Below are 57,671 nucleotides of genomic sequence, written 5' to 3' on the forward strand. Positions count from 1 at the left end.
GCGCGGGCTGCTGCGGTTGCGTCTGTGGGGCGGGGGCGGGTGCTGCGGGGGCCGGGCCACCGCGGTAGCGCAGGCCGATCACCAGCGCCACGCCAGCGATCACCACCAGCAGTGCGATGCGGATCCGCCAGGCCCAGCTGCGCCCGCCGCTGCCGGCATCCGGCGTGTCGCGGAACGCGAACTCGGCCGTGGGATGGTCGCGGCGGGTGGTATCGAGCAGGCGTGCATCGCGCAGGATGTCGCGCGCACGCGGCTGGTCGTCGGCGCGCACGATCCAGACCGCTGGATAGCCCTGCGTATTGCCCAGGTCGGTATAGCTGAACTGGCCGCGCCGCCGGGTCTTGTACGAGCGACCATTGGTCACCTTCACTTCGATGCCATGGCTGCGCAGGAGCTCGGCCACGCCCTCGACGGTTTCCACACGCTGGCTGCTGAAGATCTGACGCATCGGATCAGTCCTTGGCCGGCACGGCGGCCGCTGCAGTCTGGTCGGGAACCACGCGGATCAGGCCCTCCTGCGCCGTGCTGGCCACCAGCACGCCATTACGGGTGAAGAACTGGCCGCGGGCGAGGCCGCGCGAATCCTGCGCACTGGGGCTGTCCAGCGAATAGAGCAGCCAGTCGTCGGCGCGGAACGGGCGGTGGAACCAGATCGCGTGGTCGAGCGAGGCCATCTGCACGTGCGGATGGTAGTAGCTGATACCGTGCGGGAAGGTCGCCGTGCCCAGCAGATGGAAGTCGGACGCGTAGGCCAGCAGCGCCTGGTGCAGCTCGGGGGCATCGCCGACCGGTTCGCTCAACCGCATCCAGACCTGGTGATAGGGCGGGCGCTTGGGCGGATTCAGTTCGTCGCGGGGATAGACGTGGCGGAACTCGAACGGGCCACCGCGCGAGAGCCAGCGCTGCACTTTGATCGGCAGCCGCTCCAGCACTTCGGCCGGCAACGGGCGGTTCGGCTCGATGTCTTCCGGTTGCGGCACTTCGGGCATCTTGTGCTGGTGCTCGGCACCGGTCTCCGCCTGCTGGAACGAGGCAGCACAGAAGAAGATCACCTTGCCATGCTGGATCGCGGTCACCCGGCGCACGGAGAAGCTGCCGCCATCGCGGGTGCGGTCCACGTCATAGACGATCGGATGGTCGATGTTGCCGGCCCGCAGGAAATACGCGTGCAGCGAATGCACATGGCGCCCGTTGTCGACCGTGGCCTGGGCGGCGGCCAGCGCCTGGCCCAGCACCTGCCCGCCGAACACGTACTTGGTGCCGATGTCGCGGCTTTGTCCGCGGAACAGGTTGTCCTCCAGCCGCTCCAGGGTGAGCAGGTCGATCAGCTCGGAGACGACGGGTTCGGGCGTGTCGTTCAAGGGGGCGGCCACAACAATGAAGAGGCCTTGATTATACCGGTCCGGGGTCGGATCCCTTTCGCATTGCAGAAGGGGGCTGACCCCAGAGCGCGGAGACCGTTACTTGCCCAGCCGCGCCACCAGCGCCTGCAGGGCATTCTGTGCGTCCGGGGCGAACCAGGCCTCTACGAACCGGTCCAGCTGGATCAGGTCCGGGTGCAGCGCTTCGTGCAGGTCATTGCGGGCCACGGCGCGGGTCAGCAGCATCGGCTGCCGCGGCTGCCTGAGCAGGTTCTGTAGCCAGGCCACGGCGCGGGCGACCACCAGATCGCCCTCGGCCAGTTCGTCGACCAGGCCGATCTGCAGCGCCTGCTCGGCCGGCACCAGGGCACCGGTGGTGAGCAGCACCCCCGCGCGGTGCACGCCGACGGTACGGCGCAGCAGGCGCTGGATGCCTTCCGGTGCGATCAGGCCGACCTGCACCTCGTTCAGTCCGATGGCATACGGGCGTGCCGGGTCGGCGCTGCGCGCCATCACCCGGTAATCGCAGCACAGGGCGAGCACGCAACCGCCGGCAGGGGCGTGGCCGGTGATCGCGGCGACCACCGGGATGCGGCTCTCGGCCAGCGTACGTACCGCGCCGAAGAAGGCATTCCAGGTATCCAGCAGCTTGTGCTTGTCATCGCCGTGGGAGAGCAGGTGTGGCACGTCCATGCCGCCGGTGAACACGCGCTCGCTGCCGGACAGCACGATGCCGTGCGCATCGTCGGCCATGGCCTGCTCGACGGCGTGGATCAGCTGCCGGCACAGGTCGGTGTCCAGCGCATTGACCGGCGGCCGCGCCAGGCGCAGTTCGCGGATGGGACCATGGTTGATCACCTCGATGAGCGTCGTCATGCTGCGGTCTCGTTGCGAAGAAGGAACGTGGGCGATGATAACCAAACCATTCGTTGGCGTACTGTTGCTTCTGTGTGCGTCCGCAGCAGCGGCGGCGGAATCACGCTGTGTGACGGTGGAGCAGGGCTGGGTGCGCCTGCCGCCGAGCCCGGCCATGCCGATGACGGCGGGTTACGGGACGATCGTGAACCGCTGCGCAGCGCCGGTGACGGTGGTGGGCGCGGGCAGCAGGGCCTTCGGCGACGTGTCACTGCACGAGACCACCGTGGTCGACGGTGTCAGCCGGATGCGCGAAGTCGAACGGCTGCCGATTGCAGCCGGGGCGCGCACCGAGCTCAAGCCCGGTGGCCTGCACCTGATGCTGATGGAAGGCGAGGGAGCTTTGAAGGAAGGGCAGGTCGTGCCGCTGCAGTTGCAGCTGGAGGGCGGTGGCACCGCCAGCGCAACGCTGACGGTACGCAAGGCCACTCCATGATGCAGCGTCCGTTCCGCCGGGCATCAGGGTCGGACCGGCGTCGGTAGCGCCGGGCCATGCCCGGCGGGGTGGGGCCGACCAGGGCCGGCACCCACCCGCAGTGCATCAGCTCGATGCGCTGCGGATCGCGTCCGGCAGCGGCGCGCTTTTGCCGGTCTGGGTATCCATCCAGACCACCACCACTTTGCCATCGGAGTACAGCTTCGACTCGTCCTGCTGGTCGACGATGCGATGACCGATGGTGACGCTGCTGTTGCCCAGGCGCTCGACGAACAGTTCGACCAGGATGTCGTTGGGCCACACGATCGGCAGCCGGTAGTTGACGTTGGTCGCGGCCACCACCGGCGCGATGCGGTCGGTCATCGACACGCCTTCCACGCCCAGCATCCAGCGCACGCGCGCTTCCTCCAGGTAGGAGATGTACTTGGCGTTGTTCACATGGCCCATGCTGTCCATGTCGCGCCAGCGCACGCTGATCGGGATGCGGGCCAGGATCTTGTGTTCGCTGCTCATCAGGCGTCCTTCTTCTTGGTCGTGCTCTTGCTGGCCTTGCCGGTGCTCTTGGCGGCCACGGCCTTCTTCGCCACCTTCTCCGGCTTCACCTTGCGCGGCGGCCGGGCGTCGGGCTTGTTGGCCACGGCGGCCGGCTGCTCCGGGCGCGCACTGGTGGACGGCAGCATGCGTGCCAGGAACTGCCCGGTGTACGACTGCGGGCAGGCGGCCACGTCTTCCGGCGTGCCGGTGACCAGGATGGTGCCACCCCGGTGGCCGCCTTCCGGCCCCAGGTCGACGATCCAGTCGGCGGTCTTGATCACATCGAGGTTGTGCTCGATCACCACCACCGTGTTGCCTTCGTCGCGCAGCTTGTGCAGCACGCCCAGCAGCGCTTCGATGTCGTGGAAGTGCAGGCCGGTGGTCGGTTCATCGAGGATGTACAGGGTGCGGCCGGTATCGCGGCGCGACAGCTCCTTGGACAGCTTCACGCGCTGCGCTTCACCACCGGACAGCGTGGTCGCGCTCTGCCCCAGCTTGATGTAGCTCAGGCCGACATCCACCAGCGTTTCCAGCTTGCGCGCGATCGACGGCACGGGCTCGAACAGCTTCAGCGCATCTTCGACGGTCATTTCCAGCACATCGTTGATGTTGAAGCCCTTGTACAGGATCTCCAGCGTTTCGCGGTTGTAGCGCTTGCCGTGGCAGACATCGCAGGGCACGTACACGTCCGGCAGGAAGTGCATCTCGACCTTGATCAGGCCATCACCCTGGCACGCCTCGCAGCGTCCGCCACGCACGTTGAAGCTGAAACGACCCGGTGAATAACCACGCGCACGCGCTTCGGGCACCTGTGCGAACAGCTCGCGCAGCGGGGTGAACAGGCCGGTGTAGGTGGCCGGGTTCGAGCGCGGGGTGCGGCCGATCGGCGACTGGTCGATGTCCACGACCTTGTCGAACAGGTCCAGGCCATCGATCTCCTTGTACGGGGCGACCGGGTGCGAGGAGCCGTTGATCTCGTTGGCGGCCAGCGAGAACAGGGTGTCATTGATCAGCGTCGACTTGCCCGAGCCGGACACGCCGGTCACGCAGGTCAGCAGGCCCGAGGGAATCGACAGGTCCACGCCCTTCAGGTTGTTGCCGCTGGCGCCGCGCAGATGCAGGGTCATCTTCGGATTCGGCCGGTGCCGGCGCGCCGGGATCTCGATCGAGCGCTTGCCGGACAGGTACTGGCCCGTCAGCGAACGGGGTGCATCCAGGATGTCCTGCAGGGTGCCCTGGCCGACGATCTCGCCACCGTGCACGCCCGCGCCCGGGCCGATGTCCAGCACGTAGTCGGCCAGGCGGATCGCATCTTCGTCATGCTCGACCACGATCACCGTGTTGCCGAGGTCGCGCAGGCGGGTGAGGGTGCCCAGCAGGCGTTCGTTGTCGCGCTGGTGCAGGCCGATCGACGGCTCGTCGAGCACGTACATCACGCCGACCAGGCCGGCACCGATCTGGCTGGCCAGGCGGATGCGCTGTGCCTCGCCACCGGAGAGGGTATCGGCCTTGCGCTCCAGAGTGAGGTAGTCCAGGCCCACGTCGACCAGGAAGCCCAGGCGTTCGCCGATCTCCTTGACGATCTTCGAGGCGATCTCGCCACGCCAGCCCGGCAGGCTCAGTTCGCTGAAGAACTTCAGGGCTTCGTCGATCGGCAGCACCACCAGGTCCGGCAGCGGCCGGTCGGCCACGAACACGTTGCGCGCAGCCTTGTTCAGGCGGGCACCGTTGCACTCGGGGCAGGCGCGCTCGCTGATGTACTTGCCGAGCTCCTCCTGCACGGCCGCCGACTCGGTTTCCTTGTAGCGGCGTTCCAGGTTGGGAATGATGCCCTCGAAGCGGTGCTTGCGCTGGGTGCGGCCGCCGGCTTCGGTGAAGTAGGTGAACGTGATTGCGTCCTCGCCGCTGCCATACAGCACGGCCTGCTGCACCTTGGCCGGCAGCGAGTTCCAGGCGGCATCGACGTCGAACTTGTAGTGACGTGCCAGCGAGGCGATCAGCTGGAAATAGTACGCATTGCGACGGTCCCAGCCACGTACTGCGCCGGCGGCCAGGGACAGCTCGGGATGCACGACCACGCGCGAGGGATCGAAGAATTCGGCCATGCCCAGGCCATCACAACCGGGGCAGGCGCCCATCGGCGCGTTGAACGAGAACAGGCGCGGTTCCAGCTCCGGCAGCGAGTAATCGCAGACCGGGCAGGAGTATTTGGAGGAGAACAGGGTCGGCGCGCTGGCGGTGTTGTCCAGGCTCTGCACCGAGGCCATGCCGTCGCCGAGTTTCAGCGCGGTCTCGAAGCTCTCGGCCAAGCGCTGCTTGATGTCCTCGCGCGGGCGGAAGCGGTCGATCACCGCCTCGATGGTGTGCTTCTGGCGCAGCGCCAGCGGCGGCACCGCGTCGATCTCATGCAGCTCGCCATCCACGCGCACGCGCACGAAGCCCTGTGCGCGCAGCTGGTCGAATACCTGCGCGTGTTCGCCCTTGCGATCGCGGATCACCGGGGCCAGCAGCATGTAGCGCTGTTCCGGGTCCAGCGTCAGCACCTGGTCGACCATCTGGCTGACCGTCTGCGCTTCCAGCGGATAGCCGTGGTCGGGGCAGCGCGGCGTGCCGACGCGGGCATACAGCAGGCGCAGGTAGTCGTAGATCTCGGTGATCGTGCCGACCGTCGAGCGCGGGTTGTGCGACGTCGACTTCTGCTCGATCGAGATCGCCGGAGACAGGCCCTCGATGTGGTCCAGGTCCGGCTTCTCCATCACGCTCAGGAACTGCCGGGCGTAGGCCGACAGCGACTCGACGTAGCGACGCTGGCCTTCGGCGTAGATCGTGTCGAAAGCCAGCGACGACTTGCCCGAGCCGGACAGGCCGGTGATCACGATCAGCTTGTCGCGGGGCAGGTCGAGGTCGAGGTTCTTCAGGTTGTGCGTCCGCGCGCCGCGGATGCGGATGAAATCCATCGCCATGGGGAATCCGGTTGTGGGGGCGTTGGCTGGGTGCCGGGCCAGCAGGGAACGGCAATCGGTCAGCCTACCGAGGTGACCAGATGGGGGCAATGGGCGACAATGCCAGCCCGGTGTCTCACCTTCTGAGACAGGCCGACAGGTGGGGGTCAGATCCCTTTTCACGTTGTGAAAAGGGATCCGACCTCGTTCCGGCCGGTCCCCCCCAGGCCGTTCAGGGGTTGACTTGACCCGCGGCCGTTGATCTGCGTACAATTCCGCTCCTGTCCGCCCTCGATGGCGGCAGCTCAGACCACAATAACTACAGAGGAAGGCCTGGTCATGTACGCAGTACTGGTCACCGGCGGTAAGCAATACCGCGTGGCGCAGGGCGAAAAGCTCCGCGTTGAAAAGCTCGAAGTCGAAGTCGGCAGCGAGATCAAGTTCGACAACATCCTGATGCTGGGCGACAGCGATGGCGTGAAGCTGGGCGATGCGCTGAAGGGCGCCGCCGTCACCGCCAAGGTTCTGTCCCAGGGTCGTGCTGACAAGGTCCGGATCATCAAGTTCCGTCGCCGCAAGCACCACATGAAGCGCCAGGGTCACCGTCAGTACTACACCGAAATCGAGATCACCGGCATCGCCGGCTAAGCATCAGGAGAAGCAGTCATGGCACATAAAAAGGGCGTAGGCTCCTCGCGCAACGGTCGCGACTCCAACCCGAAGTACCTCGGCGTCAAGATCTTCGGCGGCCAGGCCATCGAAGCAGGCAACATCATCGTGCGCCAGCGCGGCACCCAGTTCCACCCGGGTTCCGGCGTCGGCCTGGGCCGTGACCACACCCTGTTCGCCCTCGTGGACGGCAAGGTGGAGTTCTCGGTCAAGGGTCCGAAGAAGCGTCGCACCGTCAGCATCGTCTCGGCCGAAGCCTGATCCAGGCATCCGCCGGCACCCGTGCCCCGGCATGGGAATGCTGCATGAAGAGCCCCGCTTCGGCGGGGCTTTTCGTTAGAGTAAAAGCAAGACCGGCTGCGCCGGGTTGCCCGCCATCGGCAGGCATTACATTCAAGGCGACGGCAGGCTGGCCGCGCCCATCGCAGGCATCGAAACAATGAAACTGGTAGACGAAGCAGAAATCGAAGTGTTCGCCGGCAACGGCGGCAACGGCTGCATTGGCTTCCGTCGCGAGAAGTTCATTCCGCTCGGCGGCCCGGACGGCGGCGACGGCGGTGCGGGCGGCAGCGTGTACATCCGCGCCGACGAAAACCTGAACACCCTGGTCGACTTCCGCCATGACCGCATCTTCAGGGCGCAGCGCGGCGAGAACGGCATGGGCCGGCAGGCCTACGGCAAGGGTGGCGAAGATCTGACCATCACCGTGCCGGTCGGCACCGTGGTCATCAACGTCGCCACCGATGAAATCATCGGCGACCTGACCCAGCACAACGACCGCCTGCTGGTGGCCAAGGGCGGCAGGGGCGGCCTGGGCAACATGCACTTCAAGAGCTCGACCAACCGTTCGCCGCGCCAGGCGCTGCCGGGCGAGCCGGGCGAAGAGCGCACGCTGAAGCTGGAACTGAAGCTGCTGGCCGACGTCGGCCTGCTGGGCTTCCCCAATGCCGGCAAGAGCACCCTGATCCGCGCTGTCTCGGCAGCGACGCCGAAGGTGGCCGACTACCCGTTCACCACGCTGTACCCGAATCTGGGCGTGGTGAAGGTCGAGAACTACCGCAGCTTCGTGATCGCCGATATTCCGGGCCTGATCGAGGGTGCGGCCGACGGTGCCGGCCTGGGCGCGCAGTTCCTGCGCCACCTGCAGCGCACCCGCCTGCTGCTGCACCTGGTGGACATCTCGCCGATGGAGGGGGGCGTGGAAGGCATCTCCCCGGTCGAGCAGGTGCGCGCGATCGAGCGCGAGCTGGAAAAGCACGATCCGGAACTGCTGCAAAAGCCGCGCTGGCTGGTGCTGAACAAGGCTGACCTGATGTTCGAGGACGAGGCCAAGGCGGCGGCCGAACAGATCGTGGCCGAGCTGGGCTGGAAGGAGCCCTGGTTCCTGGTTTCCGCCCTGGGGCGCGAAGGTACCTTCCCGATCATGAGCCGGATCATGGCCTTCTTCGATCGGCAGAAGGAAGAGGAGCTGGAGGCCCGCAACGCGCAGTAAGGGCGTTGTGGCTCCCGCCAGAAAAGCCCGGCTTCGGCCGGGTTTTTTGTTGGTTGCGATGCAGGCAGCAGCCGAGCATGGGCTCGGCTCTACGGAAAGCGGGCAGGGCCCGGAGTGCAGGCAACAAAAAACCCGGCCGGAGCCGGGCTTTTGCGTGTCGCCGGGACGGCAGCCCCGGCGGCAACCGGATCAGGCGGCCTTGAGGGCCTTGATGCGGTCGTTCAGGCGGCTCTTGTGGCGAGCAGCCTTGTTCTTGTGGATCAGGCCACGCGCGCTGAAGCGATCCAGGATCGGCTGGGCAACGGCGAAGGCGGCTTCGGCGCCGGCGGCATCGTTGGCGTCCAGCGCCTTGATCACTTTCTTGACAGCGGTGCGCAGCATCGAGCGCTGAGCCACGTTGCGCGCGTTGCGCACGACGGTCTGCTTGGCGCGCTTCTTGGCGGACTTGATATTGGCCACGGTGGTGGTTTCCTGAAAAAATCGGTGTTATGGGAACAGCAAGCTGGCTAGTATGATGGCGCGGGAAATGTACGTCAAGTCGATTGTCAAGAGGGACGTTGAGTGAGTTCACCGAAGATGTTGCGGGGCCTGCTGTCGTTCAGCAGCATGACCATGGTCTCGCGGGTGCTCGGACTTGTCCGGGACCAGGTGATCACCACCACGTTCGGCACCAATGCGGTTACCGATGCGTTCTGGGTGGCGTTCAGGGTACCCAATTTCCTGCGCCGCCTGTTCGCTGAAGGCTCCTTCGCCACCGCCTTCGTGCCGGTGTTCACCGAGGTGAAGGAGACCCGCAGCCACGCTGAACTGCGCGAACTGATGTCACGCGTGGCGGGCACGTTGGGCGGGACGCTGCTGGTGGTCACCGCGCTGGCGTTGATCTTTGCGCCCCAGCTGGCGGTGGCGTTCTCAAGCGGTGCTGATACCGACCCGGTCAAACAGACCCTGCTGGTCGATCTGTTCCGCCTGACCTTCCCGTTCCTGTTGTTCGTCTCGCTCACCGCGCTGGCCGGCGGGGCGCTGAACAGCTTCCAGCGCTTCGCGATGCCGGCGCTGACGCCGGTCATCCTCAACCTGTGCATGATCGCCGGCGCGCTGTGGTTGGCGCCGCAACTCGGCGGCACCCCGGAAAAGCAGATCCTGGCGCTGGGCTGGGCCGTGCTGGCGGCCGGTATCCTGCAGCTGCTGTTCCAGCTGCCCTCGCTCAAGGGCATCAATCTGCTGACCCTGCCGCGCTGGGGCTGGAACCACCCGGGTGTGCGCAAGGTGCTGACCCTGATGGTGCCGACCCTGTTCGGTTCCTCGGTGGCGCAGATCAACCTGCTGCTGGACACCCTGATCGCCGCCAAGCTGACGGATGGCTCGCAGTCCTGGCTGTCCCTGGCCGACCGCTTCCTGGAGTTGCCGCTGGGGGTGTTCGGCGTGGCCCTGGGCACGGTGATCCTGCCGGCGTTGGCCCGCCACCACGTCAGCACCGACCGCGAGGGCTTCTCGCGCTCGCTCGACTGGGGCCTGCGCATGACCCTGCTGATCTCGGTGCCGGCCATGCTGGGCCTGGTGCTGCTGGCTGAACCGCTGATCGCCACGCTGTTCCAGTACCGCCAGTTCACCGCCTTCGACACCCGCATGACCGCGCTGTCGGTGTATGGCCTGAGCTTCGGCCTGCCGGCCTTCGCCCTGTTGAAGGTGGTCCTGCCGGCCTTCTATGCCCGCCAGGATACCCGCACCCCGGTACGTGCCGGCGTGGCCGCGCTGGTGGCCAACATGGTGTTCAACTTCGTCCTGCTGGCCGTGCTGTATCAGGTGATGGTGCCGGACGCGCTGAAGGCGCAGGGTGTGATGACGGCCATCGGCAAGCAGCCCGGCCTGCATCTGGCGCTGGGCATTGCCAGTGCGTTGTCCAGTTACCTGAACCTGGGCCTGCTGTGGTACTGGCTGGGCAAGACCGATGTCTACCAGCGCCTGCCGGGCTGGGGCAGCTACCTCGTGCGGCTGCTGGTGGCCTGCGCGTGCATGGTCGGCGTGCTGCTGGCCCTGCTGTACTGGATGCCGACCTTCACCGGGATGGACAAATGGCACCGGATTGGCGGCCTGATCCTGCTGGTGGGGGGCGGTGGCCTGACCTATCTGCTGGCGATGCTGGCCATGGGCTTCCGCCCGCGCGACCTGCGCGGGCATTGATCGTCGCCTGCGGCGGCTATACTTCAGGGTTACACCATTGAAGCGGCGGCCCCGGGTGGGCCGGAACGGGAGTTGATGAGCAGGCTGTTCAGAAGCGTCGAGGGCGGGGAGCTGTTCCCCAACGGAAGCGTGGTCTGCATCGGTGCATTCGACGGCCTCCATCTGGGGCATCGTGCACTGGTGCGGCATGCCGTTGCGCGCGCGCGCGCCTTGGGCGTGGCTGCTGTGGCCGTGGCGTTCGAACCGTTGCCCCGTGAGTTCTTCGCCCAGGGCACACCACCACCGCGCCTGACGCTGGCACGCAGCAAGGTCGAGATGCTGCGCGAGCTGGGGGTGGACGCGGTGGGGCTGCTGCGCTTCGATGCAGCGATGGCGGCGATGCCGGCCGAAACCTTCGTCCGCCAGCTGCTGGTGCGGCGACTGAATGCCCGCGAAGTGTGGATCGGGCCGGAGTTCTGCTTCGGCAACCGTCGCCGCGGTGATCTGGCCCTGCTGCAGAAGCTGGGTGGCGAGCTGGGCTTCAGCGCGGGCGAGATCGAGGCGGTCGACCTGCACGGCGAGCGCATTTCCAGTACCCGCATCCGCCAGCTGCTGCAGTCCGGCGATTTCGCCCGGGCCGGCGATCTGCTCGGTCGCCCCTACGCGATCAGCGGGCGCGTGGTGCGTGGTCGCCAGCTCGGCCGCACGCTGGGCTTCCCGACCGCCAACCTGCGTTTCCCCAAGACCCCGGCGTTGTCGGGCATCTACGCGACCTGGGTGCACGGTGTGTTCGACCAGCCCTGGCCGTCGGTGTCCAGCTTCGGCACGCGGCCGACGGTGGAGGGCGTGGAGCCGCTGCTGGAAGCCCACCTGTTCGATTTCCAGGGTGACCTGTACGGTCGCCACATCGACGTTGAATTCGTCGCCAAGCTGCGTGACGAAGAGAAGTTCAATGATCTGGCGGCACTGACCGACCAGATGCACCGCGACGCCGAGCAGGCGCGCGCCATCCTTTCCGAACATAGATTGCGAGCCACTGCGTGAGCCAGGACTACAAGACCACCCTGAACCTGCCAGCCACCGATTTCCCGATGCGCGGCGACCTGCCCAAGCGCGAGCCGGGCATTCTGGCGCGGTGGGAGGAGCAGGGGCTCTACCAGCAGCTGCGCGACAACGCCGCCGGCCGCCCGCTGTTCGTGCTGCACGACGGCCCGCCGTATGCCAACGGCCGCATCCACCTGGGCCACGCGGTCAACAAGATCCTGAAGGACATCATCGTCAAGTCGCGCTACCTGGCTGGTTTCGATGCGCCCTACGTGCCCGGCTGGGACTGCCACGGCCTGCCGATCGAGATCGCGGTGGAAAAGAAGTGGGGCAAGGTCGGCGTGAAGCTCGATGCGGTTGAATTCCGGCAGAAGTGCCGTGAGTTCGCCGAGGAGCAGATCGACATCCAGCGCGTGGACTTCAAGCGTCTGGGCGTGACCGGTGACTGGGACAACCCGTACAAGACCCTGAGCTTCGACTTCGAGGCCAACGAGATCCGCGCACTGGCCAAGGTGGTGGCCAATGGCCACCTGGTGCGGGGTGCCAAGCCGGTGTACTGGTGCTTCGACTGCGGTTCGGCGCTGGCCGAAGCCGAGATCGAATACCAGGAAAAGGAATCGCCGGCGATCGACGTGGCATACTCCGCGCGCGATCCGCAGGCCATCGGCCAGGCATTCGGCGTGAGCGTGCCGGCCGATGTGGACGTGGCGGTGCCGATCTGGACCACCACGCCGTGGACGCTGCCGGCGTCGCTGGCCGTGTCGCTGGGTGCGGACATCCGTTACGTGCTGGCCGAAGGCCCGGCGCACAACGGCAAGCGCCGCTGGCTGGTGCTGGCCGCTGCGCTGGCTGGCCGTGCGCTGCAGCGCTACGGCGTCGAGGAGGTGGTACTGCACGGCGAAACCACGGGCGCTGCACTGGAAAACCAGCTGCTGTCGCATCCGTTCTATGCCGGGCGCGCGATCCCGCTGCTCAACGGCGACCATGTGTCCGACGAAGACGGTACCGGTGCGGTGCACACCGCTCCCGGACATGGCCAGGAAGACTACGTGGTCAGCCAGAAGTACGGCCTGCTCGACACGTACAACGCCGGCCAGGTGACGCCGATCGATGGCCGTGGCGTGTACCTGGAATCGACGCCGCCGGCCGGTGACGTGGTACTGGCCGGCCAGCACCTGTGGAAGGCGCAGGAGGCCATCATCGGCGTGCTGCGCGACAACGGCACGCTGCTGGCCTTCCACCCGATCCGCCACAGCTATCCGCACTGCTGGCGCCACAAGACGCCGGTGGTGTTCCGTGCCACCCCGCAGTGGTTCATCTCGATGGACAAGGCCAACCTGCGCAGCGATGCGCTGGCCGCGATCGACACCGTCGGCTGGTTCCCGGCCTGGGGCAAGGCGCGCATCCAGAGCATGGTCGATGGCCGTCCGGACTGGACGATCTCGCGCCAGCGCACCTGGGGCGTGCCGATCGCACTGTTCACCCATCGCCAGACCGGCGAGATCCACCCGCGCTCGGTGGAGCTGATGCAGCAGGTTGCCGACCGTGTCGAAGCCGAGGGCATCGACGTGTGGTACTCGCTGGATGCAACCGAACTGCTGGGCGCCGAAGCGGCCGACTACGAGAAGGTCACCGACATCCTCGACGTCTGGTTCGACTCGGGTGTCACCCATGAAGGCGTGCTGGCCGCGCGTGGCTTCGGCAAGCCGGCCGACCTGTACCTGGAAGGCTCGGACCAGCACCGCGGCTGGTTCCAGTCGTCGCTGCTGACCGGCGTGGCAATCGACAGGCGTGCGCCCTACAAGCAGTGCCTCACCCACGGTTTCACCGTGGACGAGCACGGCCGCAAGATGTCCAAGTCGCTGGGCAACGGCATCGAGCCGCAGGACATCATGAACAAGCTGGGCGCGGACATCCTGCGCCTGTGGATCGCCTCGGCCGACTACAGCAACGAGATGTCGCTGTCGCAGGAAATCCTCAAGCGCAATGCCGACGCCTACCGTCGCCTGCGCAACACCGCGCGCTTCCTGCTCGGCAACCTGGACGGGTTCGATCCGGCCCGGGACCTGCGCCCGCTCGACCAGATGGTCGCGCTGGACCGCTGGATCGTGCATCGCGCGTGGGAACTGCAGGAGAAGATCAAGGCGGCCTACGACGGCTACAACATGGCCGAGATCGTGCAGCTGCTGCTGAACTTCTGCAGCGTGGACCTGGGCTCGCTGTACCTGGACGTCACCAAGGACCGCCTGTACACGATGCCGACCGACTCGCACGGTCGCCGTTCGGCGCAGAGCGCGATGTATCACATCGCCGAGGCGTTCACCCGCTGGGTGGCACCGATCCTGACCTTCACCGCCGACGAGCTGTGGGGCTACCTGCCGGGCACGCGCACCGGCCACGTGCTGTTCACCACCTGGTACGAGGGCCTGGCGCCGCTGCCGGCGGATGCCCAGCTCAACGCTGCCGATTTCGACCAGCTGCTGGCCGTGCGCGAGCAGGTGGCCAAGGTGCTCGAGCCGATGCGTGCCAACGGCGCGATCGGTGCCGCCCTGGAGGCCGAGATCACCGTGGCCGCCAGCGAAGAGCAGGCAACGCGCTGGCAGCCGCTGGCCGACGAACTGCGCTTCCTGTTCATCAGCGGTGACGTGCAGGTGCGTCCGGCAACCACCGACGAGGTGTTCGTCAGTGCCCAGCCGACCACCAAGGCCAAGTGTGTGCGCTGCTGGCATCACCGCGCCGACGTCGGCAGTCATGCCGATCACCCGGAACTGTGCGGCCGTTGCGTGAGCAACATCGACGGCGCTGGCGAAGTTCGGAGCTGGTTCTGATGAGCGCCGCCCGTCCGCATCCCAACGCTCTGGTCTGGCTGCTGCTGTCGGCGGCCATCATCGGCCTGGACCAGTGGTCCAAGGCATGGGTCCTGTCGAGCCTGCCGGAGTTCCAGCCGGTGGTGGTCATCGATGGCTTCTGGAACTGGTATCGCACCTACAACACCGGTGCCGCATTCAGTTTCCTCAGCGACGCCGGTGGCTGGCAGAAGTATTTCTTCACGGCGCTGGCGATCGCCATCAGCGGCCTGATGGCATGGTGGCTGCGTGGCACCGCCCGTGGCAACTGGAAGGCCGCCGTTCCCTATGCGCTGATCATCGGCGGGGCGATCGGCAACGTGATCGACCGCCAGGTGCACGGTCATGTCGTCGATTTCATCCAGTGGTACGTTGGCAGCTATACCTGGCCGGCGTTCAACATCGCCGACTCGGCCATCGTGGTCGGTGCCATCGGCATCGCCCTGACCGGCCTGTTCGACGGCAGGTCCGCCAAAAAGGCGGATAATGCCACTCCGAAACCGTAAGCCGGCCGCTGCCGGGAGATTGAACTGATGGATGTGCTGCTCGCCAACCCGCGTGGTTTCTGTGCCGGTGTCGATCGTGCGATCGAGATCGTGAAGCGCGCGATCGAAACGCTCGGCGCGCCCATCTACGTCCGTCATGAGGTGGTGCACAACCGCTTCGTGGTCGATGATCTGAAGCAGCGCGGTGCGATCTTCGTCGAGGAACTGGACGAGGTGCCGGACAACAACACGGTCATCTTCAGTGCCCACGGTGTATCGCAGGCAGTGCGCCTGGAAGCGGAGCGTCGTGGCCTGAAGGTATTCGATGCCACCTGTCCGCTGGTCACCAAGGTCCACTTCGAAGTGGCGCGCCATTGCCGTGCGGGCCGCGACGTGGTGCTGATCGGTCACGCCGGCCATCCGGAAGTGGAAGGCACGATGGGGCAGTGGAACCAGGAAGCCGGTACCGGCCAGATCTACCTGGTGGAGGATGTGGAGCAGGTCGCCACGCTGCAGATCAACCAGCCCGAGAACTTCGCCTACACCACCCAGACCACGCTGTCCGTGGACGATACGCGCGGCATCATCGACGCCCTGCGCGAGCGCTTCCCGGCCATGCAGGGGCCGAAGAACGACGATATCTGCTACGCCACGCAGAACCGGCAGGACGCGGTACGTGACCTGGCCAAGCGCTGCGATCTGGTGCTGGTGGTCGGGTCCCCGAACAGCTCCAATTCCAACCGGCTGAGCGAGCTGGCACGGCGCGAAGGCGTCGAGAGCTACCTGATCGACGGCGCCCATGAGATCAACCCGGCCTGGGTGCAGGGCAAGCAGCACATCGGCGTCACCGCCGGTGCGTCGGCACCGCAGGTGCTGGTTGATGGCGTGCTTGCGCGCCTGGCCGAACTGGGCGCCGGCAGTGTGTCCGAGCTTGATGGCGAGCCGGAATCGATGGTGTTCGCGCTGCCGAAGGAACTGCGCCTGCGCCTGATCGACTGACCGGGAAAGGCCTCGTCCACGCATGGCGTGGATCTACTGAAACCGCTCTGGTGGGTGCAAAAACCGCTCTGGTGGGTGCAAACCAGCACAAGGTGGGTGCGAACCTTGGTTCGCACGCTTTTGGACATGCGCGGATGGGCAGCCCGCCCATGACCTTTGGCCATGGGGCCGCGCACCACACAGGCCTAGCATCGGAGGATTCTCCGCTGTTGGAAGCCGCCCGATGAAGACCCGTGCCCTGGTGATGTCCGTGCTGTTCGCGCTGGCGGCCACACCCGCGCTGGCGCAGAGCCCGCCGCCGGCCGATGCCGCTGCGCACGGCCTGCTGCGCATCGACGTGGACGCGCGCGATCTGGCCCGGCGCATCTTCAAGGTGACCGCCACCGTGCCGGCAAAACCCGGCCCGATGACCCTGCTGTACCCGCAGTGGATTCCCGGCAATCATTCGCCCACCGGCCCGATCGACAAGCTCGCTGGCCTGCGCGTTACGGCCAATGGCAGGCCGCTGGCCTGGCAGCGCGACCAGTACAACGTCTATGCGTTCAAGGTCGATGTGCCGGAGGGCGTCAGCGAGATCGTGGCGCAGTTCGATTTCCTGTCCTCGCAGGGCGGCAACCAGGGCCGCGTGGTGATGACGCCGGAAATGCTCAACTTGCAGTGGAACGCCAACGCGCTGTATCCGGCCGGGGTCGATGCCCGCCATCTGCAGGCCCAGGCCAGCGTGACCCTGCCGAAGGGCTGGAGCTATGCCACCGCGCTCGAAACAGTCCGGCGCGACGGTGACACGGTGGTGTTCAAGCCGATCACTTTCGACCATCTGGTCGATTCGCCGCTGTTCGCCGGTGAGCATTACCAGCGCATCGATCTGGACCCGGGCGCCAAGGCGCCGGTGCACCTGAACGTGTTCGCCGATGAAGCGAAGTCGCTGAAGCCGACCGAGGCACAGATCAAGGCGCACCGCGCCCTGGTGCAGCAGGCTGACCGCTTGTACGGCGCGCGCCACTACGACCATTACGAGTTCCTGCTGGCATTGACCGACCGTCTGGGCGGCATCGGGCTGGAGCATCATCGCTCCAGCGAGAACAGCGCTGCGCCGGGCTACTTCACCGAGTGGGATGACTCGGCATGGATGCGTGACCTGCTGCCGCACGAGTACACGCATTCCTGGAACGGCAAGTATCGCCGTGGCGCGGACCTGGCAACCGACAACTTCAACGTTGCGATGGGTGACAGCCTGCTGTGGGTGTACGAAGGCCAGACCCAGTTCTGGGGCCAGGTGCTGGCCGCCCGCTCGGGGTTGTGGTCCACCGATCAGGCGCGCGACATGCTGGCCAATGTTGCGGCGACCTATGATCGCGGTCGCCCGGGACTGGCCTGGCGGCCACTGCAGGACACCACCAACGACCCGACCATCGCCCAGCGGCGCACACTGCCGTATCGCAATTACCAGATGAGCGAGGACTATTACTCCGGCGGCCAGATGCTGTGGATGGAAGTGGAGGGCAGGCTGCGCGCGCTGACCGGAAACCGGCGCAGTCTGGATGATTTTGCCCGTGCCTTCTTTGGCGTAGGCAACGGTGACTGGGACGTCAATCCGTATACGTTCGACGACGTGGTGGCGACCTTGAACGCCATTGCTCCGTACGACTGGGCCGGCTTCCTGCGGCAGCGCCTGGACGGCCACGGATCGCTGACCGGCGGTCTGGAACTGGCCGGCTGGAAGCTGGTCTACCGCGACGCGCCGAACGATGCCTACAAGGCACAGGAAAAACGCGCCAAGGCGGCGCTGCTGGCGTACTCGCTCGGTGCGACGGTGATGGACAGCGGTGTGGTCGGCGACGTGATCTGGGACAGTCCCGCCTTCAATGCAGGCCTGGCGCCGGGCATGAAGGTGATCGCCATCGGTGACCGCGAGTACAGCAGCGAGCGGTTGAAGGACGCGGTTGCCGTTGCCGCCACCAACAAGGCGCCGATCACTCTGCTGGTCAAGCAGTTCGACCGCATCGTGCCGATCCGGATCGACTATCACGGTGGCCTGCAGTATCCGGTGCTGGAGCGCATTCCCGGCCGCCCGGATCAGCTGGCCGAGCTGTGGAAGCCGCGATGAGACCACGACTGGGCGGCAGTGCGGTCCTGCTGCTGGCGGTGCTGGCCATTGTCGGTGCATTCCTGCCCGGCGAAGGCCGCTGGCTGCACTGGCTGGCAAAGCCGACAGCGACCCTGCTGATCGCGGCGATGGTATGGCAGGTGCATCCTGCTGGATCGCCGTCGTACCGTCGCGCGGTGCTGGCGGGCATGCTGCTCTCGTGCGCAGGCGACATCGCGCTGATGCTGCCGATGGATGCCTTCGTCCCCGGCCTGCTGGCGTTCCTGCTGGCCCACCTCTGCTACATCGTCGCCTTCCGCGATGGTCTGCGCGCAGGCCGTGGGCTGCTCGCCGCCGCCGTGTTGCTGGGCGCAGTCGCCGTGCTCAACGTGATGGGGCTGTGGCCACATCTGCCGGCGCCGATGCGCACCCCTGTGCTGGCCTATGTGGTGGTACTGGCGTGCATGGCGATCCTTGCGCTGGCGCGGCAGTGGGCCCGCCCGCGACCGGACGCTGTCGAAGCGGGCAGTGCGCGCTGGGCGGCAGCCGGCGCCCTGCTGTTCGTCGCCAGCGATTCACTGCTGGCCTGGGACCGCTTCGGCGGTGGCCTGCCGCTGGCAAGCCTGCTGGTGCTGTCCACCTACTACGCGGCGCAGTACGCGATTGCACGATCAGTGCGCTAGCTACTCGACGTCGCCCGCGTTCTCGCAGGTCCGCTGCCGCGGGCACAGGCGATCCAGCAGTGCCAGTGTTACCCCGTTGCTCCAGCCGAAGCCATCCTGCAGCGGATACTCGCCGCCACCCCCTCCGCCCGCGGAGCCATCGACCACGTACTTCTCCACCAGCTTGCCTTGCCGATCGTAGACGGACTGCACGGTGCGCAGGAAGCGCACTCCCAGCTGCCGCGCCAAGCGCTCCTGGCCATAGTGCTGCAGGCCGTCGACGGCCACCCACTGCAGCGGTGCCCACCCGTTCGGCGCGTCCCACTGCTGGCCGCTGACGAGGGTGGTGGTCAGCAGGCCGCCCTCACGCATCAATTGTGCTTCGGCCGCGTCGGCGCTGCGTCGCGCCTGCTCATCGGTGGCGATCTTCAACCACAGTGGATACAGCGCGGCAGCGGTCAGGGCAGGGCGCAGCTGTCCGCTGCGCAGATCATGATCGGCATACCAGCCCTGTGCCGCATCCCACAGCAGGCGATTGATGGCCCTGCGTCTGGCCTCGGCCCGGGCGGAATAGTCGCGGGTCGATGCGCGGTCGCCGGCTACCCGGCTGGCCCGGGCGATGGTCTGCTCGAGGTGGTACAGCAGACTGTTCAGGTCAACTGGAACGATCGACGTGGTATGGATGCTGGACAGTGCACTGGGGTCGTCCATCCATCGCGAGCTGAAATCCCAGCCGGACTCGGCGCCGGCGCGAAGGTCGCGGTACACATGCGAGGGTGCCCGCTGCGGTGCCTGTGACGCCGTCGCCAGATCGTCCGTCCACGATTCGCTACGCGGCACCGCGCGCGCATCCCAGTAGCGGTTGAGCAGGTCGCCATTGGACATGCGCACCACGCGCTCGCGTGCCTGGCCGGGCGCAAGGCCGTCGGCGCCCCGCATCCAGAAGTCGTGCTCGGTGCGCAGCTGTGTCAGATAGCGGCGGTACGCCTGATCGCCTTCGTGCGCGGCCAGCAGGGTCACCATCAGGCTGAAGAACGGCGGCTGCGAGCGGCTCAGGTAGTAACTGCGGTTGCCGTTGGGAATGTGCCCATACTGGTCGAGCTGCCACGCGAAGTTGTCGACCATCGCGCGGACCTGGGGCCAGCGGCCACTGGAAGCCAGTCCCAGCATCGTGAAGTAGCTGTCCCAGTAATACACTTCGCGGAAGCGCCCGCCGGGCACCACATACGCGTGCGGCAACGGCAGCAGCGAGCCATGGGGATCGACCGCCGTGGACTGCCGGGTCAGCACGGGCCACAGGCCTTCGATATGCGCGCGCAGGCTCTGGCCGGCGGATGAGACGTAGGGCGCAGGCCCACCGGGCAGGTCGAAGGCCCTGTCGACGAAGGCCTGCAGCGTGTAGCCAGGCTCTCGCTGCGCGCGCTGCCAGTCAGCCAGCAGTGCAGCCGGCGACTGCCGCGGCACAGCATCGGCAAAGGTCTTCTGGTCGGGGAACAGATGCGCGCGCTGGACCTGCTGGAAAAGCGGCTGCCAGGCCTGGTCCGGTGGCGCAGGGCGCGAAGCGGGTGGGCCGGCGCATGCCGCGCCGGCACTGAGCAACAGGGCCAGTACGCAGACGACCGGGCGGATCGAAGGACGCATGACGTACCTCACGGTGGGCGTGGCCCCACCCTAGCGTGCCGCCCGTGTCACCCGCGTGTGGATGCCAGCGGCCTCAACGGAACTGCAGGGTCAGCAGGAAATAGCGGCCCAGCGGATCATCCAAGCCCGGTAACTGTCCGCCGTTGCCGACCAGATAGTTCACCGGCTGCCGGTCAAGCACGTTGTGCACGTCCAGCGCGGCGATCACCCGCGGCCCCAACCTGCGCGCCATGTGCAGGTTCCAGCGCAGCTGCCGTGGATTCATGCAATGGTTCATCTCGCTCTGGTCATCGGGGCATTCCGCACCGGGCAGCCAGGCGCGCGTGCGTCCGACCTGGTTGCCGCGCAATGCCACGTCCCATGCCGTGTTCTGCCATTGCACGGTGAGGATCGCGGCCATTGCCGGCGTGGCATGGCCGCGAAGATCCACGCTGCCATCCTGCCCTCGTTCGCGGCGCAGCGCCTGCTGTTTCAGCGCGTCCAGTGAGAAAAGCCACTGGCCGGTGTCATCGGTGTCGACGCGGTATTCGCCGCGCATCACCCAATTGCGCGACGTGGTGCGGCCGATGTTGTCGAATGAAAGGCGAAGACTGCTCAGCCGCCCTTCGTCATCCAGCTCCCACGTGCTGCGGTTCCATGCCGCGTCGGTGGGTCGCAGGGCAAGGATCTCGTTGCGCAGTTCGACGATGTTGTGGGTCAGTGACAGCGAGAACACGTCGTTGGGCGTCCACGTGGCTGCCAGCGAATGGCTGCGTGAACGCTCTGCCTTCAGCGCGTCGTTCTCGGCGACCTCCACGTTGACCAGGCAGCTGCCGTCGATCGCGGGCTGTGCGCATGGCGGCAGGCCCGGCGAGGCCGGCAGCGCGACCAGGCCGAAGTAGCCAGGGGGGCGTCGCTGCTCGAACAGGCTGGGCGCACGGTAGCCTTGTCCGCTGGTCAGCAGGAACGACCAGTGGAGCGTTGGACTCCAACGCAGTCCCGCGCGTGGCGAGAACGCCAGGTAATCGCCATCGCGGTCCCAGCGTGCGGCCACGTCCATGCGCAGCGAGCGGCTGAGCGGCAGGCCGACCTCGGCATAGGTGGCTCCGCTGCGACGTGACAGGCGTCGCTGCTGCTGGGGCAGGCCCAGTGCCAGATCGCCCTGGATCAACAACGGATCGGGTAACGAGGCCCATGCTTCGTAGCGCAGATCGACGCCGGTGGCCAGCTGGGCCGGCCCTCCGGGCAACTGCATCAGTTGCCGCTGCATGCCCCACCAGCCCTGCCACTGGTCAGTGCGCCCACGATTGCGGATCGAGGGGAACAGCTGTTGCGCTTTGTCCGCACGCAGCGAGGTAAAACCGGGAAGGTAGTCCAGTGACTCGGCGGCGTGCAGCAGCGGTTCGGTGCGCACGGTGCCCGGCGTGACCAGAGTGACCTGGCTGCGTTGCGCGCTGACGCCTGCATCCCAGCTGCGTGACTGCTGCTCGCGACCGATACCCAGGGTGATGTCGGCATCGCTGGCGCGTACGTGCGGGCGCACGCTTCCGGCCTCGCGCAGGACGCTGTTGAACGTGATGCCGTACAGGCCGATGGCAACGGCGGTCGGCCCCAGGTCGAAACGCTGCCGATTGTGACTGCCACGTGCTTCCAGATAGGCGTAGCGTCCTTCGCCACGCTCGTGCCGGTAACGCAGGTAGGCCGAGGCAGTATCCGACGCGGGCTGCAGCGAGCGCGGCCGCGCGCTGTCGAACCAGCAGCCATCCTCACGCTGCATCAAGGGACCTTCGCAGAGTTCGGCGGGGATGTACGCGCCGTCGTAGAACGCGCCGATCTGATACAACGACGTTTCCGCATGCCACGCACGGCGATCGCCGGCCACGTGCTCGATGCGATGCAGGTCCAGGCCGGCGAACCAGCGGTCTCCCCCTTCGCGTACGCCGCCGTTGGCGATCTGCAGGCGATTCTGCTGCGCGTCGCCGCGGCTGCTGATGCCCGATTGCACCGTCGCCTCCGGGCCTTCGGCCTGTTCGCGCAGGATGATGTTGACCACACCGGACATCGCGTCGGCACCATAGATGGCTGACGCGCCTCCGCGCACAAGCTCGATGCGCTCGATGAAACTCAGGGGAATGCCGCCCAGATCGGTGAGACCTCCCTGTTCCAGCGACACCATCGGATAGCGTGGCAACCGCCGGCCGTTGACCAGGAACAGGGTCGCACGCGGCCCCATGCCATCCAGGCTGGTGGTGGCTGCAGCGCCCACCGGCAGATACTGCGAATCGCCGCCGCGGGAAGTGGTCATCGGCGGGTGGCCGTTCATGCCGGGAAGGTGCCGCAACAGGTCGAACAGGCTGCCGTAGCCACTGCGCAGGATGTCTTCGCGATCGATGATCGTCATCGGCAGCGTCGTCTGCACGGAGGTGCGCGGCAGGCGGCTGCCGGTGACGTGTACCGGTGCCAGTTCCACCTGCGCAGGGGCCAGCGCGACGGGCAGCGGCTTGGGCGACGCCACGGCCGGGGCACGTGCAGGAGGCGCGGCAGAAGCAGCGACGCGGCGGATGACGAACGCCCCCGAGGGTGTGCGCAGGATGTTCACCGGCATCCCGGAGACCAGCTGCTTGAGAGCGATCGCCGGTGCCTGTCGGCCGTCGGCGCCGGGGGTGTGCAGGCCCGTCAGCTCGCGGGCGTCGAATACCAGGGCGATACCGCTCTGGCGTGCCCATTGCTGCAGTGCCGGTGCCAGCGGGCCGGGTGCGATGTGGTAGTCGACATTGGCGGGTTGCTGGCCGGCGTGGGCCGGCGCGGCGCTGGCAGCGCCGAACATGACCCACAGCAGCCCCCGGAGCAGCCCCCACTGCAGCGCGCCCGGTCCTGCCATCACCGCCTTTCTCCTCAGTAGGTACGCCGCAGTTCCAGCGCGCCATCCGGACGCGCCTGGCCGGCAACGGACCATCCCAGCTCCAGCGCAGACAGCAGTTCCTCTGCGTCGCCTGCACGGAAGGTGCCGCTGACCGCGAGATTGGCGATCTCCGGATCGGCGATCACCATCTGCGTGCGGCCGTAGCGGTTCATGCGTTCGACCACGGTCGCCAGGGGAGTGGCATCGAACACCAGCCGTCCCTGCAGCCAGGCCTCAGCCGCTTCGGTCGAGGCGAGCGCAGGGCCCGGCTGGATCCGTCCGGAGGGCAGTACCTGCAGCTGCTGGCCCGGGGCCAGCGTGTGCTGCGCGCTGCCGCTGGTGACCTCCACTGCGCCTTCCAGCAGGGCGACCTCGACATGGCCGTCGCGCAGGCGCTCCACCTGGAAGGTGGTTCCGATATCGCGGATCGAACTGTTGCCTGCCTGCACGCGCAGGGCCTTGCGCGACGGTGCCACCTGCAGTTGCAGCCGACCCTGCTCCAGGACCAGTTCCCGATGGCGCCAGCCCATGCGCACGGTCAACGTGGTCCCTGCGTCCAGGATGGCGGAGCTGCCATCGGCCAGCGTCTGTTGGCGGGGAGCAAGGCTGTCGTTGGCATAGATGCGGGGCGTGGGATTGCCATCGGTGGCGACCATCCAGCCCATGCCGATGGCCAGACAGAGCGCCGCCGCAGCAGCGACGCCGGGCAGCCAGCGGCGCCGGGCCGGACGCGCGGCGCGCGCCGCCGCCGTGCGCAACCAGGGATCCTGGGCCAGGCCCGCACTCTGCTGATAGAGCGTTTCGGCCTGTACCCACGCCTTGACGTGGCGGGTGTCCTCCGCCAGCCAGTCTTCGAAGCGCTCGCGTTCCTCGGGCGTGCAGTCGTGTGCCTCCAGGCGCGCCACCCAGGCGCTGGCGCGCTCGAACACTCCCGCCTCTTCCGTGTGCCGGGTGCTGATCATTCGTTGTCCCTGTCGTTGTGCAGTGGGTGTGGCCCCAGCTCCTGGCGCAGGCCCTGCAGTGCACGGGCGATGTGTTTTTCCACGGTCTTGGCGGTGATGCCACAGTGCTGCGCGATCTGCGTGTAGCTCATCCCGGTGATCCGGTTGAGCAGGTACACCTCGCGCGCGCGCTCCGGCAGTTTAAACAGGGCCTGCCGGAGCAGGGCGAGCATCTGCCCGGATTCGGCCTGGCGCAGCGGGTCGGCTGACGTGCTGGAGGGCTCGTCGCTGCCATCGCGCTCGGCCAGCGACAGATGCGGTCTCGCCTGCGGCGAGCGGCCGCGGTCTGCCAAGCGGTTGCGGGCGATACGATACAGCAGCAGGCGCAGCTCCTCGGTGCCGTGCGCGCGATAGCGGATCAACCGTTCCATGCAGTCCTGGGCGATGTCCTCCGCATCCTCCGGGCCCACCCCACGGGTACGCAGGAAAGTGCACAACGGCGCGCGCTCTTCCCTTACGAACGTGATGAAGGCGTCCGGAGGCCCAGGCGGATCCGGTGCGCGATGGATCAGGGGGGACGAAGCGGACAGGGCTGGCCTCGGGCAACGATTGAGAGGGGGCGCCACCGAGTTTTACGCGACGATGACCGGATGGGGAAGAGCCGCCGGCCTGCACGTGTCGATCATGAATTCGTTCACTTTTTTCACTGATGGCCACTGGGGGTGTTGGCGACCTTCCTGCGTTTACGAATACGCCGGAGGCTTCATCTTCCTGCCGCGATCATTCGGGAGCGCCAACGCAGCCACAGTTTTGACTGCCAACTTGATCTGAATTTGTTCATTTTTTTCCGGGCCGGGCAATGGGGGAGGGTCTCCCGCTTCGGCGTTTAGCTTCCCGTCCGCGTGTTGCGGAGGGAGAGAGAGAACGGTATGAAGCAGTCCAAGTTGAGTCTGGCCTTGGCCGGCCTGATTGGCGTTGGCGTCATGGTCAAGGCTGATGACGCCATGGCAATGAACTATCACGTGCAGGGAGACCGCATCTTCCTCAGCGGTGGCGTCACCTTCGCCGACGTCGTTTCGCTGCCGGCGCTGCTGGCCAAGGCGCAGGCCGAGGGGCGGCCGATCCGGGAGGTGGTGCTGCGCACCTCCAACGGTGGCGCGCTGATCGCCGGCGAGTGGCTGCAGGGGGTGATCCGCACGTCCGGCCTGAACACCATCGTGTCGGGCCACTGCATCTCGTCCTGCTCGATCATGCAGTCCGGGGGCGTGGAGCGCTATCTGGCCGGCGATCTGCCGATTGTCGATTCGGTGGAGATCCACGCGGCCAACAACGGCAGCAATGTGATCTACGAGCCGTCGCCGCGCATGACACAGATCTACACCGGCAACTACGGCGGCGGCATGGATGCTGGGCTGCTGCACAAGGCGATGTACGAAGTGGTCAAGCCCAACGGTCTGCTGGTGTTCCGCGATCCTGCGCGCACCCCCGGTACGTCGGTCACGTTCGATCCGGATGGCAGCGGCAGCGCGCTGGAGTCGTTCCCTGGGCAGGACATTCACAGCAACCGGATCATCACCGCAACCGGCTATCGTGATCCGGGCGATACGTTGAATGTCACTGCGGACGTCACCGGTGACATCAATCCGGGCTACCTGCGGACGGGACGCCAGCTGCAGACGTTCGTCGATGATGATTTCGCGCGCTGGAGCACCGATCGACCGTCGGCGTACTTTTCCTACGCACTGACCATCTACAACCTTTCCAGCACGGGTCCGCAGGGCATCGGCGCTGGTTCGGTGCAGGATTATCTGAGCGATCCCGGCGTGCAGGCCCTGCTGCTGTCCAAGCTTCGGCTGGGCGATCTGGACGCGTCCACGCTGGACGATTCGATGGGCGTGATCCGGATTGCCAATGGCGCTGTCTGGCGCTCGTCCGCAACCACCGGTGCGGACTTCATGCTGGTCGATAATGGCACCATCGCCCTGGAAGGTGGCGCTCTGCGTGCCCCGGAAGTGCGTGTGCTCGGAGCGGGCATGCTGGTCGGCCATGGCGACGTGGCGGGCACCGCAATGGATAGAACTGCATTGCTGGCTGGCACCGGCCCGTCGTGGCGCGAGGATGGCTTCAACCGCCTGCGCGTGTTCGGCACGCTGATGCCGCGCGGGGGGGATCTGGTGACCCATGGCTACGTCAACATCATGCCCGGCGGCAAAGTGCTGTTCGACGTGACCGAGAGCGGCGGCAGTGCCGGTGGTCGCGTGCGCGTGGGTAATTTCTTCGACCCGTCCACCAACAAAGTGCTCGATGGCGCGCTGGTGATCTCCAAGGGCGCCTTCCTTGAACTGAACGTGGCGCAGGGCTATTACAGCAAGGACTTCCGTCGCGATCTGGTTGAAGGCCCGATCTACCAGGATGGCTTCCAGGAGGTCGTGCGGCTGGGCGACCCTGGCTACAGCGCCAGCATCAGCGGCGGTGAGGTGTTCCGTCCGCGCCACAACTCGCTGTTGAGTTTCAATGTCAGGCAGACGGCCGACGGTCTGTGGCTGACCGCCAACCCGGGCTTCGACCAGTGGGATCTGTTCGCCAACGGCCCGTCCGGTGATGACCTGGGGCGTGTGCTGGGAGCTGCATCCGATCGCCAGGACAGTGGCCTGAAGCCGCTGCTGGGCGCATTGCAGTTTGCCGACCGCGACGTGGTCGCGCAGCAGGCCGGTGCGCTGCGTGGCGATGCGCACGCCACCCTGCGCCTGGCCGACAACGCCCTGCTGGGCAGCATCGGCAACGTGGTCCAGCAGCATCAGGCGGCGATGCGCAGTGCCGGTGGCGATGCCGATGGCCTGGCCGCGCAGGTCGCGCAGTCGATGTCGGCACAGCCGGGCACGCGCCATGGCACCCTGTTCAACCAGCTGGCAATGCATCTGGTCGAGCCGACGGCAGCAGGTGCGGGGGCCAATGGCGATGGCCAGCGTGGCCACGGACTGTGGGCACGTGGCTTTGCCAGCCATGGCCGCATCGATGCCGATGCCGGCGTGGCCGGGATGAGCCATACCGTGGGCGGCATCGTGGTCGGTGCCGATGCGCGCCTGGCCGATGACCGTGTCGGCCTGGGCGTAAGCGTGGCGGCCGCGGACATGTCGACCAAGGCCCGTGGCGCCTCCAGCTTCACCGGCGACGTGCGTGCGCTGGATGTGGGCGGTTACCTGGACGCGATCTACGCGCGCGGTTATCTGTCCGCGGCGGTGCGCTACACCGACCTGCGCCACGACACCCGGCGCAGCATCGCTGGCATCGAGGGCCTGCAGGACCCGCTGCGTGCGAAGTACAGCAACGATGCGATCTCCGCGCGGGTGGAACATGCGTTCTCCTTCACCAGCGGCAAGGGCGTGGTGATCCAGCCGCTGCTGCCGGTGGTGGACTACGCGCGCACCTCCGCGACGCGGTTCAACGAAGGGCAGGGTGTGGCGGCGCTGGCCGGGCGTGGCGGCAGCCTGGAGAGCATCCGGGTCGGTGCGGGCCTGCAGCTGTTCAAGACCTTCGAGGGCAACAACGGCGAGCGCATCACCCCGCGGGCGCGGGTGGTGTGGCAGAAGGAGCTGGGGGATACGCAGGCCCGCTACAGCACCGGCTTTGCGGCGGCGCCGGATCTGGTGTTCGGCAGCAACAGCCAGACGGTGGGCGAGCAGGTGCTGAGCTGGAACCTGGGTGTGACCAGCCGGGCCAGCGAGCGGCTGTCGGTGATGGTCGACTATGTGGGCGAGCGCCGCGACGGCCAGCTGCAGAATGGTGTGCAGCTGGGCCTGGGTTACCGGTTCTGAGTGGCCGGCGGCACCGGCGATGCCCGCATCGCCGGTGCCATCCCAGGACGCACGCTGCTGCGGTATGGTTCGGCATGGAATTCCACCCAGGCCCCTCCATGCAGATCGCAGTCTTCAGCGCCCGGCCCTATGATCGCCGCTTTCTTGACGAGGCCAATCAACGCGGCGCCGCAGAACAGGATTTCGCGTTCGTCTACTTCGATGCCGCGCTGGACCTGCATACCGCCACGCTGGCACAGGGCTGCGACGCCGTCTGCGTGTTCGTCAATGATCGTCTTGATGCCCCTGTGCTGCAGGCCCTGCACGCGCAAGGTGTACGTGCCGTGCTGCTGCGGTGCGCCGGCTTCAACAACGTCGATCTCGCCGCTGCGACGTCGCTGGGCCTGTTCGTCGCGCGCGTGCCGGCCTACTCACCTGAGGCCGTCGCCGAGCATGCCCTGGCCCTGGTGATGACCCTCAACCGGCAGACGCATCGCGCCTACAACCGCGTACGCGAAGGCAACTTCATGCTCGATGGCCTGCTTGGGCACACCCTGCATGGCCGCACCGTCGGCATCGTCGGCACCGGCAAGATCGGTGTGGCGACGGCGCGCATCTTCAAGGGCCTGGGCTGCACGGTGCTGGGCCATGATCCCTATCCATCGGCATCCTTCGCCGGGCTGGGAGAAACCGTGGCTCTGGCCGAGCTGCTGTCCCGCGCCGACATCGTGTCGCTGCACTGCCCATTGACGGCGGATACCCATCACCTGATCAACGATGCGTCGCTGGCGCAGATGAAGGCGGGTGCCATGCTGGTCAACACCTCGCGTGGCGGTCTGGTCGACACCCATGCCGTCATCCGCGCGCTGAAATCACGTCGGCTGGGACACCTGGCCATCGACGTCTACGAGCAGGAAAGCGCGCTGTTCTTCCAGGATCTCTCCGGCGAAATCATCGACGATGAAGCGTTCCAGCGCCTGATGACCTTCCCCAACGTACTGGTGACCGGCCATCAGGGCTTCTTCACCGTGGAGGCCCTGCAGGAGATCTCGGCGATCACGCTGGGCAACCTGGCGGATTTCGCGGCCGGGCGGGCGTGCGCGAACCGGGTGGAGGCAGGCTGACCGAGGGTGGATTGACCACCGGGCAGGGGAGCCCGTAAAATCGCGTGCTCGGCCGGAATAGCTCAGTTGGTAGAGCGGCGCATTCGTAATGCGTAGGTCGCAGGTTCGACTCCTGTTTCCGGCACCATGTTTGATGAAAAGCCCCGGCCCTGGTCGGGGCTTTTTTGTGTCTGGTGGCGCCGGGCCATGCCCGGCGGAATGCGAGGGCAGGTGGCGCGATTCGCCGCCCGACTGGGGGTGAGGGCGACCTTCGGCCGTTAGTGCTTCCTGTCGTCGGCCACAGGCGCGACGGATGGCACTGCGACGTCCAGTGGCCCTGCATCGGCAGGGGCGTTGGCGGGGCGGCACTCTCTCGAACACAGGTAACCCGCATGTCGAACTCGTCGATCTCCCCCCTCATTTCCCGGTCCAGGCTGAGCATGGCGATGTCGTTCGCTCTGATGGCGGGACTCTCCACGCTCGATGCGCAGGCAAGCACCTTCCATCTGAACGGCGACACGATCTACTACTCCGGCGGCGTCGAGAGCAGCGATCCCGGGACCTTGGAGCGCATTCTCAGCGCGGCGAACCGGCAGGGACGGACCATCCGCCAGATCGTCTTCCGCAATTCACCCGGTGGTGCTGCCAGCGGTGGGGTTGGCATGGGCGAGGTCATCCGCCGCAATGGCCTGGATACCGTGCTGGACGGTGGCTGCTACTCGGCGTGTGCCGATGCGTTCGTCGCCGGTGTCAATCGTCGGATCACCCGCTTCGCCCTGCCGGTGTATGGCGGTTACGACATGACCGTGCTGGGGATCCATGGCGAAGCCCGGGATGGTGTTCCCACGCCGTACCCGGGCCAGGAGAAGTACATCCAGTACTACCGGGACATGTTTGGTGCCAGGGACTTTGCCGTCATTGAAGGCCGAATCACCCAGGCGCACTACGAACTGACGGAAAGCTCCGGCTTCCTGCGCTACTTCGATCCGGCCACGATGGCCATCGCGACCCGCTTCTGCCCGACCCGCGACACCAGCGAGGACGGTGGCTGCACGGCCTATCCGGAGGTGACGCTGTTCAGTGACAGGGTGGCGACCTCGATGGACTATGCAACGACCAACGATGTCCTGGTCATCGATGGCAAGCGGGTGAGCGGAAACATCAATCCGGCATTCGATCCCGGTCAGTTCTCCTATGTGCGCGAAGTGGACGTGGACAAGGTCGTCGGCGGCGATGCCGTTGGCGTGATCAAGCTCACCGCGGGCGCCCACTGGGCCGCGACGGAAGACAGCGGTGCGTCGATCCTGTGGGTGGACTCGGGAAGGCTGGACATCACAGCGCAGAGCAGCCTGCTTACCGGCAACAGCGTGATAGGACGCAACGGTGCCGTCGATGTCAGGGACGGTCTGCTGAAGGCCGGGAGCACGATCGTGGACGGTTCGCTGGCCCTCGCCTCGACCGGCGAACTGGACAACAGCGATACGCTGCTGGTCCGGCGTGGAGGTGAGGTGGCGATGGCCGGTGGTCGAATCTCCACGGCCGTCGTGACGCTGGATCCAGGGGCCGCACTGAAGGGGCATGGAACCATCGGCGCGACGGCCTATGTCGGGGACCCGGACTATCCCGACTTCCCCTGGAATGTTCCGCAGGTGGCGCGGGTGAGGGTGGCCGGTGGCGATCTTCATCCGCAGGGCGGCCCGTTGACGGTCAACGGCTATGTCAGCTTCGCCTATCCCAATGCCGGCCGGCTGCTGTTCGACATCACCCCGGAGACGCGCCAGGCGGGCCTTGTACTGGACGCATTCGAAGTCCATCGCTGCGACAGCCAGGGCAGCTACTACTATTGCGGAAACGGGGCGGCCACCACGGCGCCGGGCTTCCTGATCGGCGGCACGGTCGGCAAGCTCGCGCTGGATATCGCACCGGGCTACTACCGCCAGGATCTTTCGATCCCGCTGGTACAGGGACGTATCTATGGCAGCAAGGAAGGCAACGAGCTGACCACCGCGCTGTTGAACGACAGTGACAGCGAGTTCGATGCCAGCGTGCCGCAGCTGCAGGCCGGACAGGTCGCCTTCACCCGTGCCGAGCGGCAGGACGGCTCGGGCTACAGTGCCGATCTGACCAGTGCCGACACGGCACAGCGCAGGTTCCATCCGCGCGAGAACTCGCTGCTCACGTTCAATATCGTGCAGACCGGCGACGGCATCTGGGCGGTCGCCAATCCGGCCTTCGATGACGTGTCTCCGTTCGCCAACGTGGCGTCGGGCGCGGGCCTCGGCCAGGCATTGAGGACGGCCGCGTCGCAGCCGGCGTCGGCGCTGGAGCCGCTGCTGGGCGCACTGCAGTTTGCCGACCGCGACGTGGTCGCGCAGCAGGCCGGTGCGCTGCGTGGCGATGCGCACGCCACCCTGCGCCTGGCCGACAACGCCCTGCTGGGCAGCATCGGCAACGTGGTCCAGCAGCATCAGGCGGCGATGCGCAGTGCCGGTGGCGATGCCGATGGCCTGGCCGCGCAGGTCGCGCAGTCGATGTCGGCACAGCCGGGCACGCGCCATGGCACCCTGTTCAACCAGCTGGCAATGCATCTGGTCGAGCCGACGGCAGCAGGTGCGGGGGCCAATGGCGATGGCCAGCGTGGCCACGGACTGTGGGCACGTGGCTTTGCCAGCCATGGCCGCATCGATGCCGATGCCGGCGTGGCCGGGATGAGCCATACCGTGGGCGGCATCGTGGTCGGTGCCGATGCGCGCCTGGCCGATGACCGTGTCGGCCTGGGCGTAAGCGTGGCGGCCGCGGACATGTCGACCAAGGCCCGTGGCGCCTCCAGCTTCACCGGCGACGTGCGTGCGCTGGATGTGGGCGGTTACCTGGACGCGATCTACGCACGCGGCTACCTGTCCGCGGCGGTGCGCTACACCGACCTGCGCCACGACACCCGGCGCAGCATCGCCGGCATCGAGGGCCTGCAGGACCCGCTGCGTGCGAAGTACAGCAACGATGCGATCTCCGCGCGGGTGGAACATGCGTTCTCCTTCACCAGCGGCAAGGGCGTGGTGATCCAGCCGCTGCTGCCGGTGGTGGACTATGCGCGCACCTCCGCGACGCGGTTCAACGAAGGGCAGGGCGTGGCGGCGCTGGCCGGGCGTGGCGGCAGCCTGGAGAGCATCCGGGTCGGTGCAGGCCTGCAGCTGTTCAAGACCTTCGAGGGCAACAACGGCGAGCGCATCACCCCGCGGGCGCGGGTGGTGTGGCAGAAGGAGCTGGGCGATACGCAGGCCCGCTACAGCACCGGCTTTGCGGCGGCGCCGGATCTGGTGTTCGGCAGCAACAGCCAGACGGTGGGCGAGCAGGTGCTGAGCTGGAACCTGGGTGTGACCAGCCGGGCCAGCGAGCGGCTGTCGGTGATGGTCGACTATGTGGGCGAGCGCCGCGACGGCCAGCTGCAGAACGGCGTGCAGCTGGGGCTGGGTTACCGGTTCTGAGTGGCCGGCGGCACCGGTGATGTCCGCATCGCCGGTGCCGCTGGCGCCACCCTGCAATCCTGACCGATGAAGTGGTCAGAGAGACCATCCGATGCACCCTCGACGTACCGCTGAGCCAGCGGGACGCTTTCCTCTGCTCTGAATGCTGCCGGCCCCGGTGTCCAAGGGCGCATGTCGCTTCCCGATGGATTATGGTGAAGCTTCTGGAAGCGCTGTCCCAGATGCGAAGGGGCGGCGATTGGATCATTCGTCCAGAGGATTTCCTCGCCGGTTGGACACAAGGGCGCGGCACTCAAGCGAAATTCAGACGGCGACAGGGGGCAGGATGAACGATGCATCGGGGCAGACAGGACGGAAGTCATTCTGGTCGAGGTTCGGACGGTACGTGCTGGGATTGGGGTCGATAGTGGTGGCAGTGGGCACCAGTCTTTTTCTTGCCGAGGTGAGGGCATGGACATGCCTGGATGCTCCCAAGGCCGATGAGCTGCGGTATCCGGAGGCCAAAGGCAGTGTCTCCTACCGTGAGCTGGCATCGCAGTCGCTGCAGCCCTCCTTCGACGGAAGGGAAGTAACGTTCAATGCGAAGGCATACGGTGAGTATGATCGGACTGCATATACCGCCTATATGACCCCTGCACGCAGGAGCAGTTCAATCGCGTACGTCGTGGGGACGGACGAGAAGGTGCAGGAGGGACCGTTCGGACGCGAGATGCCGAAGGTGGCGGTCCTGCTCTCGCCGGAACTGTCCAAGCAATGGAGTGCGCTCGCCAATGGCAGTGGCGTGCGGATAGATGGCCACGCGGAGTTTCTGCATGACGCACCTCCCGGGTCTGACATGGCCAGAGGGCAGGAATCCATGCGCAGGCTCGGGCAGGACCCGTCAGTGATGCGGGTTCCGGAGTTTGCCGACTTCTGGGTAGTGGCGACCAGGATCACCCCTTTGAAGGCGCTGAACGACCCGCGGGATCGCCTCATGTGCAGGTGGCGCACTTTCGAGACCTAATCGGCACGCGGCGCAATGTCGTGCATGCCGGGTGCTGCAACTGCTGCCTGCCCAGCGACTGGGCAAGCAACCCCCGTCCGCAGTCTGAACACGTTCATTCGACTTTGCCGAACGAGGGATTCCGGCGTGGCGACACCTGCGGCTGCGATGCTCCGCGCCCCACTGCGCGCACGGTGCGACAACGTGTCGCAGCCAGAATGGGGCCTTTCCTGCGGAGGATCATTGTCAATGCCTTTCTTAAATGGTGGGTGACGGCCTAAAATTGCAAGGCTGACTCGACCCCACCTCCCTGCCTGTCTCCGGACGGGTGGGACCGGCTTTGGCCGGAGCGGGCAGGACGGGGAACGGCATTCCCTCGCAATTGGATCGACCGATGATTCCGTTGAAAACCCTTGGGCGCTGGTTGCGCCCGGGCCTGCTGCTCGCAGTGCTGGTGATGCTCACCGGCTGCGATGCCGTGGCCATCCTCAGTCCGAAGGGCCAGATCGGCCAGGATGAGAAGACCCTGCTGATCACGGCCACCGTGCTCATGCTGCTGGTCGTCATCCCGGTCATCATCATGACCCTGACCTTCGCGTGGAAGTACCGCGCTTCCAACACCAAGGCCCGTTACGAGCCGAAGTGGTCGCACTCGACGGCGATCGAGGTGGTGGTGTGGTCGATCCCCTGCATGATCGTGCTGGTGCTGGCTGTGCTGACCTGGCGCTCCTCGCACGCGCTGGATCCGTACAAGCCGCTGGAATCGGACGTCAAGCCGGTCACCATCGAGGCGATCTCGCTGGACTGGAAGTGGCTGTTCATCTATCCGGAAGAGAAGATCGCGGTCGTCAACGAGATCAAGTTCCCGGTCAACACCCCGCTGAACTTCAAGATCACCTCCGACACGGTGATGAATGCCTTCTTCATCCCGCACCTGGGCAGCATGATCTATTCGATGGCGGCGATGGAGACCAAGCTCCACCTGATCGCCAACGAAACCGGTGAATTCCCGGGCATGTCCTCGCACTACAGCGGTGCGGGCTTCGCCAAGATGCACTTCACTGCCTATTCGGTCACCGATGCCGAGTACCGCCAGTGGCTGGACCAGGTCCGCGCCGGTGAGCAGACGCTGGACAAGGCCTCGTTCAAGGCCCTGGGTGAAGCGCGCAATGCCGAGTGGTATCCGGTGACCTACTACGGCCGGTCCGAGGAGGGCCTGTTCGACTGGGTCATCGCCAAGCACATGGGCGACAACAAGCACTACGGCATGAAGCACGCCCATGCGGGCGCCGCTGCCGCCGATGCTGCCAGCCATGAAGGGCACGAAGGCCACGCCCCGAGCGAAGAGCACAAGTCCAAGGAGTCCGGGGAAAACCTGGATGCCACTGAACACGAGCACGCCGGCCACGCCGGTCATGCGGGCTCGGGAGAATGAACATGCTGGGAAAACTCTCTCTTGAGTCGATCCCCCACGATCCGATCGTGCTGACCACACTGGTCGGTGCGGTGCTGGGTGGCCTGGGCGTCGTCGCCCTGATCACCAAGTTCAAGCTGTGGGGCTATCTGTGGAAGGAGTGGTTCACCTCGGTGGATCACAAGAAGATCGGCGTGATGTACCTCATCGTCGCCTTCGTCATGCTGCTGCGCGGTTTCTCCGACGCGATCATGATGCGCACCCAGCAGGCCATCGCCGTCGGTGGCTCCGAGGGTTACCTGCCGCCGCACCACTACGACCAGATCTTCACCGCCCACGGCGTGATCATGATCTTCTTCGTGGCGATGCCGTTGATCACCGGCCTGATGAATCTGGCCGTGCCGCTGCAGATCGGTGCGCGCGACGTCGCGTTCCCGTTCGTCAACTCGCTCAGCTTCTGGCTGTTCGTCGCCGGTGCGGTGCTGATCATGCTGTCGCTGTGGATCGGTGAGTTCGCCGCCACCGGCTGGCTGGCATTCCCGCCCTTGTCGGGGATCGAATACAGTCCAAGCGTAGGCATGGACTACTACATCTGGGGTCTACAGGTGGCGGGTCTGGGTACCACGCTGAGTGGTATCAACTTCTTCATCACCATCCTCAAGATGCGCACGCCGAGCATGAAGCTGATGCAGATGCCGGTGTTCACCTGGACTGCCCTGGTGACCAACGTGCTGATCGTCGCTGCCTTCCCGGTGCTGACCATCACCCTGGTGCTGCTGACCCTGGACCGTTACCTGGGTACGCACTTCTTCACCAATGACGGTGGCGGCAACGCCATGCTGTACATCAACCTGATCTGGATCTGGGGCCACCCGGAGGTGTACATCCTGGTCCTGCCGGCGTTCGGCGTGTTCTCGGAAGTGATCGCCACGTATTCGCGCAAGGCCCTGTTCGGTTACAAGGGCATGGTCTACGCCACCGCCTGTATCGGCGTGCTGTCGTTCATCGTGTGGCTGCACCACTTCTTCACCATGGGTTCGGGTGCCAACGTCAATGCCTTCTTCGGCATCACGACGATGATCATCTCCATTCCCACGGGCGTGAAGATCTTCAACTGGCTGTTCACCATGTTCCGCGGCCGCGTGCAGTTCACCACGCCGGTGCTGTGGACGATCGGCTTCATGGTCACCTTCACCATCGGCGGCATGACCGGCGTGATGCTGGCCATCCCGGCCATCGATTTCGTGCTGCACAACAGCCTGTTCCTGATCGCGCACTTCCATAACGTGATCATCGGCGGCGTGGTGTTCGGCATGTTCGCGGGCATCACCTACTGGTGGCCGAAGATGTTCGGCTTCCGCCTCAACGAGTTCTGGGGCAAGTGCGCGTTCTGGTGCTGGTTCATCGGCTTCTACGTGACCTTCATGCCGATGTACGTGCTGGGCTTCATGGGCATGACCCGTCGCCTGCAGAGCACGGTCAATCCGGCCTATGAGCCGCTGCTGCTGGTTGCTGCTGCAGGTGCCTTCATCGTCGGTGCCGGCATCCTGTGCCAGATCATCCAGGTGGCCGTGTCGATCCGCGACCGCAAGAAGACCGTCGACCTGACCGGCGATCCGTGGGATGCCCGTACGCTGGAGTGGGAAACCTCTTCGCCGCCGGCGTTCTACAACTTCGCCACGCTGCCGGACGTCACCGAGCTGGACGATTTCTGGGAGCGCAAGCAGCGCGGTGAGGCCTGGCCGAAGCCGGCGAAGTACACCGACATCCACATGCCGCGCAATACCGGCACGGGTGTTGTCATCGGTGCCTTCAGCCTGGTGTTCGGCTTCGCGATGATCTGGCACATCTGGTGGCTGGCCATCGTCGGCTTCGTCGGCATGATCGCCACGTTCATCTACCGCACCTTCGACCAGGACGTGGACTACTGGGTCCCGGCCGCCGAGGTGGAACGCATCGAGAACGAACACCGCAAGCACCTGGAAGCCCAGGGCCTGGTGAAGTCGGAGCTGAAGGCATGAGCACCAATACCTCGACCCTGAGCCACGGGCACGCCGCGCATGCGGCGGCCCATGGCCATGACGACCACGAGCACCACGACACCGGCGGCAACACCGTCTTCGGTTTCTGGGTGTACCTGATGAGCGACTGCCTCATCTTCGCGTCGCTGTTCGCCACCTATGTGGTGCTGGCCGGCGGCACCGATGGTGGCCCCGGTCCGAAGGACCTGTTCGAACTGTCGTTCGTGGCCTGGGAAACCGCGCTGCTGCTGACCTCCTCGCTGACCTTCGGTCTGGGCATGATCGCCCTGCACCGCAAGCAGGTGGGCCAGATGTACCTGTGGCTGGCAATTACCTGGCTGCTGGGCTTCGGCTTCATGTGCATGGAAGTGTGGGAATTCCAGCACCTGATCCACCAGGGCTATGGTCCGGACCGCAGTGCCTTCCTGTCGGCGTTCTTCGCCCTGGTCGGTACCCACGGCCTGCACGTCAGCGCCGGCCTGCTGTGGCTGCTGGTGATGTTCGTGCAGCTGAAGAAGTACGGCCTGACCCCGACCAACAAGACCCGCATGGCGTGCCTGAGCCTGTTCTGGCACTTCCTGGACCTGATCTGGATCGGCGTGTTCTCCGTCGTCTACCTCAATGGAGCGCTGTAATGGCACATGACAACCACGCACACGATCATGGCACCGGTGGCGAAAGCCACGGCAGCGTGAAGTCGTACCTGATCGGCTTCGTGCTGGCAGTGGTGCTGACCGTCATCCCGTTCTGGATGGTGATGTCGGGCGACTTCTCCCGCACCGTCAACGGTGTGGTGATCGCGATCACTGCCGTGCTGCAGATGCTGGTCCACCTGGTGTTCTTCCTGCACCTGGACCGCTCCTCGGAGAGCCGCTGGAACGTCAACGCTGCTGCCTTCACCATCGTGGTGATCGGCATCATCGTGGTCGGCACCCTGTGGGTCATGCACAACATGAACGTGCATATGATGCACTGACGTCCCCGCGACGTTGCCACGCAGAAAGGCCGCCCCCCGGGCGGCCTTTCTGTTGTCGGGTGGATGGGGTCGGACCCCATGTCGCAGGCGAGGGCTCCGACCTCGCACGCCGGGCCTCACCCCACCTTGCGCAGGAACTCCTCGGCATCCATCGGCCGACCCAGGTGGTAGCCCTGCAGCTGGTCGCAGCCCAGTTCGCTCAGGTACTCGCGCTGGGCCTGGGTCTCCACGCCCTCGGCCACCACCTGCAACTGCAGCGTACGGCCCAGGGCGATGATCGAGGAGACGATCGCGGCGTCTTCGGCATTGCGTTCCAGGTCGTGCACGAAGGCCCGGTCGATCTTCAGCTCGGTGGCCGGCATGCGCTTGAGGTAGAGCAGGCTGGAATAGCCGGTGCCGAAATCGTCGATGGCGATGTGCACGCCCATCGCGGTGAGATCGTTGAGAATCGCCAGGCTCGCGTCGACATTCTTCATCGCAGTCGTTTCGGTGATCTCAAGCGTCAGCAGAGGCGGATCGATGGCGTGTCGTTCCAGCGCCGCACGCACGCTGGCCAGCAGCGTTGGCGAGGCGAACTGCAGGGGAGACAGGTTGACCGCCATCGTCCAGCCGCGATGGCCGGCATCATGCCACGCACGCAGCTGGGCGCAGGCGCGATCCAGCACCCAGTCACCGATCGGGAGGATCAGCCCGCTGCGCTCGGCGATCGGGATGAACACGTCCGGTGCCAGCAGGCCCAGTTCCGGGTGCTGCCAGCGCAGCAGCGCTTCGGCGCCGCTGGCGGGGGCATCGGCGGCGGGAAATTTCGGCTGGTAGTGCAGCACCAGTTCGTCCCGGGCGATGGCCTTGCGCAGATCCTGCAGCAGCCGCAGCTGGCGGTTTGCACTGAGCTGCATCGAGGGGGTGAAGAACGTGTAGCCGTTCCGGCCGGTGTCCTTGGTGTGGTACATGGCTGCATCGGCGTGGGCCATCAGCTCGCGTTCGTTGCCGGCGTCATCCGGGTACAGGGCGATGCCGAGGCTGGCGCTGACCTGCAGCTCTGCCGCGTCGAGAATGAAAGGCTCGCTGGCCGCGGCGATGATGCGCTCTGCGACCACCACGGCGTCATCCGGCATGTCGATCGCCAGCACGATCACGAATTCGTCCCCGCCCAGGCGCGCGAAGGTGTCCTGCGGTCGCAGCAGGCCGCCGATGCGTTGCGCGACGGCGACCAGCAGGCGATCACCCAGTTGATGACCGTAGGCGTCGTTGACCGCCTTGAATCCGTCAAGATCGCAGAACATCACGGCCACCGCGTGCTGGTGCCGGCAGGCCTTCTCGATGGCCTGTTCGATGCGGTCCTGCAGCAGCATGCGGTTGGGCAGCTGGGTCAGCGGGTCGTGCAGCGCGGCCTGGATCAGCCGGTTGTTGGCGTGCGCGAGCGAATCGGCCAGCAGCCCGGTGCGGACCCGCATCTGGCGATCGAACAGGGAGGCCACCAGCGCGATGCCAAGCGTCGCCACGGTGGTGACGATGACCAGTACCGCCAGCCAGCGGGCATCGATGCCGCCGTTGACCACGGCACCGCAGATGCTGCCGTCCGCGAAGCGTGCGGCCGCCATGCCGGTGTAATGCATGCCGACGATGGCCAGCCCCATCACCAGCGAGGCGAGCAGGCGCAGGCGCAGCGTGTTGCGCTGCTCGGTGCGCAGGCGGAAGGCGATCCACAGCGCAGCGCCGGCTGCGCCGATGGCCACCACGATCGATGTCGCGAACCATCCTGGGTGGTAGTCGATGCCAGGCTGCATGCGCATGGCGGCCATGCCCAGGTAATGCATGGCGGCGATGCCGGTGCCCATCAGCACCGCACCGGCCAGCAGCCGCCGTCGCGGCAGGCTGGGGCGGGAGACCAGCCACAGCGCATAGGCCGATGCGCCGATCGACACGGCCAGGGAGTAGAGGGTGATGGCCAGGTCGTAACCGAGCGGGATCGGCAGGTCGAACGCCAGCATGCCGATGAAGTGCATCGACCAGATGCCCAGACCCATCGCGGCGGCGCCTCCAGCCAGCCACCAGCGGGCGACGCGTCCCTGCGCGCTGGCGACACGCCCGGCCATGTCCAGGGCCGTGTACGAAGCAAGAATGGCCACCAGCAGAGAGATGGCGACCAGGCTCTGACTGTAACTGCCAGTCATGTTGAATCCAGTGGGAAAGGGAGGGGCGCCCGCAAGGCGCACGCCCGCGACCCCTATCGGCGCAGGTGGGCGGTACTTGAGCGGTCGCAGCACCTGCGACCGGGCTCGGCTATCCTGCCACGCCCGTCCCCGCCGCAGGAAATTCCCAGATGGCAAAAGCCCGCACCGCCTACGTCTGCAATGAATGCGGCGCCGAGTACAGCAAATGGCAGGGCCAGTGCACCGAGTGCAATGCCTGGAATTCGCTGTCGGAAATCGTCCTGGAAAGCGCGGCGGCGGCCAAGGCGCCGGCATCGCGGCGGGCCGGCTGGGCGGGCAAGGTCGATCCGCCGAAGATCACCGCCCTGAAGGACGTGGAGCAGACCGAGCATCGCCGGGTCAGCACCGGCATCGGCGAGTTCGACCGCGTGCTCGGCGGCGGCCTGGTGGAGGGGGCGGTGGTGCTGGTCGGCGGCGATCCCGGCATCGGCAAGTCAACCCTGCTGCTGCAGGCGGTCGCCAGGATGGCGGCCGAGCTGCCGGTGCTCTACGTCACCGGCGAGGAGTCTTTGGCCCAGGTGGCCGGTCGCGCGCATCGGTTGGAACTGCCCCTGGATGGCGTCAACGCGCTCGCTGAAACCGGCGTCGAGTCGATCCTCCAGCACGCGGCCAAGGCCGGCCCGCGCCTGATCGTGGCCGACTCGGTGCAGACGCTGTGGACGGAAAGCCTGACCGCCGCACCGGGGTCGGTCAGCCAGGTGCGCGAGAGTGCCGCACGGCTGGTGCGTTTCGCCAAGGAAACCGGCACCGCCGTGTTCCTGGTCGGCCACGTCACCAAGGAAGGTGGCATCGCCGGCCCGCGTGTGCTGGAACACATGGTCGATGCGGTGCTGTACTTCGAAGGCGAAAGCGGCAGTCGCTTCCGGCTGCTGCGTGCGTTCAAGAACCGTTTCGGCGCGGTCAACGAGCTGGGCGTGTTCGCCATGGGCGACAAGGGCCTGAAGGAGGTCTCCAATCCGTCGGCCATCTTCCTGTCCGGTGGAAGTACGCACCAGCCCGGCAGCTGCGTGATGGTGACCCGTGAAGGAACCCGTCCGCTGCTGGTGGAGGTACAGGCGCTGGTCGACGCGTCGCCGCTGTCGAACCCGCGCCGTGTCGCTGTAGGCCTGGAGCAGAACCGTCTGGCCATGCTGCTGGCGGTGCTGCACCGGCACGGCGGTGTGCTGGTGGGCGATCAGGATGTGTTCGTCAATGTCGTCGGCGGCATCCGCGTGCAGGAGACGGCCGCCGACCTCCCGGTGCTGCTGGCGGTACTGTCGTCGCTGCAGGACCGGCCGTTGGCCGAGAAGACCATCGCTTTCGGCGAAGTGGGCCTGTCCGGCGAGATCCGCCCGGTGCCCAATGGTGAGGACCGGCTGCGCGAGGCGGCCACCCATGGTTTCAGACGTGCGATCGTGCCGAAGGCCAATGCGCCCAAGGGCGGCTCGGTCAAGGGCATGGAGGTGATCGCCGTGGAGCGCCTGTCCGAGGCGATCGACGCGGCGTGATTGCATCGGAGGCGCGCCGGCGGCCGCAATTCTGTTGAGCCGGGCCACGCGCGCCTGCTTCCCCAGCAAAGGACCCCGGGCATGCGTCGATGCTACAGCCGCCCGATGCGGCAACGGTCAGCCTCCCTGTGCTAGTTTTTCCCGCTCGACGAAGGCGCCCTGTGGCGCCTTTCCGTGCCCAGGAGTAAACGATTACATGCAGGACCCCGCGCTTACCGCCCCCGCCGCCGAAATCCGCCGTGCGGGCGTCGACCTCAATGGACTGATGACGGTGCTGGGCAAGCACCTGTACTCCACGCCGATGGTGGCCCTGCGCGAGCTGGTGCAGAACGCGCATGACTCGATCATCCGCCGTCGCATCGAGCAGCCGGGCAGGGACGTGCCTTCCCGGATCTCCGTCCAGGTCGACGCCACCGCCGGCGTGCTGCGCATCAGCGATACCGGGGCGGGCCTGACCCGCCAGGAGATCCACGATTACCTGGCGACCGTCGGTGTCGGCTACACCCGTGGCCTGCGCCAGGGCGGCGCCGACGAGGATGGCCTGATCGGCATGTTCGGTCTCGGCTTCCTGTCCGCCTTCGTGCTGGCGCGTCGGGTCAGCGTTCGCACCACCTCCTACCAGACGCCGGAACTCGGCCATCTGTACGTGTCCAGCAATGCCGAGCAGTACACGGTCAGCGAAGTGCCCGCACGCGAGATCGGAACCGAAGTGGAGCTGGAACTGCACCCCGACTTCCTGCCGCTGGCCAACGAAGCACGCCTGCACGAGGTGCTGGGGCGGTACTGCGCGCTGCTGTCCGAACCAATCTTCATCGGTGCCGCCACCTCGGCGATCAATCCGGAGCCGCCGCCGTGGCGGGCGCAGGGCGAGGTCGCGTTGCACCCGGTGCAGGCGCGCCGGCAGTCCCTGCAGTTCGCCGCGCGTTTCGAGCATGACTTCGAGCCCATCGTCACCCTGCCGCTGCGCGCCGATGGCGTCAGCGACGCCACGGGCCTGTTGTGGGTGCAGGATGGCGCCACCTATGGCACCAGTGACAACCGCAATCTGTCAGTGTTCGTGCGCGGCATGCTGCTGGACGACGATGCACGTGACCTGCTCCCGCCCTGGGCCGGCTTCATCGGTGGCGTGATCGAGTCCTCGCGGCTGACGCCCACCGCCAGTCGTGAGGATCTGCAGCGCGATGATCATTACCGCGCCGTGCAGCATGCCCTGCTGGAGGCGTTGATCGATGGCCTGGCCGAGGTCGCACGGCAGCAGCCTGAAGCCTGGCGCCGGGTGCTGGCCCGCCACAACGAAGCGCTGCTGGGCGCGGCGCTGTGTGATGACCGCCTGTTCGAACTGCTGGTGGAGCACGTGCGCGTGCCGACCTCGCAGGGCGATCTGCCGGCCAGCGCGCTGCCGGCACGCGGCGCCGTGCATGTGATCCTCGACAACGGTGGCGGTTTCGAAGAGATGCTGTTCCGCGCGATGGGGGTGCCGGTCGCGCATGGCCATCGTTATGCGGTGGTTCCGTTCCTGCGTCGCTGGGCCCAGGCCAAGGGCCTGCGTCTGGTGGAACTGGGCACCGAGCAGGGCAACCGCGCACTGTTCCGTACCGATGACAGCCTCGATGAGGGGCAGCTGGCCTGGCTGCGTGAGCAGTTGGGGGATGGTGAGCAGCTGCTGCCGGCGCGCTTCAGTCCGGAGGCACTGCCGGTGGTGGTGGTGCCCGACCGCGAGGCCGAACTGAAGCAGCGGCTGGAGGACGACGAGAACGACAAGCGTGTGTCGATGGCCGCGCTGCGGCTGGCCCGCCAGTTCACTGCACGCATCGAATCGCGTGCACCGTCGCGGCTGTATCTCAACCTCGACAACACCGCGGTGCAGGCGCTGCTGCGCGCACAGCGCGAAGGCCACCCGCAGGCCGAAGCGGCTGCACGCCTGCTGCGCTCCCTGAAGATCATCGTCGCCGCGCAGGGCAGGCCCCTGGCGCGGACGACGGCAACCGCAGGCCCCGACCTCAATGGAGCCTTCACCGACATCGCGGGCGCGCTGCAGCAGATGCTGCGCTGACGCCCGCTCTCATCCAGCCTTCGCTAGACAGGAGCACGTAATCCCCTCATGGACATCTGGAACTGGGTAGAAAAACTGCAGGGCGACCTGCGCCAGGCCGGGCAGGCGCAGAACGCGCACCTGCTGAACCGCCTTGCAGACGACGTCAGCGAGCTGCAGGTCGACCGCGTCGATGCGCTGTTGCCCGAGGCGCGTGCGCTGGGCAAGGCGCTGGACAATCCCTGGGTCGATGTCTACGTCGGCCACTGGGCGCTGCGCAACCGCGTGGGCAACCGCGTCGAAGGTGAAAGTGCACTGGGCGAGGCGGTCGCGCTGTTCGAGCGTGCGCATCGCGAGGACACCCTGGAGTGCCCGCAGTCGATCTGCGTGACCCAGGATCTGGCCGCCTGCTACGGCAACATCGACGGCCCCGGCTGGGTGCCCGAACGGGTCGAGGTCTGCGACGAGACCCTGGCACGCATCGATCCGAGCTGGGCCTGCTTCCAGTGCCTGAGCTGCGAGAAGGCGGACGCGCTGCTGGACGACGGTCGGGGCCAGGAGGCGCTGGATTACCTGCAGGCACAGGCCGACGCGATCGAGGCCTGCGGCAAGGAGGTGTTCGACAGCTTCCCGGAGATGCAGATCAAGATCCTTCTGGGCCTGGGCCGCGCTGAGGAAGCGCTGGCACTGATCGAAAAGCGGGAGGCCGAGGTGGTCGCTTCGGGCGAGTATGAGCCGGCCAACTGCACCGTGCCGCGCCGCCTGTCCAAGGCCTGGGCGCTGGCACAGCTGGGCCGCGACGAAGAAGCGCTGCAGCAGATGGTGCCGTGGAGCGAGCTGACGCCGAACTACTGGCGACTGTGGGCGAACACCGCCGCCGCGTTGTGCCGGCGCGATCCGGCGCGCAACACCTGGGACCTGGGTACGCGCTTCAACACCATCATCGAACATTTCGCCCGCGTCGGTTCGCACCGGCTGTTGATCGAGGTGGCTGCACTCAGCCTGGAGCTGGCGCTGCAGCGGGGCGCGCGCTGGGTGGCGCAGCGGCAGCTGGGCCTGGCCCGTGCCCACCTTCCGCAGCTGCGCCAGGACCGCGGCGCGTCCGCGCTGGTGGCCGCCCTGGCTGCACGCGTGGAAAGCCTGCCGGAGGTCGCGCCGTTGCCGGTGCCGGCCACGGAGCTGCTGGCGTGGCTGGAAGCGCGCGGGGAGCAGAACCACTCGCGCGATCCCGAGCAGGAGGCGCAATGGTTGCTGCAGGCCCACGCACAGTGTCCCGATGATGAGCCGTTGGCCGACACGGCGGCTTCGGCGCTCAATGCCTGCGGCGCGCAGGCCGAAGCACGCGCACTGCTGTGGGACTTCGTGGCGGCGCATCCGCAGCACGATGGTGCCGCGGCCTACACGCTGATGCGGTGGCTGGCCGAACAGGGCGATGACGCCGGCCTGCGCCGGTTGGCGGATGTCTTCCGCGACAGCGTGCCGGTGTTCGCCCACTGGTGCGAGGTGCAGCGCGCGCGCCGGGTGTCCGACTGGCCGGCGTTGGAGCTGGCCGCAAAGGCACTGCTGGAGCTGTCGCCGGGATCGCATGGCGCGCGTGGCACGCTGGCCCGCATGTACATGGAGACCGGACGCTTCAGCGATGCCCAGGCCTGCTACGCGCAGCTGATCGAACTGCTGGAGGAGCCCAATGCCGCGCATTGGGACCACATGAGTGCCGCCAGCGCCGCGCATGACTGGGACGCTGTGCGGCGGTCGGCGGCGGCGATCGGCATGGAACTGTCCAGCACCGAGGGTGTGGTCGAAGAGCCGTGGGGCTGGGTGATCATCCGCAGCGAGGAAGAGGGCGAGCCGATGGAGTACTACGCCCGGCGCAGTGGCCCGGTGACCGCCCGCATCGTCGAGAACGCGCCGGCCAACCGCGCCCAGCAGGTGGGTGACTGGGTGGTGTTCGACGCGGCGCTGGTGCATCCGGCACCGGAAGACGAGGAGGCACGCGAGCACTTCATCCCGACCTACGCACAGGTGCATGTGCTGGAGCGTGGCGGCTTCGCCCGCAGCTGGCTGATCGACGGCGCCCATCCGGGTGAGGACGCCTGGAATGCCCTGGTCGAGGCGGTTGAGGCGCAGGGCTGGAAAATCTGGGCCCACAGCCGTCCCGACTACACCGTGACCGACCCGGAGGCCGAGGATGGCACGCTGCCGGGGCTGCTGTTCACCATCGCCCAGCCTCAGGATCACGCACCGCTCGCGCTGCACCGGTTCCTGCAGCAGGCCACCGCCGGCTGGGCACATCCGCTGTGCTGGCTGCGCCTGGCCGAAGCCTGCGACCAGGATCGCCAGCCGCATCTGGACGTGATCGAGCGGTACGGCCTGTAGGCACGCCTCGCTCGCCGGGCATGGCCCGGCGCCACTGCTCTGCGCCGCCGGGCGATGCCCGGCGGACCTGTCATCCGATCAACGGGAGTGTCCGAACACCAGCTCGATCGCGAACTGGCTGCCGAAGAAGGCCAGCAGCAGCAACAGCATGGCCGTCAATGTCCAGTGCACCGCCTTCACCCCGCGCCAGCCGTAGCGGCGGCGGCCGATCAGCAGCACGCCGAAAACGATCCACGACAGCACGCTCAGTACGGTCTTGTGCACCAGCTTCTGTGCAAGCAGGTCATCGACGAACAGGACGCCGGTGACCAGGGTCAGCGTGAGCAGGGCGAAGCCCACCGCGATGACCCGGAACAGCAGCGCTTCCAGATCGGCCAGCGGGGGCAGGGCGCGCAGCCAGGGGCGGAATTCGCGGCGGCGCAGGGCGCGTTCCTGCAGCCACAGCATGATCGCCAGCAATGCCGCGATGCTCAGCGTGGCGTAGGCCAGCAGGGCCAGCCAGGCATGGCTGGCCAACCGCCAGCCCAGCACCTTGCTCGGCTCGTGGCCATAGCCGTGATAGGCCAGCAGCAACAGTGCCGCGAGCGGAAACACCACCACGCCCAGCGCGGACATGCGGCCGCGTGCGCCCACCAGCGACGTCAGCCAGGCCATGCCCAGGCCGACCAGCGACAGCGCCGCGAAGAAATGCATGTCCGGCCCGCCGTTCGTGCGCATCGCCACCATCACGTGATAGCCGCCATGCAGCACGATGGCTGGCAGCGCCGGCCACAGCCAGGCGGGCGAACCTACGGCACCATCGCGGCCGAGCGCGCGCACCAGCAGGACGCTGGCGGCCAGGTAGAGCAGGACGGCGATGAGAACGATTGTCATCGTGGCAGTTTCGCATACCCCCGGGGTGCTGGCGACGGCCGCCGTGTCGCAGCCCGGGAGCAGAGGCGGACCGGCTATACTGTGTGCCTTATTGTCCCCCGTTTTCAGACAGGTCGCACCGCATGTTCGAGTCCCTGACCCAGCGCCTTTCCGGCACCATCGAGCGCCTGCGCGGCCGTGGCCGCCTGACCGAGGAGAACATCCGCGAGGCCACCCGCGAGGTCCGCATCGCGCTGCTCGAGGCCGATGTCGCGCTGCCGGTGGTACAGGCGCTGATCGAGCGCATCAAGGTGCGCGCCGTTGGCCAGGAAGTGTTGAAGTCGCTGACCCCCGGCCAGGCGCTGATCAAGGTCGTCCGCGACGAGCTGACCGCGGTGATGGGCGCTGAAGCCAGCGACCTGAACCTCAACGTGCCGGCGCCGGCCATCATCCTGATGGCGGGCCTGCAGGGCGCCGGCAAGACCACGACCGTGGGCAAGCTGGCCAAGCACCTGAAGGAAAAGCGCAAGAAGAAGGTGATGGTGGTCTCGGCCGACGTCTACCGTCCGGCGGCGATCGAGCAGCTGAAGACCCTGGCCGAACAGGTCGGCGTGCTGTTCTTCCCGTCCAGCGCCGACCAGAAGCCGGAAGCCATCGTCCGCGCCGCCATCGACGATGCGCGCAAGTCGTTCGTCGACGTGCTGCTGGTCGATACCGCCGGCCGCCTGGCCATCGACGAAGCGATGATGGCCGAGATCAAGGCCCTGCACGCAGCGGTCAACCCGGCCGAGACCCTGTTCGTGGTCGATGCCATGACCGGCCAGGACGCGGCCAACACCGCCAAGGCCTTCGGTGATGCGCTGCCGCTGACCGGCGTGGTGCTGACCAAGACCGATGGTGACGCCCGTGGCGGTGCCGCGCTGAGCGTGCGCTACATCACCGGCAAGCCGATCAAGTTCGTCGGTGTCAGCGAAAAGCCGGACGGCCTGGATGTGTTCCATCCGGACCGCATCGCCAGCCGCATCCTGGACATGGGCGATGTGCTGTCGCTGGTCGAGCAGGTCGAGCAGCAGGTCGACAAGGACAAGGCGGCCAAGCTGGCCGAGAAGGTCGCCAAGGGCAAGAAGTTCGACCTGAACGACATGCGCGACCAGCTGGAGCAGATGCAGAACATGGGCGGCATCGGCGGGCTGATGGACAAGCTGCCGGGCCTGGGCAACATCCCGGACCACCTCAAGCAGCAGGTCAGCCAGGGCAAGGAAGTGCCACGCATGATCGCCATCATCAGTTCGATGACCAAGAAGGAACGGCGCAATCCGAACCTGCTCAACGGCTCGCGCCGCGCGCGCATCGCCAAGGGCTCGGGCGTGACTCCGGCCGACGTCAACAAGCTCATGAAGCAGTACATGCAGATGGAAAAGATGATGAGCAAGATGGCCGGCGGCGGCATGAAGGGCATGATGCGCAGCATGAAGGGCATGATGGGCGCCATGGGTGGCCGCGGCATGCCGTTCCGTTGATCAACATCGGGGGCGGAACCTGTTCGGATCCGACCCCGCCTGCAACGACTGGCGTATGCTGGGCGGCGACCTCTCCCGCAGGTATGTCGCGTGAACGCATCGCCGATTCTTGAACGCGCCGACGCCTTCTGTCGGCGTTTTTCATTGCAGCTTCCGATCCTCCTCGCCCCCATGGCCGGTGCCTGTCCGGTGCCGTTGTCGGCGGCGCTGGCCAATGCTGGCAGCATGGGCGCAATGGGCGCGGTGCTCTCCTCGGCCGCGGATATCGGGCGGTGGATGGATGAGTTCCGGGCCATCTCCACCGGCCCGGCGCAGGTGAACCTGTGGTTGCCGGACCCGGCGCCGACGCGCGACGTGGTCGCCGAATCCGCCAGCCGTGCCTTCCTCGCGCAGTGGGGACCGGAGGTGCCGGCCAGTGCGGCCGATGCCACGCCAGCCGATTTCGAGGACCAGTTCGCTGCGTTGCTGGCCGCGCGCCCGGCGGTGGCCTCGACCATCATGGGCGTGCTTTCCCCCGCGCATGTGCAGCGGTTGAAGGACGCCGGCATTGCCTGGATCGCCTGTGCCACCACGCTGGCCGAAGCGCGGGCCGCACAGGACGCCGGGGCCGATGCGGTGGTGGCACAGGGGGCTGAAGCCGGTGGCCATCGCGGGGCCTTCGATCCGGCGCTGGCCGAACGCCAGCTGGTCGGCCTGTTCGCACTGCTGCCGCGGCTGGCGGACCATCTTCGAATTCCGGTGATCGCGGCCGGTGGCATCGCCGACGGGCGTGGCATCGCCGCGGCATTGACGCTGGGTGCCAGCGCGGTGCAGATCGGCACCGCGTTCCTGCGCACACCGGAGGCGGCACTGGCGCCGGCCTGGGCCGACGCGCTGGCGATCACGGAACCGGAGGATACCTGGCCGACGCGTGCGTTCAGTGGCCGACTGGGCCGCGGCCTGGCAACGCCCTATGTACGCGCCGCTGCGGCGGCCGGTGCGCCGGCTCCGCGCCCGTACCCGGTACAGCGTGGACTGACCGGGCCGATGCGCGCGCAGGCCACGCGCGAGAACCGGCTGGCGGCGATGCAGGCCTGGGCCGGGCAAGCGGCGTGGATGGCGCCGGCCCAGCCGGCCGCCGACGTGCTGCGCGGCATGTGGGAACAGGCGCAGGCGCTGCTGCGATGATGCTGACCTGCAACGGCCAGCCGGCGCAGGTGGAGGATCTGCTGCCGGCGCTGGTGAATTACGGTCACTTCACCTCGCTGCAGGTGCGTGGCGGAGCAGCGCAGGGATTGGACCTGCATCTGGCTCGATTGTCGCAGGCTACGCGCGACCTGTTCGGCAACGAGCTGGATACGGCGCAGGTGCGCAGCTGGATGGCGCAGGCGCTGCAGAAGGCCGGCCTTGCCGACGCCTCGCTGCGGGTGACGGTGTTCTCGCGTCACTTCGACTTCCGCGATCCACTGGCCCGCGTGGCGGTCGATGTGCTGGTGGCGGTATCCGCGCCGGTATCGCTGTCCGCGCCGCGGCGCGTGCGCAGCGTCACCTGGCAGCGGGAGCTGCCGCAGATCAAGCACGTCGGCACGTTCGGCCTGTTCGCGCAGCGTCGCGCGGCGATGGCCGATGGGTATGACGACGCGCTTTTCGTGGACACGCAGGGGCACGTCAGCGAGGGCACGACCTGGAACGTGGCCGTGCATGATGGGCACCAGCTGATCTGGCCACGCGCCGCCGCGCTGCGGGGTACCGCAGAGGCCCTGCTGCGTGCGCATTGGAACGGACCGCAGGTGTGCCGGCCCCTGCCGGCAGGCGCCCTGCATGGAGTGCAGGCTGCGTTTGCCTGCAATGCCAGCGGACTCTGGGCGCTGCAGAGCATTGATGGGCGGGCCCTGGGCGGCTCGCTGGCGTTGGCTGAACAGGGCCGGGCGGTACTGGCCGGCGTGCCGTGGCAACCGCTTTCCTGAACGGATGCATGACCTGCCGGCCGCCGGGAATGGCCGGGCGCTACCGTGACGCATGGGGTTGGCTCGGCCACGCTCTGCCGCTATAATCGCCCGCTTACCTCGCCATCCTGGCGACTGGGCAATAGGAAAACACACCATGGTCAAGATTCGACTGACCCGCGGCGGCGCCAAGAAGCGTCCGTTCTACCACATCATCGTCACCGACGTGCGCAGCGCGCGCGACGGCCGCAACATCGAGCGCGTTGGCTTCTACAACCCGGTCGCCCAGGGCGCCGAGAAGCGCATCGAGCTGGATCTGGCCCGCGTTGACCATTGGGTCAAGAACGGCGCCCAGCCGACCGACAAGGTCCGCAACCTGATCAAGGAAGCGACCAAGTCCCAGGCCGCTGCGGCCTGATCCTGACGGGCCACGCTCCGGCGTGGCCCTCCTGGTTGAAGCAGATGAAAGATATCGAGCGCCGCATCCTGCTGGGCAGGATTGTCGGCGCTTTTGGTGTGCGCGGCGAGATCAAGCTCGAGTCCTGGACCGAGCCACGTTCCGCCATTTTCCGTTACCAGCCATGGATCGTGCGCAGTCCGTCCGGCGTGGAAACCACGATTGAAGGTGTGCGTGGTCGCGACAGCGGCAAGCACCTGGTCGCGCGTTTCCCCGGCGTCGAGGACCGTGACGCGGTCGAAGCCATGCGTGGCACCGAGATCTACGTGCCGCGCAGCGCGCTGCCGCCGCCGAATCCGGATGAATATTACTGGGTCGACCTGGAAGGCCTGGACGTGAAGACGACCGAGGGCGTTGCCCTGGGCCAGGTCTCGCACCTGTTCAGCACCGGCGCCAACGACGTGGTGGTGGTCCGTGGCGACCGCGAGCGGATGATCCCGTTCGTGCTGCCGGACTTCGTCGTTTCGGTGGACTTCGAGGCGAACCTGGTCGTGGTCGACTGGGATCCCGAGTTCTGAGCATGCGTTTCGACGTCATCACCCTGTTCCCCGAGTTCCTCGCCCAGTCTGCTGGACTAGGCGTGGTCGGGCGCGCGCAGGAGAAAGGGTTGTTCAGCCTTCACGGCTGGAATCCCCGTGATTACGCCGAAGGCAACTACCGCCGGGTGGACGACCGTCCCTTCGGCGGTGGCCCGGGCATGGTGATGCTGATCGAACCGCTGCAGGCCTGCCTGCAGGCGATCCGCAATGCCGATCCGACCCCGGCCAGGGTGATCTACCTCAGCCCGCAGGGGGCGCCGTTGACCCAGGCCAAGGTCCGTGAACTGGCGGCGCTGCCGCGCATGGTCCTGCTCTGTGGGCGCTACGAGGGCATCGACGAGCGCTTCCTGGAAGCCAATGTCGACGAGGAGATTTCCCTCGGCGACTACGTGCTGTCCGGCGGCGAGCTGGGCGCAGCGGTCATCATCGACGCCGTGGCCCGCCTGCAGGAGGGGGCCCTGAACGACGCTGAATCGGCGGCACAGGACAGCTTCGAGGGCGACCTCGGCCTGCTCGACTGCCCGCATTACAGCCAGCCGGCCCAGCACCCGCTGGGGGACGTGCCGGAGGTGCTGCGCTCGGGCAACCACGCGGCCATCGCCGCCTGGCGCCGCCAGCAGTCCCTGGTCCGTACCGCCCAGCGGCGCCCGGACCTGCTGGATGAACAGGCGCTGGGCAAGACCGACCGCAAACTGCTGGAGCAGGGCCGTCAGGCCCGGAAACAAAAGGCCAGCCCCTAGCGCAGGGCTGGCGTTATCGGCTATCATGGCCAATTCCCGCCGGCCCCGGCTGGCGTGCGCAGTACCCAAAACAAACGTGCAGCACAGTCCGGTGACTGCATGAGCCTATGTTGTCGAATCGACACGCCCACCCGAACAAGAATCGGTGTAACCCATGAGCAAGCTGAACAAGTCCATCGTCGCGGAATTCGAATCCGCCCAGATCACCCGCGAACTGCCGAAGTTCAGCCAGGGCGACACCGTTGTCGTCAACGTGAAGGTGAAGGAAGGCAACCGTGAGCGCGTGCAGGCCTACGAAGGCGTTGTGATCGGCACCAAGAATGCCGGCCTGAACTCCTCGTTCACCGTCCGCAAGATCTCGCACGGCTACGGCGTCGAGCGCGTCTTCCAGACCCACAGCGCCATCATCGACTCGGTCGAAGTGAAGCGCCGCGGCAAGGTCCGCGCCGGTAAGCTGTACTACCTGCGTGGCCTGGAAGGCAAGGCTGCCCGCATCAAGGAAGACCTGGCTGCCGCTGCGCAGGCCAAGGCTGCCCGTCTGGCCGAAAAGGCCTGATAGACAACTCCGGTTGTTGCCGCGACGGCCGCCTTCGGGCGGCCGTTTGCGTTTGTGCTCCTGCATCCGCTAGGTTCGTGCGATGAACAAGAACGACCTGCGCTATCCCGACCGCATCCGCGCGGCGCTTCGTCTGCTGGACGACAAGGGGCTGCCGCGCGCGCAGTCCGCACCGTTGCTGCATCGGACGCTGTGGCGGATGGGCGTCGCTGTGCCGCCGCCGATCCTGGCCGGTTTCCGCATCAACGCGCTGTTGCAGGGGCTGCTGTTCGGCCTGTTCTGGTGCGCCCTGATGTGGCTGCTGCTGTGGCAGGGCGGTGAGCGTCCACTCGGCCTGCTGCTGGGTGCCGGATTGCTGGCGGGCGGCCTGTTCGGTGTGGTGATGGCGCTCCTGATGCGCTCGCTTCAACGCCAACGACAGCTGCCCGAATGGCGCCAGTTCCTGGCCTCGCTGGCGGACTGAAGCGATGGCGCAGTGCGCCGTGACCGCAGGCTGCCGATGGCGCTAGTCTGCGGCTTCATTCCCATGCATGCGCCGTGCGATGCCTTCCAAGCGAGCCGCACCTTCCACTGCACCCCGGCTCCTGTCCGGGGGAAATCCGCAGATCGCCAAGGGCGAGGGTAATGCGCCGGTGCAGGCGTACATCGCCGCCATGCCGGACTGGAAGCAGCCCATCGGCGCACGCCTCGACGCACTGATCGGCCAAGCCGTGCCCGGCGTGCACAAGGCGGTGAAGTGGAACTCGCCGATGTACGCGGTGGCCGCCGATGCCGGCTGGTTCCTCAGCTTCCATTGCTTCGCCCGTTACATCAAGGTTGCGTTCTTCCGCGGCGCGGCCCTGCAACCGATGCCACCGGAGCCGTCCAGAAGCGCCGATACCCGCTACCTGCACATCACGCAGGAGGGCATGCTGGATGAAGCGCAGTTCCTCGAGTGGGTCCGCCAGGCCGCTGCATTGCCCGGCGAACGCATGTAAGCCCGCCATTCCGGACGTTCCGCCGACGAGAGCACACGATGACCACGCATGCACCGAACCCCGACGACGCCGGAACACCCGCGGCCGCACTGATCGATGCGCGCATCGCGGAACTGGGTGACTGGCGCGGTGAAACGCTGGCACGCGTTCGGGCGCTGATCCATGAAGCGCTGCCGGAGGTGCAGGAAACCTGGAAATGGCGGGGCACACCGGTATGGGAGCATCACGGCATCCTGTGCACCGGTGAGACCTACAAGCAGGCAGTGAAGCTGACCTTCGCCCAGGGCGCGGCCTTGCCGGACCCGAAGCGCCTGTTCAACGCCAGCCTGGAAGGCAACACGCGGCGCGCGATCGACATCCATGAAGGCACCATGCCCGATGCCACGGCGTTCAAGACCCTGATGCGCGCGGCGGCCAAGCACAACGCCGCGAAGAACAAGCGGTAGCACCGGGCCATGCCCGGCGCTACCGGGTCACGGCATCCGGGTCCGCCACCGGTGACGGTGGGCAGGCGGGAATCTCCGACGGTGTGGCAATCGCCTCGGCCTTCGCGGGTGTGCTGATCATCTTCGCCTTGCGCCATCCCCCCCAGCGGTAGTACGCCAGCGACAGCAGCATCGACACCAGAGAACTGACCGGGAAACTCAACCAGATCGCATCTGCGCCCCAATAGGGCTGCAGCAGTTCGGCGAACGGAACGCGCACGCCCCACAGTGAAGCGGCCAGGATCAGCAGCGGTGGAATCACCGCACCCGTCGAGCGCACCACGCCGGAAATCACAAAGCTCACGCCGAAGAACAGGAACGAGCCAATCACCACATGGTTGAGGTGGCGCGCGATCTGCAGCGACTCGCTCCCCTGCGGCAGGAACAGGGCCAGCGAGTATTGGTCCAGCAGCACCAGCGGCAGGATCAACGCACCGGTCAGCAGGAAATTGAACAGCACGCCCTTGCGTGCGGTGCCGCGGACGCGATCCCACTGCTGGGCACCCACGTTCTGTGCGGCCATCGTGGAACAGGCCGCGCCGATCGCCATCGCCGGCATCTGCACGTAGTTCCACAATTGCAGCGAGGCGCCATAGGCCGCTGCGGTTTCGGTGCCGTACTGGTTGACCATGGTCATCAGCAGGATCACCGACAGCGAGATCAGCACCATCTGCAGGCCCATCGGCACGCCTTTGACCACCAGTGCCTTGAGGATGGTCAGGTCCAGCTTGAACAGGCGCATGTCGGCCCGACCCAGCCACAGCGTGTGGCGCTTGTGCCGCATGTACAGCAGCAGGCCGCCCAGCGAGAGGGTCTGCGACACCAGCGTGGCCCAGGCCGAACCGGCGATGCCCAGCTCCGGGAACGGACCCATGCCGAAGATCAGTACCGGATTCAATGCGATGTCCAGCATGACCGACAGCAGCAGGAAGCGGAACGGCGTACGCGAGTCACCGGCACCGCGCAGTGCGGCGCTGAGGAAGGCAAAGGCATACAACGTCGGCATTGCCAGGAAGATGATGCGCAGATAGGCCTCGGCCAGTGGCAGCGAGGCCGCCGGCGTGCCCATCGCCGCCAGCAGCGGATGGGCCATGAACCAGCCGGCGATGGCGATGATCGCCGACAGGCCGATGAAGAACGTGGCACTGGTGCCGACCACGCGCCGTGCCTGGGCGATATCCCGTGCACCGATGGCCTGGCCGATCAGGATGGTGGAGGCCATGCCGAAGCCGAACACCGAACCGATCAGGAAGAACATGATGTTGTTGGCGTTCGCGGTGGCAGTCAGTGCCGCTTCGCCGAGGAAGCGCCCGACCCATACCGCGTTCACCGAACCGTTCAGCGACTGCGCGATGTTGCCCGCCAGGATCGGCAGCGAGAACAACAGGAGATTGCGGCCGATCGGGCCGGCGGTCAGGTCAAGCGGCGCTTTGGCCATGGGGTGGTGATCGAATCCCGGGAGGCGCACACTAGCACCAAGCCGGTTCGCGGGATGTGGCAATGCATCAACGACAGCAGGTGAGGTCGATGACGTTGGCCTTGATTGGCGGCCTGTTGGCCGCATGTTCGTCGGGAGACCGGCTGGGCGATACCCAGGTGCGGCCGACCGACCGCCCCGAATGTCTGGTCGGCAGCCAGCGCCAGGATCTCGCTGCCGGAGCACCGACCCTGATCGGGGGCAGCGGCTGCCGCACCGACCCCGACAATCCGCGCCCCCTGAACAAGCGAACGGAGTAGTACCTGCCGATGCCTGAGCTTTCCCCGCTGTCGCCCAGTGTCCGCCTGGACATCTGGTTGTGGGCGGCCCGTTTCTTCAAGACCCGCAGCCTGGCCAAGCAGGCCATCGAAACCGGCAAGGTCAGCGTGGCCGGTCAGCGACCGAAGTCCTCGCGCGCGGTGCGCGTGGGTGAGCACCTGCAGGTCGATCGCGGCGAGGAGCATTTCGAGATCCAGGTGATGGGCCTGAGCGACCAGCGCGGGCCTGCCCCGGTCGCGCACCAGCTGTATGCCGAGAGCGAGGCCTCGAAGGCACGGCGCGCCGAGCAGCGCGCACTGCGCATCGCCGCGCGCGACGGCTTCCAGCCACCGGAGCACAAGCCGGACAAGCGCGCGCGGCGTCTGATCCGCGCGCTGGGCGACATCGACGCGCTGTAACGCGAACGCCCCCGAGGCAGCGCCGGGCCATGCCCGGCGAGCCCTTCAGTGGTAGCGCCGGGCCATGCCCGGTGGGCCTTCCGACAGCAGCGCCGGGCCTGCCGGTGATCAGCCGTGCAGGTCGTAGCGGTCCAGCTCCATCACCCGGGTCCACGCCGCGACGAAGTCCTGCACGAACTTCTTCTCGCCGTCTGCACTGCCATAGACCTCTGCCAGCGCACGCAGCACCGCATTGGATCCAAATACCAGATCAGCACGGGTGGCGGTCCAGCGTGCGGCGCCGTCGTTGCGGCTGCGGCCTTCGTAGGTTTCACGACCGGTGGCCTTCCACTGCGTGCCCATGTCCAGCAGGTTGACGAAGAAGTCGTTGCTGAGTGTCCCGGGCCGATCGGTGAAGACGCCGTGCGCGCTGCCATCGGCATTGGCACCCAGTACGCGTAGGCCACCGATCAGCACGGTCAGCTCCGGGGCGGTCAGCGTCAGTAGTTGCGCCCGGTCGATCAGCAGCGCTTCGCCCGGAACGCTGTAGGCGCCCTTGAGGTAGTTGCGGAATCCATCGGCCGCCGGTTCCAGCACCGCGAACGATTCCACGTCGGTCTGTTCCTGGCTGGCGTCGGTACGGCCCGGCGTGAACGGTACGCTGATGTCGTACCCACCGGCCTTGGCGGCCTGTTCGATGCCCACGCCACCGGCCAGCACGATCAGGTCGGCCAGCGACACCTGCCTTTCACTGCCGGCATTGAACCCGCTCTGCACCTTTTCCAGTGCGGCCAGCACCTTGGCCAGACGGGTGGGCTGGTTTACTGGCCAGTCCTTCTGCGGTGCCAGGCGGATGCGCGCACCATTGGCGCCGCCCCGCTTGTCCGAGCCACGGAAGGTGGAGGCCGATGCCCAGGCCGTGGAGACCAGTTCAGGGACGCTCAGGCCGCTTGCGGCGATCGCCTGCTTCAGCGTGGCCACGTCCTTGGCATCAATGAGCGGGTGCTTTGCGGCCGGCAGCGGATCCTGCCAGATGAACTCTTCGGCCGGCACTTCCGGCCCCAGATAGCGCGCGCGCGGCCCCATGTCGCGATGGGTCAGCTTGAACCAGGCGCGCGCGAACGCATCGGCAAACGCCTGCGGATCGGCCAGGAAGCGGCGCGAGATCTTTTCGTAGGCGGGATCCATGCGCAGCGACAGATCGGTGGTCAGCATGGTCGGGCGGTGCTTCTTCGAGGCGTCGTGCGCATCGGGAATGACCGCTTCGGCATCCTTGGCCACCCATTGATGCGCGCCGGCCGGACTCTTGGTCAGTTCCCATTCGTACTTGAACAGGTTCTCGAAGAAGTCATGGCTCCACTGCGCAGGGGTACGGGTCCAGGTGACTTCCAGGCCACTGGTGATGGTGTCGCCGCCCTTGCCGCTGCCGAAGCTGTTGGCCCAGCCCAGGCCCTGGCTCTCCAGATCGGCCGCTTCAGGCTCCTTGCCGACGTTGTCGGCCGGGCCGGCG

Annotated in this window: 48 protein-coding genes and 1 tRNA gene (1 of these 49 running past the window's edge); 35 read left to right on the forward strand and 14 right to left on the reverse strand. The window is 66.7% G+C overall.

Translation table 11 applies throughout. The annotated features are described in order from the left end of the window. The 3 genes from N7367_RS10290 to N7367_RS10300 all read right to left on the reverse strand — a co-directional run. The coding region (locus N7367_RS10290) for a pathogenicity-like protein (RefSeq protein WP_279942318.1) at window positions 1-448 on the reverse strand (448 nt) is incomplete at its 3' end. A gap of 4 nt (window positions 449-452) precedes the next feature. Next, the gene (gene tesB, locus N7367_RS10295) at window positions 453-1,361 is read right to left on the reverse strand and encodes an acyl-CoA thioesterase II (RefSeq protein ID WP_065174609.1); all 909 of its coding nucleotides are present in this window, start codon (window positions 1,359-1,361) and stop codon (window positions 453-455) included. A 99-nt stretch (window positions 1,362-1,460) separates the two neighbouring features. Continuing rightward, the gene (locus tag N7367_RS10300) at window positions 1,461-2,237 is read right to left on the reverse strand and encodes an enoyl-CoA hydratase/isomerase family protein (protein WP_053516135.1); all 777 of its coding nucleotides are present in this window, start codon (window positions 2,235-2,237) and stop codon (window positions 1,461-1,463) included. A gap of 34 nt (window positions 2,238-2,271) precedes the next feature. Between N7367_RS10300 and N7367_RS10305 the strand changes: the two genes are divergently transcribed. After that, window positions 2,272-2,712 (forward strand): copper chaperone PCu(A)C, encoded by a 441-nt coding sequence (locus N7367_RS10305; protein ID WP_279942319.1) that lies wholly within the window; start codon window positions 2,272-2,274, stop codon window positions 2,710-2,712. Between the two features lie 105 nt (window positions 2,713-2,817). Here N7367_RS10305 and N7367_RS10310 read toward each other — a convergent pair whose 3' ends face one another. Both N7367_RS10310 and uvrA read right to left on the reverse strand, forming a co-directional pair. Beyond that, entirely contained in the window at window positions 2,818-3,225 is a 408-nt protein-coding gene (locus N7367_RS10310; RefSeq protein ID WP_279942320.1) for a thioesterase family protein, read from the reverse strand. Then, window positions 3,225-6,209, reverse strand: a complete 2,985-nt coding sequence (uvrA, locus tag N7367_RS10315; protein ID WP_053516129.1) for an excinuclease ABC subunit UvrA — start codon at window positions 6,207-6,209, stop codon at window positions 3,225-3,227. The genes N7367_RS10310 and uvrA overlap by 1 nt, the downstream gene beginning before the upstream one ends. 318 nt (window positions 6,210-6,527) lie before the next feature. On the opposite strand from uvrA, the gene rplU reads away from it, so the two are divergent. The 3 genes from rplU to cgtA all read left to right on the forward strand — a co-directional run bounded on the left by rplU (window position 6,528) and on the right by cgtA (window position 8,349). After that, entirely contained in the window at window positions 6,528-6,836 is a 309-nt protein-coding gene (gene rplU, locus N7367_RS10320; protein WP_006424709.1) for a 50S ribosomal protein L21, read from the forward strand. 18 nt (window positions 6,837-6,854) lie between these two features. Continuing rightward, window positions 6,855-7,118 (forward strand): 50S ribosomal protein L27, encoded by a 264-nt coding sequence (gene rpmA / locus N7367_RS10325; RefSeq protein ID WP_053516127.1) that lies wholly within the window; start codon window positions 6,855-6,857, stop codon window positions 7,116-7,118. A 178-nt stretch (window positions 7,119-7,296) separates the two neighbouring features. Further along, on the forward strand, window positions 7,297-8,349 hold the full coding sequence (gene cgtA, locus N7367_RS10330; RefSeq protein WP_065181115.1) for an Obg family GTPase CgtA: 1,053 nt from the start codon (window positions 7,297-7,299) through the stop codon (window positions 8,347-8,349). A 189-nt stretch (window positions 8,350-8,538) separates the two neighbouring features. Here cgtA and rpsT read toward each other — a convergent pair whose 3' ends face one another. Then, window positions 8,539-8,808 (reverse strand): 30S ribosomal protein S20, encoded by a 270-nt coding sequence (rpsT, locus tag N7367_RS10335; RefSeq protein WP_005408560.1) that lies wholly within the window; start codon window positions 8,806-8,808, stop codon window positions 8,539-8,541. Window positions 8,809-8,925: 117 nt separating this feature from the next. Between rpsT and murJ the strand changes: the two genes are divergently transcribed. From murJ to N7367_RS10370, 7 genes are all read left to right on the forward strand, one after another. Continuing rightward, window positions 8,926-10,530: a murein biosynthesis integral membrane protein MurJ gene (gene murJ, locus N7367_RS10340; RefSeq protein ID WP_279942356.1), complete on the forward strand. Its 1,605-nt coding sequence runs from the start codon at window positions 8,926-8,928 to the stop codon at window positions 10,528-10,530. 75 nt (window positions 10,531-10,605) lie between these two features. Continuing rightward, complete coding sequence (locus N7367_RS10345; protein ID WP_053516122.1) at window positions 10,606-11,553, forward strand: bifunctional riboflavin kinase/FAD synthetase; 948 nt, start codon at window positions 10,606-10,608, stop codon at window positions 11,551-11,553. Then, complete coding sequence (gene ileS / locus N7367_RS10350) at window positions 11,550-14,381, forward strand: isoleucine--tRNA ligase (RefSeq protein WP_279942321.1); 2,832 nt, start codon at window positions 11,550-11,552, stop codon at window positions 14,379-14,381. The genes N7367_RS10345 and ileS overlap by 4 nt, the downstream gene beginning before the upstream one ends. Further along, window positions 14,381-14,905, forward strand: coding sequence for a signal peptidase II (gene lspA / locus N7367_RS10355; protein WP_065174616.1), 525 nt, complete (start codon window positions 14,381-14,383; stop codon window positions 14,903-14,905). Before ileS ends, lspA begins: the two co-directional genes overlap by 1 nt. Window positions 14,906-14,932: 27 nt before the next feature. Further along, the gene (gene ispH, locus N7367_RS10360; RefSeq protein ID WP_053516117.1) at window positions 14,933-15,883 is read left to right on the forward strand and encodes a 4-hydroxy-3-methylbut-2-enyl diphosphate reductase; all 951 of its coding nucleotides are present in this window, start codon (window positions 14,933-14,935) and stop codon (window positions 15,881-15,883) included. Between the two features lie 223 nt (window positions 15,884-16,106). Then, on the forward strand, window positions 16,107-17,990 hold the full coding sequence (locus N7367_RS10365; protein ID WP_279942322.1) for a peptidase M61: 1,884 nt from the start codon (window positions 16,107-16,109) through the stop codon (window positions 17,988-17,990). Next, the gene (locus N7367_RS10370; protein WP_279942323.1) at window positions 17,987-18,652 is read left to right on the forward strand and encodes a lysoplasmalogenase; all 666 of its coding nucleotides are present in this window, start codon (window positions 17,987-17,989) and stop codon (window positions 18,650-18,652) included. Before N7367_RS10365 ends, N7367_RS10370 begins: the two co-directional genes overlap by 4 nt. On the opposite strand, the gene treA is transcribed toward N7367_RS10370, so the two are convergent. The 4 genes from treA to N7367_RS10390 all read right to left on the reverse strand — a co-directional run bounded on the left by treA (window position 18,653) and on the right by N7367_RS10390 (window position 24,591). Next, complete coding sequence (gene treA, locus N7367_RS10375; RefSeq protein ID WP_279942324.1) at window positions 18,653-20,272, reverse strand: alpha,alpha-trehalase TreA; 1,620 nt, start codon at window positions 20,270-20,272, stop codon at window positions 18,653-18,655. A 73-nt stretch (window positions 20,273-20,345) separates the two neighbouring features. Continuing rightward, window positions 20,346-23,132 carry a TonB-dependent receptor gene (locus tag N7367_RS10380; protein ID WP_279942325.1) on the reverse strand — a complete coding sequence of 929 codons (2,787 nt, stop codon included), beginning with the start codon at window positions 23,130-23,132 and terminating at the stop codon, window positions 20,346-20,348. A 14-nt stretch (window positions 23,133-23,146) separates the two neighbouring features. Continuing rightward, on the reverse strand, window positions 23,147-24,115 hold the full coding sequence (locus N7367_RS10385; RefSeq protein ID WP_279942326.1) for a FecR domain-containing protein: 969 nt from the start codon (window positions 24,113-24,115) through the stop codon (window positions 23,147-23,149). Next, window positions 24,112-24,591 (reverse strand): RNA polymerase sigma factor, encoded by a 480-nt coding sequence (locus tag N7367_RS10390; protein WP_229765781.1) that lies wholly within the window; start codon window positions 24,589-24,591, stop codon window positions 24,112-24,114. The genes N7367_RS10385 and N7367_RS10390 overlap by 4 nt, the downstream gene beginning before the upstream one ends. 432 nt (window positions 24,592-25,023) lie before the next feature. On the opposite strand from N7367_RS10390, the gene N7367_RS10395 reads away from it, so the two are divergent. The 9 genes from N7367_RS10395 to cyoD all read left to right on the forward strand — a co-directional run bounded on the left by N7367_RS10395 (window position 25,024) and on the right by cyoD (window position 37,869). Further along, complete coding sequence (locus tag N7367_RS10395; RefSeq protein ID WP_279942327.1) at window positions 25,024-27,909, forward strand: autotransporter outer membrane beta-barrel domain-containing protein; 2,886 nt, start codon at window positions 25,024-25,026, stop codon at window positions 27,907-27,909. Window positions 27,910-28,007: 98 nt separating this feature from the next. Further along, the gene (locus tag N7367_RS10400) at window positions 28,008-29,012 is read left to right on the forward strand and encodes a 2-hydroxyacid dehydrogenase (protein WP_279942328.1); all 1,005 of its coding nucleotides are present in this window, start codon (window positions 28,008-28,010) and stop codon (window positions 29,010-29,012) included. 51 nt (window positions 29,013-29,063) lie between these two features. Next, a tRNA-Thr gene (locus N7367_RS10405) sits at window positions 29,064-29,139 on the forward strand. A 298-nt stretch (window positions 29,140-29,437) separates the two neighbouring features. Next, window positions 29,438-32,476, forward strand: coding sequence for an autotransporter domain-containing protein (locus tag N7367_RS10410; RefSeq protein WP_279942329.1), 3,039 nt, complete (start codon window positions 29,438-29,440; stop codon window positions 32,474-32,476). A 415-nt stretch (window positions 32,477-32,891) separates the two neighbouring features. Beyond that, on the forward strand, window positions 32,892-33,479 hold the full coding sequence (locus tag N7367_RS10415) for a hypothetical protein (protein ID WP_279942330.1): 588 nt from the start codon (window positions 32,892-32,894) through the stop codon (window positions 33,477-33,479). A gap of 373 nt (window positions 33,480-33,852) precedes the next feature. Further along, entirely contained in the window at window positions 33,853-34,893 is a 1,041-nt protein-coding gene (gene cyoA / locus N7367_RS10420; protein ID WP_053518989.1) for a ubiquinol oxidase subunit II, read from the forward strand. Window positions 34,894-34,895: 2 nt separating this feature from the next. Beyond that, on the forward strand, window positions 34,896-36,893 hold the full coding sequence (cyoB, locus tag N7367_RS10425; RefSeq protein WP_053518988.1) for a cytochrome o ubiquinol oxidase subunit I: 1,998 nt from the start codon (window positions 34,896-34,898) through the stop codon (window positions 36,891-36,893). Beyond that, the gene (gene cyoC, locus N7367_RS10430; RefSeq protein WP_065174633.1) at window positions 36,890-37,528 is read left to right on the forward strand and encodes a cytochrome o ubiquinol oxidase subunit III; all 639 of its coding nucleotides are present in this window, start codon (window positions 36,890-36,892) and stop codon (window positions 37,526-37,528) included. The genes cyoB and cyoC overlap by 4 nt, the downstream gene beginning before the upstream one ends. After that, the gene (gene cyoD, locus N7367_RS10435) at window positions 37,528-37,869 is read left to right on the forward strand and encodes a cytochrome o ubiquinol oxidase subunit IV (RefSeq protein ID WP_053518984.1); all 342 of its coding nucleotides are present in this window, start codon (window positions 37,528-37,530) and stop codon (window positions 37,867-37,869) included. Before cyoC ends, cyoD begins: the two co-directional genes overlap by 1 nt. Window positions 37,870-37,985: 116 nt before the next feature. On the opposite strand, the gene N7367_RS10440 is transcribed toward cyoD, so the two are convergent. Continuing rightward, window positions 37,986-40,043, reverse strand: coding sequence for a bifunctional diguanylate cyclase/phosphodiesterase (locus N7367_RS10440; RefSeq protein WP_279942331.1), 2,058 nt, complete (start codon window positions 40,041-40,043; stop codon window positions 37,986-37,988). 149 nt (window positions 40,044-40,192) lie between these two features. On the opposite strand from N7367_RS10440, the gene radA reads away from it, so the two are divergent. The 3 genes from radA to N7367_RS10455 all read left to right on the forward strand — a co-directional run bounded on the left by radA (window position 40,193) and on the right by N7367_RS10455 (window position 45,977). Further along, on the forward strand, window positions 40,193-41,569 hold the full coding sequence (gene radA, locus N7367_RS10445; RefSeq protein WP_053518980.1) for a DNA repair protein RadA: 1,377 nt from the start codon (window positions 40,193-40,195) through the stop codon (window positions 41,567-41,569). Window positions 41,570-41,765: 196 nt separating this feature from the next. Then, entirely contained in the window at window positions 41,766-43,622 is a 1,857-nt protein-coding gene (locus tag N7367_RS10450) for an ATP-binding protein (RefSeq protein ID WP_279942332.1), read from the forward strand. 48 nt (window positions 43,623-43,670) lie between these two features. After that, on the forward strand, window positions 43,671-45,977 hold the full coding sequence (locus N7367_RS10455; protein ID WP_279942333.1) for a tetratricopeptide repeat protein: 2,307 nt from the start codon (window positions 43,671-43,673) through the stop codon (window positions 45,975-45,977). Between the two features lie 78 nt (window positions 45,978-46,055). On the opposite strand, the gene ccsA is transcribed toward N7367_RS10455, so the two are convergent. Further along, window positions 46,056-46,850, reverse strand: a complete 795-nt coding sequence (gene ccsA / locus N7367_RS10460; RefSeq protein WP_053518974.1) for a cytochrome c biogenesis protein CcsA — start codon at window positions 46,848-46,850, stop codon at window positions 46,056-46,058. Between the two features lie 122 nt (window positions 46,851-46,972). Between ccsA and ffh the strand changes: the two genes are divergently transcribed. From ffh to N7367_RS10510, 10 genes are all read left to right on the forward strand, one after another. Beyond that, window positions 46,973-48,349, forward strand: coding sequence for a signal recognition particle protein (ffh, locus tag N7367_RS10465; protein WP_053518973.1), 1,377 nt, complete (start codon window positions 46,973-46,975; stop codon window positions 48,347-48,349). Window positions 48,350-48,439: 90 nt separating this feature from the next. Beyond that, window positions 48,440-49,516 carry a nitronate monooxygenase gene (locus tag N7367_RS10470; RefSeq protein ID WP_279942334.1) on the forward strand — a complete coding sequence of 359 codons (1,077 nt, stop codon included), beginning with the start codon at window positions 48,440-48,442 and terminating at the stop codon, window positions 49,514-49,516. Then, on the forward strand, window positions 49,513-50,295 hold the full coding sequence (locus N7367_RS10475) for an aminotransferase class IV family protein (protein WP_279942335.1): 783 nt from the start codon (window positions 49,513-49,515) through the stop codon (window positions 50,293-50,295). Before N7367_RS10470 ends, N7367_RS10475 begins: the two co-directional genes overlap by 4 nt. A gap of 136 nt (window positions 50,296-50,431) precedes the next feature. After that, complete coding sequence (gene rpsP, locus N7367_RS10480) at window positions 50,432-50,692, forward strand: 30S ribosomal protein S16 (protein WP_005415733.1); 261 nt, start codon at window positions 50,432-50,434, stop codon at window positions 50,690-50,692. Between the two features lie 44 nt (window positions 50,693-50,736). Then, window positions 50,737-51,249: a ribosome maturation factor RimM gene (gene rimM, locus N7367_RS10485; protein WP_053518968.1), complete on the forward strand. Its 513-nt coding sequence runs from the start codon at window positions 50,737-50,739 to the stop codon at window positions 51,247-51,249. 2 nt (window positions 51,250-51,251) lie between these two features. Then, window positions 51,252-52,010 carry a tRNA (guanosine(37)-N1)-methyltransferase TrmD gene (trmD, locus tag N7367_RS10490; RefSeq protein ID WP_053518966.1) on the forward strand — a complete coding sequence of 253 codons (759 nt, stop codon included), beginning with the start codon at window positions 51,252-51,254 and terminating at the stop codon, window positions 52,008-52,010. A gap of 154 nt (window positions 52,011-52,164) precedes the next feature. After that, window positions 52,165-52,566, forward strand: a complete 402-nt coding sequence (gene rplS, locus N7367_RS10495; protein ID WP_053518963.1) for a 50S ribosomal protein L19 — start codon at window positions 52,165-52,167, stop codon at window positions 52,564-52,566. A gap of 82 nt (window positions 52,567-52,648) precedes the next feature. Then, complete coding sequence (locus tag N7367_RS10500) at window positions 52,649-53,029, forward strand: DUF6404 family protein (RefSeq protein ID WP_279942336.1); 381 nt, start codon at window positions 52,649-52,651, stop codon at window positions 53,027-53,029. 79 nt (window positions 53,030-53,108) lie between these two features. Beyond that, entirely contained in the window at window positions 53,109-53,543 is a 435-nt protein-coding gene (locus tag N7367_RS10505; RefSeq protein ID WP_279942337.1) for a DUF1801 domain-containing protein, read from the forward strand. 38 nt (window positions 53,544-53,581) lie between these two features. Then, window positions 53,582-53,989, forward strand: a complete 408-nt coding sequence (locus tag N7367_RS10510; RefSeq protein ID WP_053518959.1) for a DUF1801 domain-containing protein — start codon at window positions 53,582-53,584, stop codon at window positions 53,987-53,989. A 19-nt stretch (window positions 53,990-54,008) separates the two neighbouring features. On the opposite strand, the gene N7367_RS10515 is transcribed toward N7367_RS10510, so the two are convergent. Continuing rightward, complete coding sequence (locus N7367_RS10515) at window positions 54,009-55,466, reverse strand: MATE family efflux transporter (protein ID WP_279942338.1); 1,458 nt, start codon at window positions 55,464-55,466, stop codon at window positions 54,009-54,011. A 62-nt stretch (window positions 55,467-55,528) separates the two neighbouring features. On the opposite strand from N7367_RS10515, the gene N7367_RS10520 reads away from it, so the two are divergent. After that, window positions 55,529-55,765 (forward strand): hypothetical protein, encoded by a 237-nt coding sequence (locus N7367_RS10520; protein WP_053518955.1) that lies wholly within the window; start codon window positions 55,529-55,531, stop codon window positions 55,763-55,765. A gap of 9 nt (window positions 55,766-55,774) precedes the next feature. Beyond that, entirely contained in the window at window positions 55,775-56,182 is a 408-nt protein-coding gene (locus N7367_RS10525) for an RNA-binding S4 domain-containing protein (protein ID WP_053518953.1), read from the forward strand. 108 nt (window positions 56,183-56,290) lie between these two features. Here N7367_RS10525 and katG read toward each other — a convergent pair whose 3' ends face one another. Then, window positions 56,291-57,671, reverse strand: the 3' portion of a protein-coding gene (gene katG / locus N7367_RS10530; protein ID WP_279942339.1) for a catalase/peroxidase HPI. It continues 860 nt past the right edge of the window; the window shows 1,381 of its 2,241 coding nt (coding positions 861-2,241); the start codon falls outside the window, past its right edge; the stop codon is at window positions 56,291-56,293.

It is taken from the genome of Stenotrophomonas sp. GD04145, from assembly GCF_029835135.1.
Lineage (GTDB): Bacteria > Pseudomonadota > Gammaproteobacteria > Xanthomonadales > Xanthomonadaceae > Stenotrophomonas > Stenotrophomonas maltophilia_P.

What these genes read in the sequence shown, in the direction of transcription:
- N7367_RS10300 (WP_053516135.1), bottom strand. Translation starts at nt 2,237, where the DNA reads ATGACGACGCTCATCGAGGTGATCAACCATGGTCCCATCCGCGAACTG.
- N7367_RS10305 (WP_279942319.1), top strand. Translation starts at nt 2,272, where the DNA reads ATGATAACCAAACCATTCGTTGGCGTACTGTTGCTTCTGTGTGCGTCC.
- N7367_RS10310 (WP_279942320.1), bottom strand. Translation starts at nt 3,225, where the DNA reads ATGAGCAGCGAACACAAGATCCTGGCCCGCATCCCGATCAGCGTGCGC.
- uvrA (WP_053516129.1), bottom strand. Translation starts at nt 6,209, where the DNA reads ATGGCGATGGATTTCATCCGCATCCGCGGCGCGCGGACGCACAACCTG.
- rplU (WP_006424709.1), top strand. Translation starts at nt 6,528, where the DNA reads ATGTACGCAGTACTGGTCACCGGCGGTAAGCAATACCGCGTGGCGCAG.
- rpmA (WP_053516127.1), top strand. Translation starts at nt 6,855, where the DNA reads ATGGCACATAAAAAGGGCGTAGGCTCCTCGCGCAACGGTCGCGACTCC.
- cgtA (WP_065181115.1), top strand. Translation starts at nt 7,297, where the DNA reads ATGAAACTGGTAGACGAAGCAGAAATCGAAGTGTTCGCCGGCAACGGC.
- murJ (WP_279942356.1), top strand. Translation starts at nt 8,926, where the DNA reads ATGTTGCGGGGCCTGCTGTCGTTCAGCAGCATGACCATGGTCTCGCGG.
- N7367_RS10345 (WP_053516122.1), top strand. Translation starts at nt 10,606, where the DNA reads ATGAGCAGGCTGTTCAGAAGCGTCGAGGGCGGGGAGCTGTTCCCCAAC.
- lspA (WP_065174616.1), top strand. Translation starts at nt 14,381, where the DNA reads ATGAGCGCCGCCCGTCCGCATCCCAACGCTCTGGTCTGGCTGCTGCTG.
- ispH (WP_053516117.1), top strand. Translation starts at nt 14,933, where the DNA reads ATGGATGTGCTGCTCGCCAACCCGCGTGGTTTCTGTGCCGGTGTCGAT.
- N7367_RS10365 (WP_279942322.1), top strand. Translation starts at nt 16,107, where the DNA reads ATGAAGACCCGTGCCCTGGTGATGTCCGTGCTGTTCGCGCTGGCGGCC.
- N7367_RS10370 (WP_279942323.1), top strand. Translation starts at nt 17,987, where the DNA reads ATGAGACCACGACTGGGCGGCAGTGCGGTCCTGCTGCTGGCGGTGCTG.
- treA (WP_279942324.1), bottom strand. Translation starts at nt 20,272, where the DNA reads ATGCGTCCTTCGATCCGCCCGGTCGTCTGCGTACTGGCCCTGTTGCTC.
- N7367_RS10380 (WP_279942325.1), bottom strand. Translation starts at nt 23,132, where the DNA reads ATGGCAGGACCGGGCGCGCTGCAGTGGGGGCTGCTCCGGGGGCTGCTG.
- N7367_RS10385 (WP_279942326.1), bottom strand. Translation starts at nt 24,115, where the DNA reads ATGATCAGCACCCGGCACACGGAAGAGGCGGGAGTGTTCGAGCGCGCC.
- N7367_RS10395 (WP_279942327.1), top strand. Translation starts at nt 25,024, where the DNA reads ATGAAGCAGTCCAAGTTGAGTCTGGCCTTGGCCGGCCTGATTGGCGTT.
- N7367_RS10400 (WP_279942328.1), top strand. Translation starts at nt 28,008, where the DNA reads ATGCAGATCGCAGTCTTCAGCGCCCGGCCCTATGATCGCCGCTTTCTT.
- N7367_RS10410 (WP_279942329.1), top strand. Translation starts at nt 29,438, where the DNA reads ATGTCGTTCGCTCTGATGGCGGGACTCTCCACGCTCGATGCGCAGGCA.
- cyoA (WP_053518989.1), top strand. Translation starts at nt 33,853, where the DNA reads ATGATTCCGTTGAAAACCCTTGGGCGCTGGTTGCGCCCGGGCCTGCTG.
- cyoB (WP_053518988.1), top strand. Translation starts at nt 34,896, where the DNA reads ATGCTGGGAAAACTCTCTCTTGAGTCGATCCCCCACGATCCGATCGTG.
- cyoC (WP_065174633.1), top strand. Translation starts at nt 36,890, where the DNA reads ATGAGCACCAATACCTCGACCCTGAGCCACGGGCACGCCGCGCATGCG.
- cyoD (WP_053518984.1), top strand. Translation starts at nt 37,528, where the DNA reads ATGGCACATGACAACCACGCACACGATCATGGCACCGGTGGCGAAAGC.
- N7367_RS10440 (WP_279942331.1), bottom strand. Translation starts at nt 40,043, where the DNA reads ATGACTGGCAGTTACAGTCAGAGCCTGGTCGCCATCTCTCTGCTGGTG.
- radA (WP_053518980.1), top strand. Translation starts at nt 40,193, where the DNA reads ATGGCAAAAGCCCGCACCGCCTACGTCTGCAATGAATGCGGCGCCGAG.
- N7367_RS10450 (WP_279942332.1), top strand. Translation starts at nt 41,766, where the DNA reads ATGCAGGACCCCGCGCTTACCGCCCCCGCCGCCGAAATCCGCCGTGCG.
- N7367_RS10455 (WP_279942333.1), top strand. Translation starts at nt 43,671, where the DNA reads ATGGACATCTGGAACTGGGTAGAAAAACTGCAGGGCGACCTGCGCCAG.
- ccsA (WP_053518974.1), bottom strand. Translation starts at nt 46,850, where the DNA reads ATGACAATCGTTCTCATCGCCGTCCTGCTCTACCTGGCCGCCAGCGTC.
- ffh (WP_053518973.1), top strand. Translation starts at nt 46,973, where the DNA reads ATGTTCGAGTCCCTGACCCAGCGCCTTTCCGGCACCATCGAGCGCCTG.
- N7367_RS10475 (WP_279942335.1), top strand. Translation starts at nt 49,513, where the DNA reads ATGATGCTGACCTGCAACGGCCAGCCGGCGCAGGTGGAGGATCTGCTG.
- rpsP (WP_005415733.1), top strand. Translation starts at nt 50,432, where the DNA reads ATGGTCAAGATTCGACTGACCCGCGGCGGCGCCAAGAAGCGTCCGTTC.
- rimM (WP_053518968.1), top strand. Translation starts at nt 50,737, where the DNA reads ATGAAAGATATCGAGCGCCGCATCCTGCTGGGCAGGATTGTCGGCGCT.
- trmD (WP_053518966.1), top strand. Translation starts at nt 51,252, where the DNA reads ATGCGTTTCGACGTCATCACCCTGTTCCCCGAGTTCCTCGCCCAGTCT.
- rplS (WP_053518963.1), top strand. Translation starts at nt 52,165, where the DNA reads ATGAGCAAGCTGAACAAGTCCATCGTCGCGGAATTCGAATCCGCCCAG.
- N7367_RS10500 (WP_279942336.1), top strand. Translation starts at nt 52,649, where the DNA reads ATGAACAAGAACGACCTGCGCTATCCCGACCGCATCCGCGCGGCGCTT.
- N7367_RS10505 (WP_279942337.1), top strand. Translation starts at nt 53,109, where the DNA reads ATGCCTTCCAAGCGAGCCGCACCTTCCACTGCACCCCGGCTCCTGTCC.
- N7367_RS10510 (WP_053518959.1), top strand. Translation starts at nt 53,582, where the DNA reads ATGACCACGCATGCACCGAACCCCGACGACGCCGGAACACCCGCGGCC.
- N7367_RS10515 (WP_279942338.1), bottom strand. Translation starts at nt 55,466, where the DNA reads ATGGCCAAAGCGCCGCTTGACCTGACCGCCGGCCCGATCGGCCGCAAT.
- N7367_RS10520 (WP_053518955.1), top strand. Translation starts at nt 55,529, where the DNA reads ATGCATCAACGACAGCAGGTGAGGTCGATGACGTTGGCCTTGATTGGC.
- N7367_RS10525 (WP_053518953.1), top strand. Translation starts at nt 55,775, where the DNA reads ATGCCTGAGCTTTCCCCGCTGTCGCCCAGTGTCCGCCTGGACATCTGG.